The organism is Breoghania sp., assembly GCF_030066895.1.
Taxonomy (GTDB): domain Bacteria; phylum Pseudomonadota; class Alphaproteobacteria; order Rhizobiales; family Stappiaceae; genus Breoghania.
Genome location: NZ_JASJAV010000029.1, coordinates 114,706 through 169,261 on the forward strand (window position 1 = coordinate 114,706; position 54,556 = coordinate 169,261).

Consider the following 54,556-nt stretch of genomic DNA (forward strand, 5'->3'; position numbering starts at 1 on the left):
ACTTTGCTGCTCTCGGTGGGGCTCTATGTGGTCATCCCCCTGGCGGCGGGGGCTGCGACACGGCAATGGCTTGCCGCTCATGCACGGCGCGGGGAAAGTGCGGAAGGGGCCGTCAGCCGGTTCAATGTGGCGATCAAGCCGTTCTCGATCCTGGGGCTACTGGCTGACCGTCGTTCTCCTGTTTGGCTTTCAGGGGCACGTGATCGTCGAGCATCCGATGCTGATCGTCCTGATCGCCGTTTCGTTGCTCATTCAGTCCTACGGTATTTTTGCCATGACCTATGCCGCGGCATGGGACTGGCGCGTGCCGTTCAATGTCGCGGCTCCTTGCGCGATGAATTCGGTACGTCGAACTTTTTCGAGCTGGCCGTGGCAGTTGCTATCGGGCTGTTCGGGCTGGGCTCGGGTGCGGCACTTGCCACCGTGGTGGGCGGTTCTCGTGGAAGTCCCCGTCATGCTGTCGCTCGTTGCTTTCGCCAACGCTACGTGTCAGCGGTTTTCCGAGGCGTGAGCGCAGTCGGCGCGCGCCGATCGTTTCATCCGCTTTGTCGTTGATCCGGATCCACCCGATCATCGGTCTGTGTCAGAGCAAAGCACCGAATGACGGCGGCCTGGCCACTCAACGGCATCGGCTTGATCTCCACCCCTTCCATGCCGGCCTCCAGACAGGCGGTGCGATCCTCATCCGAGACATTGGCGGTCATGGCGATGATAGGGATGCGGGCGGCCTCGGGATCGAGCAACTTGATTGCCGGTGTCGCCGAGATCCCGTCCATCTCCGGCATCTGCACATCCATCAAGACGAGGTCGAAGGCGCCTGAGTACATCGCGTCGAGCGCCTGAAGTCCGCTTAAGGCGATGTGCACCGTCTGGCCGAGTTTAGTCAGGAAGGCTTCGGCAATCTGCTGGTTGACGGGATTGTCCTCCACCAGAAGAACCGAAAGAGAGGGAAGCGGGCTCTGCTCGGTCTCGTCAGAGGAGTTGTCAGGTGCCGGGACCAGTGGCACGGCAGCGACGCGGACAGGGAACGAGAAGCGGAACACGCTCCCCTGTTCCGGAATGCTGTCGACCTCGATCGTTCCATCCAGACTTTCCATGAGCTGCTTGCAGATGGCGAGGCCGAGGCCCGTGCCGCCGGGTGATCGAGGCGTCGAGTTGATTGAAAGGGGTGAAAAGCTGCACACGCGCATCCTCGGGAATGCCGATACCCGTATCGGAGATCGCAACCGTGAGCCAACGGCCTTCCGCGCGCATTTCCTCGTGAACCTCTACGCCGGCCTTGCCGTTCGCAGTGAACTTGATGGTGTTACTCAAAAGGTTCAGCAACACCTGCTCGACCCGTTTCGGATCGCCAAGATAGGTGGTCGAGGCCGTGTTCGACAGATCTACGTTTAGTTGGTTGTCGCGCTCGGCCGCGCGCGCCTGCATCAATGCAACCGCCGCATCGACGACGTCGCGGATACGGAAGGGAACGGCCTCCGGCGTGGCGAGACCCTGTTCTAATTTCGCAAAATCCAGAATTTCGTTGAGCATCTCGAGAAGGATCTGTCCCGAGCGCGCGATGGTGCGTGCATTGTTCTGCTCCTTTTGCGGCAGACGACTTTGCGACAGCAGTTCGGCCATTCAGAGAATGGCGTTGAGCGGTGTGCGGATCTCGTGCCCGATCGTGGCCATGAAAACCGATTTGGCCCGATTGCCGGCTTCCGCCTGCTGATAGGCCTGGGTCATGTCCTGCGCGGCCTGGGAGAGTTTTACCCGACTGTCCCGTATCAGCCGCATCTGACGCATGAGGTTGAGAATGAGAAGCGTCGTGCAGATACCCAGCGCGAGAATGAGACCGAAGGCATCGGCCTGAACGGAGAATATGGCACTGCGGGAATCCGCCTGGTTCGTTGCGACGAGGGCGTTCGTATGCACCAGTAGTCTGTTCGTGAAGCTCTCTAGCCGTTGCAGCTTGTCCTTGGCCCTGGTCAGCGTGGGCATGCCGAAGGTTGCATGCTCGGAGATCTTGCTGAAGGTCGGTTCGATCTCCATGACGATCGTCGCGGCCATGGACATCAATCCACGGATTGACGGCGTCTTCGTGAAGCGTCAGCTGAGATTGGCTTCTTCAAGGTGGGGCAGGCGCGAATAGAGGATGTCATAGCGCAGGGAGGCTTCTTCCGGTGTCGGGGACTTAAGCGTCCGGGGATCGCCCAGCGCCTTGGCGGCGCGTGCAAGCTCCACCACGTGAGCCAGTTCGCGGGTTTCGCGATCGAATTGATGGATCACCCACATCGTGTCGTTGCGAATGCTGTTCTGGAGCTCCCTTTCGCGTGCAACGATGATCAGGAACATGGCAGCCGTTGCCAGTAGCAGGATCACGGAGAGAGCGAGGAGGTAGTCGCCCGCCCCGCCCGCTCGACGGCAATCTGGCTATCCTTGAGCTCGTTCTTCAACGCACGACCTCGATTTCCCGGATCTGCCAGACCGACCGTACGAAGTACTTTTCGTTGTAGAGGGAGGTGGTCTTGTCGAAGGTATAGATGAAGAAAACCGGGCCCTTGTCCCGTACGCCCATGTATTTCCCGTTTTTCTTGAGCGCTAGGACGGTATCGAAATCATATGCGTCGGAGAGCGGAACTTCAGCGCTGTAATCGTTCAAGGCGCTGATCACGAATTTGCTTCCTGAAGCGCCGACACTGTCGAACACGGCGCGCAGGAACGGTCCCTCGAATGTGACGAGACCCTGGGTCCAGGGCGTCTGTATGGTCGAGGTGTGTCCGGGAAGCGCTTTCAGCATGGCCAGATCGAAGCGGGCGGTGTTCTCATGGTTGGTGCGGGTGATGTTGCCGCGCACAACGAGCAGCGTCTTGCCCGTCGGCGTTGCCAGTTCCTCGGCGTGCAGGCGCTCGACGGCAAGCGGTGCGCTTAGTATCAGCGACAGGAGAACTGCGACGAGAGACTTCATTTTCAACTCCATGATTGCTTCACCCCCGATTGCCGGTTCCCGTTGACGATGCGTCTTGAAGATCGGCTTCCGGGCCCTCGCAGAAGAACACCGTGGCCTCGACCGTATTGCCCGAGCCGATGTAAGAGAGCCGGTCGAAGCACATTCCGCAGACCAGTCGGATGCCTCGCTCGTTGGGGCGTTCCGGTTGCAGTTCGCCCTCAAGGAATTTGTGAAAATCGAAGCCGAGTCCGTCGTCGCGGACCTGCAGATGAATGCTGTCGTGACCTGCGGAAATGGTCATGCGTGCGACCCGGTCGCGGTAGCGTTTGAGCTGAAGTCTGCGGGTGACTTCCTGATGGAAACGGCCGGTTTCGAGAAGTCGGTTCTTTTCCTCGAAGATGATGCCCAGGTTGCCGTGTTCGACCGCATTGGACAGCAGTTCCCAGATGCCGATGCGGACCTTCTCCGGTTCGGGCGTGTTTTCGGTCAGGAGGATCGACAGCTTCTCCGCCTCTTCCAGAGTCTGGAACTCGAAGACGCCGGACATAAGCATTCCGAACTCGGATCGTTTCGTGCGCGGAGAGGTGAGAGTGGGAGAGGGGCGGTAGGCATTGGCGCGCAGCACGTCACGGAGAGGGGTTGCATCCTGCAGTGTCTCCTTGATCAGGGTGCCCCCGGCCGCGCGTACCTCCTCGTGCATGGTCGCGTCGGCCTTCTTCAGCAGGACGACCGTATGCCTGAACGGGCAGATTGCTGCGGGAGGGGACTGGCGCAGAAGCTCCTTTATCTGCGCGGCCGACAATGGATCTTCGATCAGCGCGACCTCGATATTGTCGCAACAGGCGCAGGCGATCTGCTGCAGGTCGTAAGGCGCCTTGATGAACCGGAAGCGGGTACCCTGTGTCTGCAGCACCGCGGCTGCTGATAGGATCCGTGTGGGATCATCTGAGAGGATTGCCACGAGGCCGCCCTTGTCGGGAGGGGCGGACGGGCAGGAGCTTGAGCATTGTGCGAGGGTAGCTGTTCGTTTCACCGGACCGCCCTCTCCGATTTCAGGACTACGATTGTCAGATCGTCTTCAGGCTTATCCATGCCCGTTTTGCGCAGATGCTCGAGGACTAGCTTCTGCTGGTTGTCGGGCGTTGCTCCGGGCGGTATGCGTTGGAGGAATTCGCAAAGCGACTGCGCCGTGAAGACCGCATTCGGAGGCTCCGGCGTTTCGATTAGCGCATCGCTGTAGAGAAACAGGGTGCTGCCGGGTGGGAAGGCGCAAGTCGCGTTCTCGTAGGTGGCTCCCTTGAGCAAGTCGATCGGATAGCCGGCGCTGCACAGGGGCTGGAAAATCCCTTCGGTCAGGGGGAGTACAGGATGGGAGCGGGCGCGCTGACGGAAGCGTATTCGATCGTGTCGTGGGCGAAATCGATGAAGGCGCAGAATATGGTCGCGAACTGGCCGACCGGAAGCAGGTCGTGGAAAAAGCTGTTGAGCCGAGTGAGCCATTCGGCCGGGGATGTCGCCTTGACGGCGCCGCCGACGATGAAGGAGTGCAGGCGAAACGTGTTCAGCGCGGCGCCAACGCCGTGGCCGGAGAAATCGGCACTGAACACGAGCAGGCGGTCATCATCGATCGGAGTGAGCCCCCACAGGTTTCTGCCCAGCCCGATGGAGGCTTCGTAGTGGCTGGCGAGCGTCAGGCCGTAGCGTTTGCTGATTTCGGCAAGGGCATTGCTTTCGGGCAGGATGGATTCCTGCATCGTGCGGGCAAGGGCCAGTTCGGCCTCCATGCGGCGCTGAAAATCCGAAAGGCGCGCGATCAGGCGCCGCTTTTCCAGATGCGTACGCACGCGACCCAGCAATTCCTGAGGATCGATCGGCTTGGAGATCAGATCGGCAGCGTCCGTGCTGAAGACGGCGGAGCGCTCCTCAGACTTGTTGAGGGCAGTCTGAACGAGGATCGGTATGCTCGCCGTTTCAGGAGAAGAATGCAGGCGGTAGCATAGTTCAAAGCCGTCCATATTGGGCATCATCAGGTCGGTGATGATGAGATCCGGCTTCTACGTGCGGGCGATGGCAATGCCTTCGCTCCCGTCGCAGGCCTCGCGCAGGTTGGTGTAGCCGTAGTTGTGCAGATAGCCGGCGATCACCGCGCGGACCGTCAGGGGGTCGTCGACGTTCAGGAGCTTGTCGAACTTGCCGAGTTCGATCAGCGCCTTCACGTGGCCCTGGGGGGGGCAGGGTCAGCGACCAGCCGTTCTTTTTTCCCATTTCTAAAGGCGACTATGAACATGCCGAGACCGGAGGAGTCGATCGACTGCAACTTCGACAGGTCAATGATGCAGGAATCCACCTTTGAAGCCGTGATCTGGTTGAGGAGATTGCGAAACTCGGCGTGGTCGGAGAACACCAGGCGTTCATGACATGGGTTCCTTCAGAATAGCTCGATTGTGTCGTCGACTTCGGACGAACCGGCGGAGTTGCCGCCAGTCTCTTGCAAAGTTTCATCTGTGTCGGCGGTGAGCCGGAGGTGTTTCAGGAAGCGGGCCTGCAGATCGTCGAGCGAGAACTCGCTGGCGATGGCGCGAGCCCATTCGCCGTCCACATCCTCGCTCGTGTCGACGCCGGGCGCCTCGCGTTTCGTGGTGCTTTCCAGATCCGCGTTTCCGGCGGCAAGTGCCTGCAACCCGATGCCGATATTGTGCTGGGTCTGCGTGGTGCGGTCCTGGAACTGCATGCTGACGACGGCGGCGGAAATATCGTTGATGATCTCCTGGGAGGCGGATGCGGTTTCCTCCAGGAATTGAGACAGCCGGGTTTTCTGGCCGACGATGCAGTCCATGATTGTGGTGAAGCGGGTGTTGGTCTCGACATTCTGCTCAGACATGTCGAGGCTCGCGATGTCCTGCACGAGGGCATATGTCTTGTGCAGATTTTCCGAGATCGATCCGAGCTGTTCCTTCAACGTGCCCGCCATGCCGCCGACCCGTTTGGCGAGGTCCCGGACCTTATGGGCCACCACCGCGAATCCCTGTCCGGCTTCGCCCGCGCGCGCCGCCTCGATCTTTGCGTTCAGGGCGAGGAGGTTCGTCTGGTAATGATCTTGTCGATCTGCTGGACGCTCTTGTCGACATCTGCCAGTTCGACCATCACGTCGTCGAGCGTCTAGACCATCGACACGCTGCGCGAGGATAGGTGGATGATCCGCTCCATCAGGTCGGAGAGCGTCGTGCCCAGTCCTTCGGCGAAATCCGCCAGCGGAATGACCTTGTTCGACCGTCACGGCGGTCGTCAGTTCGGCAATCTCGCGCACGGAACGCGATTGTGCCTGCATCTTGCCGGCGATGTTCTGGAAGCGGCCGGTCAGATCGGAGACGCTTTCCTCCACATCGGTCGAGGTACGCCCGAGTTCGGCGACGAGCTCCTCCAATGCCTGACGTTGCGTGTGTGAAAGGCTCAGCCATTTATCCAGAAGGTCAACTGCCGGCTCTGTGTCCAGACCTTGCCGCATCGCTCGTAAAATTCACCGAATACTTTAATAATTTGATCTAAATTCTTGAATATATATATATTTTTACAATTTTTTAAATGAATTTAATTGAATGAAATATGATAATTTATACGTGTTTGTGCTTGTGTAATTATTTATATACGTGTCGCTCGTGACGACGTTGCACTGCATGCATCCAGAATATTCTGGGCAATGTGATCCAGAGGAAGTTGTATTTCTACGGCTCCGCATTCCATCGCCGCGCGTGGCATGCCGTAAACGATGCAGCTTGCGGCGTCCTGGCCGAAGGTGGTGACCCGGCCTTGCACATTTCCAGAAGCCCCTGCGCCCCGTCCTTGTCCATTCCCGTGAGGATCACGCCGAGCGCGTTGTCGCCTGCCGCAGTCGCCACGGAAGAAAACAGCACGTCGACCGAGGGGCAATGACCGGATACGCGATTATCGCCTCCCATCTTGCACACGTAGTTGGCGCCGCTCCGGGCCAGGCGCAGGTGGCAGTCTCTGGGGGCGATATAGGCATGTCCGGGCAGGACGCGCGTGCCGTCCCAGGCTTCCTCCACTGCGATGTTGCACAAACCGTCGAGGCGTTTGGCGAAGGTCGAGGTTAAGTGGACCGGCATGTGCTGGGTGATTAAGAATGGCCGGACTATTGGCGGGAAGGGCGGCAAGAACGGTCCTAAGGGCCTCGACACCGCCGGTGGAGGCGCCGATGGCGACGATCTTTTCCTTGGAGGAGTAGCCGCTGGCGCGCGGTTGGACCGAGGCCCGGACCGCTTCGCGCCGCAGGTTGGCCGAGGCCGCCGCCTTGACCTCTGCCCGGATCTCATCCTGCTTTTCGGCAAGCCCCACCTGCAGGTCGACCGTCGGTTTGGCGACGAAGTCGATCGCGCCCATTTCGAGCGCCTGCAAGATCGTATTCGCACCGGCCTGCGTCAGCGACGACACCATGACCACCGGCATCGGACGCAATGTCATGATCTTGTGCAGGAATTCCAACCCGTCCATGCGCGGCATTTCGATGTCGAGTGTGATGATATCGGGCAAGAGGTGTTTGATCTTGTCGCGCGCGACATAGGGATCGGAGGCACTGCCGACGACCTCGATATCCGCATCGCCGGACAGCATCTGGGTCAGCATCTGACGGATCAGTGCGGAATTGTCGACGATCAGTACGTGGATCGGTTTTTGCGGCATCGTTATCCTCAATCGAAAAGATCGACGTCGCCTTCGATCGGCTGCTGTCGCAGGGACTGAATGTAGTCCTGCTCGGAGCGGATCAGGTCGAGATCCGTGGTGGATTTCAACAACAGGCGTTTGACCGCGCCAGTGGTTGGGAAATAGTGGATCCGCCGACCGCGGGGACCGCCGAGATCCTGCATCTTGAGGGGGAGCCCTTCGGTCTTCGGGTAATTCAGGGCGAATTCCAGGTTCTGCATGCCGACCATGCTTGGGCCGTTGTAGAGGTTGGCGCCGCCGAAAAGCTTGATTTCGAGATCGGAGCGCGCACATCCGCTCTTCAGCACGTTGTTGATCAGGGCTTCCATGGCGAAATTGCCGTAGCGCATGGCGGGGTTGACGTCGCTTCAGTTGCCGGTTCCGCCTTTGCGGCAACATGAATTGGTTCATTCCGCCGTAGCCGGTGCGCGGGTTTTGGCCTGCTGGGCGTTGTCCACATTCTGTTTCGTGGTGGCGGCGATCTCCTCCATGGAGGCGGCCGTCTCCTCCAGGTTGGAAGCTTACTGCTCGGTGCGCTGCGAGAGATCGTTGGTGCCGGTGGTGATCTCCTCCGCACCTTCATTGACCGAGCGCGAAGAGGAGATGATGAACCCGACAAGGTTCGACATGGTGTCGAGCAGGCCGTTGATGCCTTCGCACATGTCGGCGACGTCGCCCGTCATGCCTTCCAGCGGAATGCGCTTGCGCAGGTCGTTCGACTTGGCTGCGGTGACGGCCGTTTGGCAATTGGAGACGGCGTTTTCCAGCATCTGCGACAGCCGTACCTCCTCGGTGACGTCGGTCGCGAACTTGACGACCTTGTAGGGGCGTCCGTCGGCGTCGAGGATCGGGTTGTAGCTGGCCTGAATCCAGATTTCCTCGCCGGTCTTGGTGATGCGCTTGTAACGGCCGCTGTCATAGATGTCGTGACCGAGCTTCTCCCAGAACTGACGGTACTTCGACGACTGCCGGTAGGAGGGTTCCACGAACACCGAATGGTGCTTGCCCTTCAGTTCTTCCATGCTGTAGCCGAGGGTGGCGAGGAAGTTCTGGTTGGCGGTGATGATCGTTCCGTCGAGAGAAAACTCGATGACCACCTGGGCCTTGTTGATCGCTTCCAACTGGCCGCGATAGTTGGCGTTCTGGTTGGTCTGTTCGGTGATGTCGGAGGCGTATTTCACCACCTTGAACACCTTGCCGTCACCATCGAGGATCGGGTTGTAGCTGGCTTCCAGCCAGATCTCGTGTCCATCCTTGGCGACGCGCTTGTACTGCCCCCGGTCGAGTTCGCCGCGGCGCAGTTTTTCCCAAAAGAGACGGTATTCGGTCGAGTCTCGCTCGTTCTTGTGCATGAAGATGGAGTGGTGCTTGCCCTTGATCTCATCGAAGCGGTAGGCGATCGTGTTTTCGAAATTCTCTTTTGCCTGCAGGATCGTTCCGTCGGGTGCGGGTTCGATCACCGCCAGAGCCTTGTTGATGGCTTCGATCTGACCGCGGAAATTGGCGTTTAGCTCTTTGAGTTCGGAGATGTCTGCCCATTCCAAGGCGTTGCCGACATAGGTTCCTTCCTTGTCGAAAATGCCCGTGATGTTGAGCTAGGTGATGAGCGGACCAACCTTGATCTCCGCCCTGTGCGGAAGGTTGGCAGGATCGGTGAGCAGGCGGCGCTGATGGCTCGGGTTCTTGTGGAACACGTCAATGTTTATGCCGAGGATCTTGCTGGGATCGAAGTCGCGCACGAGTTCGCGGAAATGCGCCGCGTGCTCGTTCAGCAAGTTCATCGTGCTTTCGTTGATATAGGTGATCGTGAAATCCCGATCGATCATCATGACCGTCGTCGACACGTTGTCGATCGCCTGACGCATGTTGCGATCGATTCCCTGTTCCTGGGGGGCCGCACCGCCGGCGGAGTTGAATCAGGACATCTTGTGTTTCCTTTCGACCTTTCGGATTGGGCTGGCGAGGGACTATCCGTTACGCACCCGGCGAGAGTTCAAGTTGGGGGATGCCTGGGCCGCTCTTCCTCGTTGCGGCGGCGTCCGGTCATTCCTGTCAAGCGGCGATCTCTCCATTCACCGTCGTCTGTTCGCGTCCGAAGAGCTTTTCGAGCGATAGAATGATGACCATCCCGTTCTGGGTGGTGACGATGCCGGACAGATAGGCGGTCGATGCCGCATGCTCTGTTTCGGGAACCGGCCTGATTTCGTCGGAGTCGATGGTCAGGATGTCGGAAACCGCATCGACGAGCAGGCCGATGGTCCGGTCCATCACGCTGGCGATGATGACCACGTGAAAGGCCGAAGCCTCGGTCATGCCCATGCCGAAGCGGCAGCGCAGATCGAAGATCGGCACGATGTGCCGCGCAGGTTCATGACGCCGCGATTGTACTGGGGCTGATTGGGCAGGGTCGCCGTTTCCGTCCAGCCCTTGATCTCGCGCACCGAAATGATGTCGATCGTGAATTCTTCCCTGTCGACGCGGAAACTGATGAACTGACGCGTTTCGCGCACGGACTGGTCCGGCTTGGCGGTCGTTTCCGCCACGGGGGCATGTCTTCGATGTTGCTCATGACAATCCTTCGTCTTGCTCAAGCCAGAGCGGCAAGGGGGCTCCCGTTTCGGGTGACGAAGCCGGTGCGATCTCGGTGTCGGTGGAAATCTGGGACGGACGGGCGACATGTCCTGACGCGTGATCAGGCATGCGGCGCAACTGCTCGACATCCAGGATCAGGGACACGCGGCCGTCACCCAGAATGGTGGCGCCGGATATGCCGGGAATTGGCTCGAAATTGTCGTGCAGGCTCTTGATCACCACCTGCTGTTGGCCGATCAGCTCATCGACCACGATGACGATCTTGCTGTTGTTGGCGCTCTCCACCAGGACCACGAGGCCGTCCCATGCGACGGGAATGGCCTCGCGCACGCCGAAGATGCGGCTGAGGTGAATGAGGCGGATGTATTCGCCGCGGATGAACACAACTTCGCCGCCGCCGGTCAGGGCACGGACATGTGCGCGATCCGGCTTGAAGCTTTCCACGATGCTCGTCAGCGGGAGGATGTATTTCTCACGTCCGACGGCCACCAGCATCCCGTCAAGCACCGCCAGGGTGAGCGGGATGCTCAGGGTGAAACGGGTGCCCTTGCCCGCTTTCGGGCGCATGGTGATGCGGCCGCCGAGATTGACGATGTTCCGGCGCACGACATCCATGCCGACGCCGCGCCCCGACACGTCGGATACGGCGGCTGCGGTTGAGAAGCCTGGTGCGAAGATCAGATCGTCGATCTCGTCGTCGCAAAGCTTGGCATCGGGGGCGATGAGATCTTTCTCCACCGCCTTGGCGACAGCTTTTCGCGACTGATACCGGCGCCGTCATCGGTCAGTTCGATGAGAATGTTACCGCTGGCATGGCTGGCGGTCAGGCGAACAGTGCCCTGTTCCGACTTGCCGTTCGTGGCGCGGACATCGGGAGCCTCGATGCCGTGATCAACGGCGTTGCGGATCATGTGAGTCAGCGGATCCGCGAGTTCCTCGATGACCGTCTTGTCGATTTCGGTCCGTTCTCCGGCAGTCATGAGCCGAACCTTCTTGCCGAGCTTGGCGGAGATGTCGCGCACCATGCGCGGCATGCGCGCGAAGACGGATTTGACCGGCTGCATGCGGATCGCCATCACGCATTCCTGCAATTCACGCGTCAGCGTGGCGATCTCGTCGAACCCTTGCGTGGCGGCGAGCGGCGGTGTCTCCATCTCGTCCGCGTTGGACTGCTGGACGAGCATCTATTGTGCGATGATGAGCTCGCCGACCACGTTGACCAGCCGGTCGACGCGGGCGAGATCGACGCGAATGGAGGTAACACCCGAGCCTTTCTGATTGGCCGCGGCCTAGCCTGCCTCGGACGCCGCTGCGGCGAGCGTCGGGGCCTGTACGGCAGGCGCGGTTCTCGGGCGCAGGCGTCGTTCCCGCATCCTCGGGCGCGGTTTCTGCGGTTTCGTCTTTGCCTGCGTTCGTCGCGACTGTCTCTGCCGGGGATGCCATCCGTGCGATGACCAGGTCGCAATCCTCGTCGACGAATTCGAAGATCTCCTGCAAATCGGCAACCGAGTGCTCGGTTTCGATCTCGATATCCCAGGCGAGATAGGCGTCTTCGGGTTCGATCGCGTTCAGATGCGGCAAGCGGGCTTGTGTCGCAGGACAGCGTGAAGGTGCCGAGCCGCATGAGTTCACGGATGAGCAGAAGCGGCTCATTGGCGTGGCGGAACAGTTCCAGAAAGGGAGCAAAGCGAATTGAATAGCGGGTGGAGGTCGGCGTTTCCGGCGCGGTTGCCGCTGCCGTGGAGGCAGAACTGTCGGAAGGTGTGTCCGACTGCTTTGACAGCCCCGCCTGCTTGAGAAGAGCATTCAGATCCGCCGCTTCCGCTTCGCCGAAATCGGGGGCAAGCTCGCGTCCCTCCTGTGCCGCTTTCACCCGCGTCGCCAGCGCGTCGGTGGCGCGCACGAGAACCGATGTCACGGCCTCGCTCTGTTGGACCTGGCCGTCGCGCAGGGCATCGAGCAGGGCCTCATAGGTATGGGAGAACGTGACGAGTCGGGTGAAGCTGAACGCACCCGCACCCGCCTTGATCGAATGGACGGCGCGGAAGATCGCGTTCAATTGCTCCGTGTCCGCCGCATGCTCCTGCAAGTCGGCTAGGTGTTCGTCGAGCGCGGACAGCAATTCCGCGCATTCCTCGAAGAAGGTCTGGCGGAATTGTGCGAAGTCGTCGGTGTCAGGGCGATCGGAACTCAACGGCTCGGTCCTCCAGTCGTCAGCTCGACGGGCAAACCTTGTTGACGACCTGGAGCAGCTTGTCGGGCGCGAAGGGCTTGACGATCTAGCCGGTAGCTCCCGCCGCGCGTCCTTCCGCCTTCTTCTGGTCTCCACCTTTCGTCGTCAGAATGAGGATGGGAATGGTGCGATGGTGTGTTCCTGCCACCAACGTGACGCCGTCCATGTTGGGCATGTTGATGTCGGTGATGATCAGGTCGACTTGTGTCCCGTCCAGAAGGGTAAGCGCCTTGGCGCCGTCTTAGGCCTCCACCACATCAAAGCTTGCCACGTTGAGCTTGAAGCGGACCATGTCGCGCATTATCTTGGAATCATCGACGGTCAGAACCCACTTGCCCATTTAATCCGTGCTCCGGCATTGCAGTTCTTCGATAAGCCCCAGATCCGTGCACGCGGTCAGAAGCGCCGGTGAGGGGGAGGCGATGGTGAAGGTGCGACCCTCGGCATTCAGGGTGCGGCCGGCGGCCAGAAGAACCTGAAGGCAGGCCGTTCCGACGCGATCGACTTGCCCGGCATTGACGCAAACGTTGCGCTCGGCGCTGTCCTCCACCGTCAACGCGACCTTCAGCGCCGTTGCTGCCTCGATGTCCAGATGTTCGGGTAGATCTATGGTTAGCATCTATTCTTCGTGCAGGGCCGTTGTTGGGATTCCATTCGGATTCAGTACTAGTAGTCACTTGTAGTTATAAGTCGATATTTTCAAGTTATACTTGTACATCAAATCGCTTAAATAATGATTAATGCGAATTATTTAATATTATATTGAATAATATATACGAAAATACGCTAAGTTAGTTTTGCATATGGGCAGGGAACGGTGTCATGCAGACATCATTCTTTGCTAGTCGGCGGCGCGTTGGAGGCTGCCGTCGTCGAGCAACCCGAGGACCTGGCGGAGGGAGGTCAGTAGGAGCATGGCGCGCTCCGGTCTTGTCTCGTCGCCTGCATCTTCAACCGAGCGAGCCAGAACGGTGACGTCGTCGAGACCGAACTGGGCAAACAGGCCCGCGCAACGATGGGCCGCAGTGCCTATGGCCGGGAGATCGTTCTCCTCAAGCGCTGTTTCGAGGGCGTCGATATAGTCGCTCGTATTGCCGTGCAGCTTGTCCAGAAGGTCGTCGAATGTCTCCGTGCCCACGGCGTCCTTGAGTTCGCGCAAGGCGGAGGCGTTGATGTGCGGGACGGCGTCCGGCTTCGGCTCGTCTGTTGCCATGGGATCTGCGTGAGGTGTTGTTTCTTCCGTGCTCGCAAGCGGGAGGTGACCGTCGCTGCGAGGAGAACCGGTCGTGATCGCGTTGATGGCCATCTCCAGATCGTCTTGTCGAAGCGGTTTGACCAGATAGTCATCGAAGCCGGCGCGCGCGGCACGATCGCGGCTATCGGCGTGAACCTGTGTAGAAAGGGCAAATATGGGAACGGCGTTCATCGGCTCGGGCAGGCAACGCACGCTCATGGCGGTTGCGAAGTCGTCGAGGCACGGCATCTGGATATCCAGGATCACCAGGTCGAAAGGTTCGTCCCTGATGGCCTTGAGCGCCTCCTGACCATCGGCGACGGCCTTCACCGTATGGCCGCTGCGCTCAAACATCTTGGTGACGATCGTCCTGCTGGCGGGGGTGTCCTCGGCGACCAGGATACGCAAAGCGGATTGCGAGCTATCGGCAATGTGATCCGGGGGGAGTTCTACAGTCGCAGGTTGCAGCGCGTCCTGCTCGGCCTCGACCATGGAAATGTCGAGACGGAAGGTTGTGGCATAGCCCCGACGCTCGCACAGGTTGATCGTTCCTTCCATGAGATACGCAAGCCGTTTGCAGATCGCTAGTCCCATGCCGGAACCGGCAGCCTCCTTGCCGTTGCGCGTGCTGCCCTGCTCGAACGTATTGAATAGCCGGGGAACGTCGGCAGGCGGTATGCCTATGCCTGTATCGCGGATTTCGAAGAAGATGATGTCGTCCCCATCATTCTTGCCGCGTCCGGCGACAAATTCCACGCATCTGGCTTCGGCGAACAGGTTGAAGACGATCTGGTGCAATCGGTCGCGGTCGACGTGAATGATCAGCGGCAGGTTGCGCGCAAAGTCGTGGCGCAAGTCGATCGGTTTCTCTGCGATCAAAACCCGTGCGACATTCAACAGACGCTCCAACATCGCCTGAAGGTTGAAGTCGCTCGGGCGCAGTTCCATCCGGCCGCTCTCCAGCCGGGAGATGTCCAGAATGTCGTTGACCAGTCCCAGCAGATGCTGGGCGGCCTTATCGATGCCGTTGGAGAAGAGGTGCTGTTCGGCGTCCAGATTCGTATCGCGCAAAAGCTGACAGGACCCCATGACCGCGTTCATCGGAGTGCGGATCTCGTGGCTGATCATGGCCAGAAATTCCGATTTCGCGCGGTTGGCGCTCTGGGCGGCGCTTGCCAGTTCCTCCAGGCGAAGGGCCTGCTCTTCGAGTGCCGCGGCTTGCTGCTCAAGGCGCGCATAGGCATCGGACAGGGCATTCTCGCGGGTCTTGGCGTCTGTGATGTCGGTCAGCACGTTGACGATCCTGCCGTGCGCGTGATCCGATTGGAGATGCGGATCCAGCGTCCGTCGGCAAGGCTCTCTTCGACCGCGGCAAAGGACCAGCTGCGGCGGTGCGTTGCCCGGTGTTCGATGAAGGCCTCCAGGTCATCGATCGGCCCGTAGATTCCGGCCTGTGCTGCGGCGCGGATGAGGTCGCGAAAGGTTGCGCCGGGCCGGATCTGGTCCGCAACTTCGGGATAAAGCGCGCGAAAGGGTGCGTTGCACAGGACGAGGCGGTCCTGATCGTCGAAAATCGAAAAACCCTCTTGCGTGCTTTCGATCGCATCGAGCAGGGTTGTGCGCGCGTCCTGCGCCTCTTCGGCCAGCCGATCGATATCCGATGATTGTTGTTCGAGCCGCTCGCGAATGGTGTGCAGTTCATCCGTGCGGGGCTGGGGGCGGCATCGTCCGAAGATGAAGCCGAAACACAGGCCGCTCAGGCCGATCGCCCCGCCCAGCACGATCACGGTGAAGGCGTCGTCACTGGAGAGGTGGGAAATGGAACGGCCGAGCTCGAACGCCGCCAGCCCGGTTGCGCTTGCGCACGTAATAAGGGTCAGATGTATCATAAGGGTCAGATGTATCGCTCGACCGCCGCGTCGTCGGGAGCGGTCGGTGAACACATTCTTGAAAGGGCGCATGAGCAGGATTTGAAGTTTCTATGTGTATCCCTGCGCTATTATTCTAAATATCAATCGTAAATGTAGAATTATTATATTTATTTATTGTCTTTTTATTTCTAATGGTTCGTATATATATTTACAAAATGGATAGTAATGCGAAATTTAAGCATGAATTTCCGATCGCGCCTGAAATCGTGATGGGGCAGGAGCTTGGTCCGTCCGGGAGGGTCAAGTGCCTTGCATCAGGGCTCGTTCGGCTGGTTTGGCTTCGGTGAAGAGCGTTTGAGCGAGGGAAACCGGGGGAATGAGAGGTCTTTTCGTCCATTTGTGACGAGTTGGTTCGAGTTTTGCGCTTTTCTCGAAATAAGATCAACGAATTCAATGTTTTATATGATCAGTTGAAATCGGGAGCGCTTTATCTACGGAAAAAAGACGTCGCGAAATCAGGAGGTTGTGAAAATTGCTTTGAAATTGATCTGGCAGGATCAAATATTAGGCAAGTGCCCTGCGCATTCATGCGGCTGACCCCATCATCGGACAGTCGGGTCGAAAGGCTCCAGTTTCGTTTGAGTTTCCATTGTGATTTTTGACTAATCTTTGACTCTCCGTATTTTTTCCATTTCCTGGTTGGAGAGTTTCTGTTCGACGGAGGATTGTCCTTGTCCGGCTGTGCTGGCTTTCGCATGGGGAGCGTGGTCGTGTCTGAGAATTGGGCACGCCGGTTTTCTGGGCTTGGAGCCGATTGACAAGTTAACGATCCTTCGTAATGCTTGATCCAACATAGCGGCCCATGGCTCGCCGCACGGCATTTGCGCTCCGGTTTCTCGCTAATCCCGCGTGGATTGCGTTTTCTGGGTTTTTTGTGCTTGGCGCGGGGCAGGGCAGGAGAAAATCAACACGACGGGAACGCGATGATGCGAGGCGCGGAAATACCTCTGGGAGTGCTGTTTTCCGGTATCGGGGCCTATGCGCCGATCGGGCGGGCAGCGGTTGAGGGCGCGCTGATCGCGATCGAGGAGGTCAACGCCAGCGACCTGTTCGATTTCCGCTTTCGGGCCGTCGTGGCGGATCCTGCGGGCAAGGCCGATCAGTATGCGGTTCTTGCCCGGCAGATGATGGCCGAGGGCGGGTGCCGCCACATTATCGGATGTCAGACGCCATCAAGTCGGAAGGAAGTCCTGCCGGTTCTGGAGCGCCATCAGGGCTTGCTCTGGTATGCGACGCCTTATGAGGGCTTCGAAAGCCACGAGCGGGTGATCTACACGGGCGCCTGCCCGAACCAGAACATCGTGCGGCTGTTTGCGGCCATTCTGCCGGGGTTCGGCAAACGCGCGTTTCTCGCCGGATCCAACTACATCTGGGGCTGGGAGATGAACCGCATCGCCCGCGAAATTCTCGTCGCCCGGGAAGGCAGCGTGCTGGGCGAGCGCTACGTTGCGGTCGGCAATGTCGAGATCGAGCATCTGGTTGCCGAGATCGCCCAACTCCGCCCGGATTTTGTTTTCAACAACCTGATCGGCGATTCAAGCTATGCCTTCCTGCGGGCGCTGCATGAGCTTGCGGCGGTTGATCCGACGTTCCGTCCAGAAGTGATGCCCGTTCTGAGCTGCAATCTGACGGAAGCAGAGTTGTCGAGCATCGGCACGGCTGCGGCCGGGGTCATCTCTCCACGACGAGCTATTTCGAGACGGTGGATAGTGCGCAGAACCGCGAGTTCGTTGCGCGGATGCGAGCGCGGCGCGCCGGAATCGGACGGCTTGGCGCTGGCGTTTCGGCCATGTTCGCGGGGCCCTATCAGGCCGTCTGAGCGCTGGCGCAGGCGATCAAGGCGGGCGGATCCGTCGAGGTGGAAGCGGTGCGCGATCTTCTGCCCGATCTGGAACTCTCCACCCCTGTCGCGCCGCCCACCATCGATCGATCGACCCAGCACGCGACGTTGACGCCGTATATCGGCGGCGTCGAGGAGGTGGCCGGAGACGGGCGGGTCGGTGGCGGGTTCCGCATTCTCACGCTCGCCGCGTAGCCCGTCGCGCCCGATCCCTATCTGGTCAATCTGAATGCCAGTCGTGACGATCTGCCGGGGTCGGGTAACGATCGAGAGGCGACTTTTCTGAGGGTTGTCAAATGAGATTGAAAGCCTTCAAGACACCGAATTTTCGTGGCTGGAAGGCGGTTATCCTGCACCGTCCGCACGGCGATGTGGATCACCTGACCTGCCAGTTGGAACGCCTCGGCATGGAGGTCGCCCATGCGTGGCCGAACCTGGCTCCCGAGCACAAGGCGGCCGATCTGATCCTGTTCGATGCAAATATGGGGCATGAGGAACAATTCCCCTGGCCGCAGAGCGATCTGCCCATGCCGATGGTGGCGCTGATCGGGCGCCGAGCCGGGTGGGATGGGCTATCCAGTGCGGGGCTGGGGCCCACATGAGCAAGCCGATCGGTTCCACCGGTATCTACGGTGCGCTCGTGGTCGCCGTCCGTTCCTTCCAGACCCGGCGGGAGGCTTTGGTCCGGATCGCCGATCTGGAAAGCCGCCTGGCACGACGGCCGAACGTGGTCGAGGCCGTTCTGTTTCTCATGGACGTGCACAAGTGCGATGCGTAGACGGCTTACGGCCATCTGAGGTCGTTGGTCATGACGGGGCGGGTGTCGATCGAGGATGCCGTCGACGATCTGGCAAAGCGCAATTCAGGTGACTTTCCTCGATATAAGTTGGCCCGGTACAAGCAGGAAGGGGCGAACTCGTGAGCGAGGTCTCCATTCCTCAGGAAAGCACCGGCGCGCCGGCCAGAGAGCATACGCTCGTGAAGCGTCTGCTCCGGCGCAAGCTGGCGGCGTTTGCGCTTTTCCTCATCTTCGTGATTGTCGGCGCAGTGACCTTCGCGTCCGTCGTCGCCCCCTTCGATCCCGACGAACAGTTCTTTGACGGCCTGACCCTGCAGGGCGCTCCGTTGCCGCCGGGCGAACGGTTCTGGCTCGGCACCGATCTGCTCGGCCGGTATCTGTTGTCCCGCCTGATCTACGGTGCGCGCACCTCGCTCATCATCGGCATCGTTGCCAGCGGGATTGCGGTGGCGGTCGGCGCGCTGGTCGGCATTCTTGCGGACTTTTTCCGGGGTTGGGTCGAAACGGTGCTGATGCGCTTCACCGATCTGATGATGGCTTTCCCTGCGCTGCTGCTCGCCATAACGCTGGCGGCACTGTTCCGTCCCTCGCTGTGGATCGTGGCGATGGTGAACTGGGTGCAGATGGCGCGCGTGGTCTATACGGAAACCCGTTCATTGTCGGAACGCGAATTCATCGTCGCGGAACGGGCCATGGGGGTGGGGATCTTCCAGGTCTTGTTCCGCCACATTCTGCCACACCTGCTCTCTTCCATCGTGGTCTTCGGCACGCTCGGGATTTCCACGACGGTGCTTTTGGAGGCGACGCTCAGCTATCTGGGCGTCGGCGTTCAGCCGCCCACGCCTTCGTGGGGCAATATCATCTACGAGAACCAAACCTACTTCACGTCTGCGCTATGGCTGGTTTTCTTTCCCGGTATCGCGATCATCGCGCTGGCCCTCGGCTTCAACATGCTGGGCTATGCCCTGCGCGAAGTGCTCGATCCCACCCAGAAGGGGAAGCAGTGAGCCATGGGCGCCTATGTCCTTCGCCGCATCCTGCAGTCGCTCCTGATCCTGCTGGGCGTCTCGTTCCTGACCTTCGTGCTGCTCTACCTGATTCCGGTCGATCCGGCCCGCCAGATCGCTGGGCGCAGTGCGAGTACCGAAACGGTCGAAAACATCCGCGAGCAACTGGGGCTGAACCTTCCCTTCTATAAGCAATATTTCCGCTATCTAGTCAGTTTGCTGCACGGGGATTTCGGCCGCTCCTATCTCCAGAAGACGGAAGTCGCGACGCTCATTGCCTCGCGGTTTCCGGTCTCGCTGTTGCTGATGGTCGGCGCGATCTTCTGCGAGCTTCTGATTGGGCTCAGCACCGGGCTGATCGCCGCCTTGCGGCGCAACACGCCGACCGATATCGGCCTGATGGTTCTCTCCTTCGTCGGCGTGTCCTCGCCGCAATTAGTGATCGGCATCCTGCTTCTCTATGTCTTTGCGGTTCAGCTCGGCTGGTTTCCGATCGGCGGGTACGGAACATTCCGGCACATGGTGCTACCCTCGCTGACCCTCGGGTTTCTGCAGGCTGGCTGGTACTCGCGCATGATGCGCTCCTCGATGATCGACGTGTTCAGGCAGGATTTCGTACGTACCGCGCGCGCCAAGGGGCTGACGCGTGCGCAAGTGCTGTTCGGCCACGCCCTTCCCAACGCGATCCTGCCGATCATCGCGATGGTCGGCATCGATATCGGCCTGTTCATGAGCGGCATTGTGGTGGTGGAAAGCGTGTTCGGCTGGCCCGGCATCGGTCAGCTTGCCTGGCAGACCATCCGGCGTGTCGACATCCCCATCATCATAGGCGTGACGCTTGTATCTGCGTTCGCGATCGTGCTCGGCAACTTCCTCGCCGATCTGATCGCGCCACTGATTGATCCTCGGATCAAGCTGCGCTGAGGCGCAAACACCCCTCTCGGCGGGAGTCTTCGCCAGAGCGGTCCGGAACAAAACATCTGCACCGAAGACATATGGAATGAAGAAAAAATCCTGGCAGGAGCCGTTGCTCTTCTTGCCTCAGCCATGGCCCTGCCGGCCACGGCGGACGAGATCAAGCAGGTACGACTGGCAGAACAGGTCCATGATCAAGAGTCTCTTCGACCGGTTGATGGATTACAAGCCGGGCACCACTGATCTGGTCAAGGATCTGGCCGAGGACTATTCGATCTCCGAGGACGGCAAGGTCTTTACCTTCAAGCTGCGCAAGGGCGTCAAGTTCGCCAACGGCCGGGAGATGACCGCGGAGGACGTGAAGTACTCGCTCGATCGCGTCACCGATCCCAAGACGCAGAGCCTCGGCGCCGGTTTCTTCTGTTCCATCAAAGGCTAAGATGCCGTTTCCTCCGGTGAGGCGGACGGTCTGTCGGGTGTCACGGTCGTCGATCCCTACACGGTGCGGATCGAACTTTCGCGCCCCGATGCCACGTTCCTGCATGTCATGGCGCTGAATTTCTCCTCTGTCGTGCCGCATGAGGCAGTCGAGAAGTGGGGTGAGGATTTCGGCAAGCATCCCGTGGGCACGGGCCCCTTTGCACTCGCCGACTGGATGCTCGGTCAGCAACTCGTGTTCGAGCGCAACAAGGACTACTGGAAGACCGGTATCCCGAAGCTCGACAAGATCACCTTCGAGATCGGTCAGGAGCCGATCGTCGCCCTGTTGCGGTTGCAGCGCGGCGAGGTCGATATTCCCGGCGACGGCATTCCGCCCGCCAAGTTTCTCGAGGTCATCAAGGATCCGAAATACAAGGACATGATCATCGAGGGCGGACAGCTCCACACCGGCTACATCACGCTGAATGTCAAGATGAAGTCGTTCGACAAGCTGGAAGTGCGTCAGGCGGTGAACATGGCGATCAACAAGGATCGCATCCTGCGCATCATCGACGGCCGCGCGGTTGCCGCCAATCAGCCGCTGCCGCTCTTCATGCCGGGCTATGACAAGGACTACAAGGGCTATCCCTTCGATCCCGAGGGCGCCAAGGGACTTCTGGCCAAGGCAGGCTATCTGGACGGGTTCTAGATCGAGCTCTACGTCTACAACACCGATCCGAACCCGCGCATCGCACAGGCGATTCAGGCGGATCTCGCGGCCATCGGCATCAAGGTCGACATCAAGGCGCTGGCTCAGGTCAACGTGATCGCGGCCGGCGGCGAGCGCGATCAGGCACCGATGATCTGGTCCGGCGGCATGGCCTGGATCGCCGACTTCCCCGATCCCTCCAACTTCTACGGTCCGATCCTCGGCTGCTCCGGTGCGGTCAAGGGCGGCTGGAACTGGGCCTGGTACTGCAACAAGGACCTCGATGCGATGGCGGAGAAGGCCGACAGCATGACCGACCCGGCCGACAAGGAGAAGCGGGTGGAGCTGTGGCGCGAGATCTTCATCGACGTGATGAAGGACGCTTCGTGGGTTCCGATCTTCAACGAGCAGCGTTTCACCATGCGGTCCGAACGCCTGGGTGGCCCCGATGCCATCTTCGTCGATCCGGTCCACATTCCCGTCAACTACAACTACGTTTGGGCGAAAAATGTGCAGTAAATGCAAGGCGGCGGGATACACGATCCACGCCGCGCATACTCATCTCGGCTGGGACAATTCGCTTGCCCCGGTTGAGACTGTCGCGCCCGGCTCCGTATTGGAGTTCGAGTGCCTCGACAGCTCCTCGGGTCAGTTACCCGGGAGAGCACGGTTGAGGATGTCGCCAAGCTGGATTTCGGCAAGATCAATCCGGTGACCGGTCCCGTCTATATCGACGGGGCCGAGCCCGGCGACACGCTCGTGGTCAGGATCCACGAGTTCAAACCCTGCGGTTTCGGCTGGACGGCTAATATTCCGGGTTTCGGACTGCTGGCCGACCAGTTCAAGGATCCCGCGCTTCATATCTGGACCTACGACAATACCAACCCGGTCGTGTCGGCCTATGCGCCGTTCGGCAAGGTCCCGCTGAAGCCCTTCCCCGGCACCATCGGTGTCGCCCCGGCGGCGCCCGGCTCGCACTCCATCGTGCCGCCGCGTCGGGTCGGCGGTAACCTCGATATCCGCGATCTGAATGCCGGCAGCACGCTCTACCTGCCGGTGGAAGTGGCGGGTGCTCTGTTCTCCATGGGCGATACGCACGCTGCCCAGGTGGATGGCGAGGTCTGCGGCACGGCGATCGAGAGCCAGATGAACGTCGTCGTGGAGTTCGATCTCCTCAAGGGTGACAACCTCCAGATGCCGCGTTTCGAGACGGCCGGTCCGGTGACCCGTCATCTCGATACGATGGGCTATGAGGTGACCACCGGCGTGGGGCCGGGTCTCTTCAAGGGAGCGCAGGATGCGCTGTGCGGCATGATCGATCTCCTGTGCGCGCGTCACAACTACTCGCCGGTGGAGGCCTACATGCTCTGCTCGGCCTGCGGTGACCTGTGCATCTCGGAGATCGTCGATGCGCCCAACTGGGTGGTGTCCTTCTATTTTCCGAAGGTGGTGCTCAGCTGACGTCGCGCGGCCGGACCTCGGCCCGGCCGCCTTTCCCCTTCTCGCATTTCAGATGGCATTTGCGTATGTCCCAGTCTCCCATTCCCGGCCAGCCTTCCCCCAGAACCGTGCTGAACGTCCGCGATCTCAAGACCGCGGTTGCAACGCCGAAGGGCGAGAGGCTCGTCGTCGATGGTCTGAGCTTCGATCTGCACGAAAGCGAGACCATCTGCATTGCCGGAGAATCCGGGTCCGGCAAGTCAATGACGGCCCTGTCGATCATGGGGCTTTTGCCGGAATCGATGGCGCGTGTGGCGGGCGGTTCGGTCCATCTCGGCGAGCGCGATCTGACGCGCGTGAAGGAAAGCGAGATGCGGACCATTCGCGGCGGCGATATCGCGATGATCTTTCAGGAGCCGATGACCTCGCTCAATCCGGTTCTGACCATCGGGCGTCAATTGCGCGAGGCGGTGCTGGCGCATGAAAGAATTTCCCATTCCAAGGCAGAGATCCACGCCCTCGAAGCGCTGAAGGCGGTGCGCATGTCGGAGTCGGAACGGCGGCTCAAGCAGTATCCGCATGAATTGTCCGGAGGCATGCGCCAGCGCGTGATGATCGCGATGGCGTTGGCCTGTCATCCCAAGGTTCTGATCGCCGACGAGCCGACGACCGCGCTCGATGTGACGATCCAGGCGCAGATTCTCCAGCTCATGCGCGATCTGCAGGAGGAGACGGGCACGGCGATCATCCTGATCATGCACGATATGGGTGTGGTGGCTGAGATGGCCGACCGGGTGATCGTGATGCAGCACGGTCAGATCGTCGAGGATAATGCGGTCTGTCCATTGTTTGGGGAACCGAAGGAGCCCTACACGGCCGAACTTCTGGCCGCGGTGCCGAAACTTGGCGCGATGGCGGGGTAGGATCCGGCCAATGTGCATGACGAGCCGGGTATTCCGAAGGTTCTGGAAGTCACCGATCTGACGGTGCGCTTCGACATGAAGGGCGGCGTGTTCAATCGGGTGATCTCAAAGGTGCATGCGGTGGAGGGCGTCAATTTCGACCTGGCGCGCGGCGAGACGCTGGGGCTTGTCGGTGAAAGCGGGTGCGACAAGTCCAGCATCGGCAAGGCCTTGATGAACCTCGTTCCCTGGGACGGGTCCATCCGCGTGGCCGGAACCCATGTGGTGTCGACCAGCACCGGATCCGCCGATCGGGCCTATCGGCGCAATGTTCAGATGGTGTTTCAGGATCCTTATGCCTCGCTCGATCCGCGCATGACGGTGGGCGATCTCGCGGGCGAGCCGCTCGTCATTCACGGGATTTCGCATGGCCAGGAACTGGAGGACCGTGTCGCGCAACTGTTTCGCCGCGTCGGTCTGACGCCGGAGCAGATGCGGCGGCATCCGCACGAGTTTTCCGGTGGTCAGCGCCAGCGCATCTGCATCGCACGGGCGCTGGCCCTGTCGCCGAAGGTGATCATTGCCGATGAAAGCGTTTCCGCGCTTGATGTCTCTGTTCAGGCTCAGGTGCTCGATCTTCTGAAGGAGCTTCAGGACGAAATGGGGCTCGCCTATCTGTTTATTTCGCACGACATGGCCTTGGTGGAGCAGGTGTTTCACCGCGTGGCGGTCATGTATCTCGGACAGATCGTTGAAATGGAGACGCGCCGCCAGATCTTCGAGAACCCGCAGCACGCTTATACCCAGAAGCTCATGCGGGTAGTGCCCATTCCCGATCCGGCGCGACGGCGCGATGTCTTCGAGGTGCCGATCGGCGATATCCCTTCACCGGTGGTTCCAGATCGGCCAGAGCGTCACCCGCGTGCGCTACAGGGATCTGGGCGATCACCATCTGGTGGTGGGGGCTTGAGAAGGGGCAGCTCTTGAGTGTTGTGGGGCGACGCCCGCGGTCGGGACGACCAGATCGCATGCGACATTCCGTTCCGAGCCCTTTTCAGAAAGAGAGAGACCTCTTGCTTCTTCCTTTTCTCGAAAATAGTAGAAGCAAACCGCTTGTTCTTGTTGGTTCCTTCGAGGACAATCTCGATCAACTATCGGTTGAGAAGGTGACCTGCGGAGGATGGGAGACGTCTCTGCCGAGATTGCCTCGATATATCCCGGCGGAGGCCCTCAGTAGTGGTCGCTATCGAAAAGAGCAAATGGAAAAGCCGCGAACAGCGGGTAGATGATCCGGACCTGATCCGCGATATCCTGCGCTCCAGCGTGATGACACCCGGCGATTATACCCCTTAATCTCCATCAACTGGAGGCGTGCGGGATGGTCCTGCCGCACTTCCGGGCGATGGTCGAGCACAGTTTCATCTTTCTGTCGGGCAAGGAACACAGGGTGCTCAGGCGGCGGGTTGCGTCGTTCTTCTCTCATTCGTCTGTCGATTGCTGGCGTCCGCAAATCGCATCTGCTGCGAAACAGGGCTTTGCAGGTTTTGCTGCAGCTGAACAGCCCGATCTCGTGCGTGATTTCATCGAGCCCACATTCGGCGAGGTCATCGCAGCTTTTGTTGGGTTCGACGGGGACGATCACGGGACATTGGTGCGTCTGATCGGGTGTGCGAACAACGCCACCGAACCGCTTCTGCCGCTTTCGGAGTTGAAGCGCATCGATGCGACGATGGGCGAACTTGCCGACCGTCTGGTGCAGTCAAGCCGCCCGTAAGGATCGCTGCTTGCCTTCCTCGCTCCAGGCGACGAACCTCTCGGTCCGCTTGGGGCGGAAGTCAATATTGCGATGTCGGCGGCCATTGCCGCCTACACGATCGTACAGACGATGTCGTTTGCGGTGCATGGACTTTTGATGCGCCCGCGCGAGGTATGGGCAGAGGTCGGCGGTCTGAGCAAGGCGGCCGAGACGACCGAGCGGGTTGTGTCTCTCTATCTGCCGACTCTAACGCTTGGGCGGGTTGCGGAGGAAGATGTGGAGGTGCGCGGCTGTCCCTTCTCTTCCGGGCAGGCGATCATTCTCGATATGGTCGGGGCGAATGCCACCTTGCGCGCCCGCACCGGGGATCAGAGCGCGCACATGTCCTTCGGCGCGGGAGTTCACAAATGTGTCGGCGAACCGCTGGGGCGGGCGTTTCTGGATGAAGTGCTGCCCCGCCTTGCCGATGCCTTCCCCGATCTTGCGTTCCTCAAGGATGGAGTCGAGCCGCATCTCACTTCCATTCTGCAATGTCCGACAACGTTGCCTTGCGTTCTGGATGCGACCAACCGGCGTCTCAATGCGCGCATGGTTGAAATTCGCTCTAAGGCGGATGCACGGGCGATCGTCAATGACGACGAGACCTGGATGCCTCCCACGATGGTGGAACATCTGGAGGCTTTGCAGGAGAAATCGGGACACGATCTTTCCACGGCGATCGCCGTTGCGCGCAACGCGCCGTTTTTTCTGTCGGGTCCGCGTCACGAAACGATACGACCGATGGTGATGGAGCATCTGGGCGGCAACCGTATTTCCGCCTGGCACGCCCATTGGGAGGATGCGGCGTCTGCTGCCAGCCGTCGGTTGGAAGGGCGGGCAAAGTTAGATCTCGTGGCTGATTTCACCGATCCGCTGTTCAAAGCGGCGGTGAAGTCGGTGCTCGGCATTGCTGCTCGGGATCATGAGCGTTTCGATGCTTTGGCCCCGAAAATTCAGGAAGTGTTGCATCCCTGGCTGCCGATGCGCGACTTGTTGCGTATTCAGGATGTCATGGCCGACTTGTTGGGTCTCATGGACTTGCCTGAGCTCGGCGCGGATACGCCGCTCCGGCTGCTTAATGCGATAAGGTCCGAAACCCCGGAAGGCTTTGACGAACGCGCTCTAAAATCGCTTGTCTTGGTTCTCTATGGAGCGAGCTTCAATGTCCGGCATACGCTGGCCAATGTGCTCTATCACATACTGCTGCTGTTGCCGGAAGAGTGGCGGTTCGTTCGTACGCGCGCGGAATTCGAGAAGCGTTTGGACGGTTTGATTGCCCAGTGTGCGGCGACGAAGTACATCTATCACATCGCGCGAACACCTGTTCAGGTGGGTAACGAGACATTGGAAGCAGGAACGACCGCGCGTCTGCAACTGCTCTCGATCAATCGTCACGAACCTGTCGGTCATCTTGCCTTCGGGCATGGGCTGCACCGTTGCCTCGGGGCGGCTATGTCGCGGCAGATTCTGCGTACCGCAATCCCGGCTCTTTTTTCACGACATCCCGATATTGCTCTGGACCCGCACCGCCATCACTACTTAAAGATGTCACAGACGATCGCATTCGACCTCCTCCCGTGTCTCCTTCCCTGAGTTGACCGAGAAAAGACAGATGACAGACAGTCCTGCACGTTCCGAAGTCGCCGCGTTCCTTACCAAGAGACTGACCGAGATCACCAAGCAGGATCCTTCGATGATCACCGGTTCCTCTGTTTTCGTCGAAATGGGCGTGCAGTCGATTGATGCGGTGCTCCTGTGCGGAGAGGTGGAGGACAAGTTCGGCGTTGAATTCGATCCGGCATCGATCTTTGAACACGATACTCTCGACAACTTCATGGGTTTGATAGACGAACGGATCGCCGCACAGTGACGACCTGGTATCTTGGATTGTCTACTTCGGGCCATGACCCGGCATTGGCGATTGCCGATGAAACCGGACAGATCCGATTTGCCGAGGCGACGGAACGCTACGTTCAGGATAAGCGGGCTTGGGGGATCGCGCCCGACCACGCGCCGAATCTGGAGTGAGCGTTCAAGGCGTGCGGTGCAGATCCGGCACGGGACCGGTTCGTGGTCGCGACCTCGTGGAAGACGGTCAAGGCATCGCTCGATCTCTTCGTCCACGATGCCATGTTGCCGACTGCAGATACGCTCTGGATCCGCGAACTTCAGGCCGGGCTGCAGGAAAGTACGGGTGCCTCGCTTCTCAGGCTTGGTGTGGATGAGATCCGCCGAGAAGAGACGCTCCGGTTCGATCACCACCTTTGCCATGCGGTCACAGCGGCTTATTTCGCTCCAGTCGAGAATGCCCCGTGCCTCATTCTCGACGGGGAGGGTGAAGTCGGTGCCGCATCTCTGTTTGATATGTCTGCGCGGCAGATCAAGCGGAAGTGGCGATCCTGGGGTCCCGGCAATCTCGGCACTTTTTATGCTTGGCTGACGTTTCATTGCGGTTTCGACTGGCGGCTTGGTGAGGAATGGAAGGTTATGGGCCTGGCGGCCTATGGCACGGTCTTGCCGGAGTTGCGCGACGCGCTTGTGGGTCTGCTTCAGGTCGACCGCGGGCGGCTGAGGTTCGTCGACGACGGAGAGATCGCAAAGATCGACGCCCTTGCGCGCGCGCATGCCCGCAGGCCGGATGATCCTGTCATGTCGGCGGCGGATCTGGCTGCGATCGGGCAGGCGGCTTATGCTATGCTTGCGGATCGCGTCATCGCGGATGTGTGCGACGTTGGTGCTCTTGATCTCCTTCTGTCGGGCGGGTGCGCTCTGAATTCCTCCTAATAACTGAACGATCGCGGGTTGGTTCGGGGTGGAACGGTTCCATATTGCGCCTTGTCCGGCCGATGACGGCAATGACATCGGCGCGGTATTGCTGGCCTTCATGCAGGATCGCAACGAAGTGTCCGTGCCGCAGAGCCGTGATGCGTCGCCTTTTCTCGGCAGCCAGCCGGACCGCTCGCTTGAAAACCGGACCGCTCGCTTGAAAAGAAGATTGCCTACGCAGCGGAGGGGCTGTCGGTCAGCGAAGTCGCCGGGCATTCGGCAGAAGTGGTGGCGGACTGTCTGGCGCAAGGCAAGGTGATCGGAGTCATGCGCGGGGCCGCTGAATTCGGACCGCGCGCGCTTGGTCATCGCTCCATTCTGGCGGATCCGACGAGAACCGACATCAAGGACCGCATCAATGCCCGGATCAAGGGGCGCGAGCCTTATCGTCCTTTGGCACCTGTCGTGCCGGAGAGCGAGGTCGGTGACTGGTTCGAGCGGCCTCAATCTTCACCCTATATGTCGATCACGCTACCCTGGCGCAGTTCCGCAAGGGAGCGGGCGCCGGCGGTCGTCCATGCCGACGTGACGGGGCGATTACAGACCATTTCGCAAGAGGGCCTGCCTTGGATGAACGCGCTTTTGGAAGGTTTGCGGCAAAGGACCAGCGTGCCCGTTGCGCTCAACACCAGTTTGAACGTCATGGGAAAACCGATTGCGCATTCGGTGGAGAATGCGCTTGCCATCCTGTGTACCACCGGGTTCGACGGTGTCTTGTGCGAAGAATATCTGATCGAGAAACCGTGAGCTACTGAGGCAGGTTAGGCGGCGAAGGCCTCGCGCTTGATGCTTTCCAGTCCATGATCTGTGTAACCTCGCGCAAACGGCGGCACCGACGTTTCTCCCCATTTCATGTCGAACATGCCGGTCTTGGTCAGGTTCAGCACGACGGCGAGGTAGCGGAAAAGGATTTCGCTGATTGCCCAGCCGTTTTCCGGCCGCTTGCGTGCGAGCGCAAGGCTGCGATCGATCACGGAGCGGACGTCCCAGTCCACCGTCATCGCTTCACGCAGGAGCGCGGATGTCATGCGCGCCGTGGCTGAATGGGGGCGGCGTTTCTGTTTCAGGCCGCGTTCGATCCAGGGAGGCGGCGCAAGCATGTCTGTAAGTCGCTCCAGCCGGTAGAGATAGTTCTCCGGGTGGTAGAGCCGACTGATCAGCCAGCGCAGGCCGATATAAAGCTCTGCACGCGACATCTGAGCCGGCTCGAAGTTTGAGGTGAAATGGCAGGGGCCGAAGGAATCGTCGTTGAATCAGGCGTCCGGCAGCACGCATCTCGTCAAAAAGCGGCGTGCTGATTGGGGCAACAAGTGGGCTTATACGGGGTGGGCCGATCGGCAGGGACATAGCGAAATCGAACCGACGCTCGAAGGCGGAAAGGTCGTCGCTGTCGAAACCGACGATGAAGGCCGCTTCTACGCGTACGCCTACTTTGATGGACGTCTCGCACTGGCGGACGAGATCAAACCCCTTGGTTTGGCCGCTTGTCGCATTCGTCCAACGCTGCCGGATCGCTTGACTCAATGCCCATGAATGCCGTCAGAAGCCCCGCACGATAGCAGGCAGACAGCATGCTCTCATGCTTGGTCATGTTGATCGACAGCTGGGTCTGGAAAGTGAGGAAATCTCGTCCCTCCGCGCCGTTCCATTCCTCGATCGCCGACAGGATCTCTGTCGCCTTCTTGCGGTTGGCGGTGAAATTGTCGTCTGTGATCATGATGGATGCGAAACCCAGATCATAGAGCTTCCGGATCTCGTCCATGACCTGACCGACTGACTTGTAACGCTGGCGGTTGCCGAGATACTGGATCACGTCGCAAAAATTGCAGGTGAACGGGCAGCCCCGGCTCGTCTGGACGATGCCCGGCGGCGAGCTTGTTTGTGGGATAGAGATCCCAGCGCGGCACCGGAGAGGCCGACATATCAACGCCGGGCCCGTTGTAATGCGGCTTCAGGCTGTCCGCCCGCATATCCGCGAAGAAGCGCTCTGCGATGCCTTCCATCTCTCCAGTGAACAGGCAGTCGCAGCGGTCTCGGAACAGGTTGGGGGCGAGCGTGACGTGCGGCCCGCCCATGATCACGGTCTTGCCGCGTGCGCGAAATTCGTCCGCAATCCACAACGCATGCTTGGCCTGGCCGACATTCGCGGTGATGCCGATGAAATCGGCATCAGTGTCGAAGTCGAGCAGCTGTGTGACCTCGTTGCAAAGCTCCGTATTGATCCCTTCAGGCGCCATGGCTGCGATGGTCGCGACGGCTTGGAAGGGTTCATCTCATATCCGCCGATCGAAGCATCGAATGCGTTCAGCGGGCTTACTTCTTCGTTGTCGGTCTCATAACGGTGTGAGATCAGCAGGAACTTCACGTGTCGGTTCTCTTGTCGGGTTCACGAACGGGACATAGGCATGCCGGTCATTGGCATGGACGCTGATGCTATTTGCAGTTGAGTGACGAAAAACGGCGCAAGATGCGCGGCGTTTGCGTCAGCCAACGGGTCAGAATCTCGTGACGTTCATTGCGGCGTCTGACTGTTCTTTCCGCGTAGCGGAGAGCGTGGATGATCTCCACTGCTGTATCGTTGTTTTGTCCTTGGTAGCGGATCGAATGCCCCTCGAGAGATCCGATCCATTTCTTTTGAAACGGTTGAACCAAATATCGGACGGTTTCGAACCTCTCCATCAAGAGGGAGAGCATCGGAGGGCCGGAATGGCTTGTCACGATGGGGGTTGGGAGCCTGTCCTGCATCCGCTGCCCGAGGTCTCCGAAGTCCGTGTCCACCAGTATTTTGGGCGGTGCGCTGAAGCGTGGGAAATCCCCGATTATCTTAACTATGCGCCGCGCGATAGGCGGTGTGTCTCCATTTCTCGAAGGTCCCTGCTCTCTTGCGTTGCAGTTTCCACGCCATCTGGAAAGAGGGGAGCAGATTATCGATGTTTCTGTCTCGAAGTCGAACATCCGCTCAAGTTTTTCACGTTTAAGGGGAGGGGGCGTGCTTTCGGGGGGGGGGCAAGTCGAGGCCTGATCCGTCTTTGCTTGCTGCCCCGTCAGAAGTTGCCTCTGGAACGCGATTCTTGAGTTGTTTTTCAAGTGCTTCGGCGGATGTTTGAGGAGGTTTGCTGCCTGTTTGTGTCGACCGGCCCGAGACAGGTTTTTGGTAAGTTCGATGTAGCTGCCCTTAGTCAAGGAGCAAGGATTGGCGGCTCTCCCTATATCTGCTTCGAAATACCGATCGACCTCACCTCGTAACAGAAGGAGGGCGTTTCGCAGTCTTGCGGCTCCGTTGTTTAGGGGATCTTGTACCAGGACCCGGTCGACCGAGGTATATGTTTCCTCGGACCGTGCAAGTTCGAAGGCTGCTCGGGCACGCATGAAGGTGAAGGAAAGATCCCTCGGCTGCGCGTTCTCCAATGTGAGCACCAAGGGGTAGAGATCCTGCCAATTGCCAGTGACGAAGAGGATTTTGGAGCGCAGGATCGAGGTCGTAAGTGGCGGGATTATCGATGTGTTGCGTTTGAGCAGGGCATCCAGTTGCTTCAGAGCAGGGCGAGCGAGATCATCGTCGAAATGCGCTAGGCGGATGACAGAGAGCACCTCGTTTATCTCACGCGCAGGTACACGGAGGTGCTTGGCCGCTGTTAAATGGATATTGATTGCCTTCTCGAAATCTTCGTCTTTCAGCGCCTTCTTGACCAAAGCGCCTTGCAACGCGGGCCTGGCTTGTAAATCTTTCGGCAGGTCTTTCCAGATCTCAACGAAAGCATCGTCATTGTTCATGTCGATGCAAAGGCTTAGCAGTTGAACGATGATCGGGGCCGTGTTCGGCAGAGCCAGCAAAGCCGCCTCGGCGGATGCGCGCGCCTGTCGTAAATCTCTGGCTATTTCGTGTGTTTTGATAAGGTTGAGCGCTATCTTAGGTGTTTGCTCGCCCTGATCCCACTTTGCCTGGAGGGCTGGAAGGGCGGAGTTGATCCGGCCGAGTGCCAAGGCGCTTTGTAACCGGGCCAGTTGCAGTCTCGGCGTATCTGCGTTGATCCCGCTCAGCAAACGATGGCCCTCAAGAGGTCGCCCCGCGTGCCGCAAAAGCGTTGCCTTCTTGATCGATTAAATCTTCGTCATCAGGCAGGACCGTAAGGGGTCATCAGGCAGGGCCGTAAGGGCGGCTTCGGCGGTGGTAAGCGTATCGTCGATGAGTAAGAAGTGCAGGGACGTGTCGATGCGGGCGATCCAAGCCCGCGTATTGAGCGGTTCCCGTTCCAGAATTTCATCGTGGGTCTCCAGAGCCTCTTCGTGGCGTTCACAACCGCGCAATGTGATCGCAAGGTCGAATTCGATATTGGTTCTGCGAGGTGCTGCTGAAGGAATTTCCTCAAGGAGGTCGAAGAAAATCCCCGCGGCTTGCTCTAGATGTCCAAGTTCGCGTAAAAGCCGTCCCTTTTTCGGACGCAAGTCTACATTATTCGGCAGATGTCTTTCTGCATCATTGATCGCGCCAAGGGCCGCGTGCGCGCAGCGAAGGATGGTGTGAAGGGAGAGCCGAAGCGCTTCTTTCGTGGCCTCCAGGCCCTTATCACACTGACCTGCAAGCCGGAAACAGATTGCCAGCTCATACGGGATCGACGGATCTTCCGGGTATTCTTCAGTCACTCCGGATAGAAGCGCGACGCTGTCATGGAAGCATCCGTCCTTACGCCCGTGTGGCAGGGCATGGGTGGCCTGTTGCATGACGCCCTCGTGACCGTGGAGGTGACGGTTGCGGCTCTTGCCTTGAGTTGTTGTGTCGGCCTTCTCGTGGGCATTGCGCGCCTCAATCCGAAGAACCGCATCGTCTATGGCGTGGCCTCGACCTACGTTCTCTTTTTCCGGGGTACACCGCTTCTCGTTCAGCTCTTTTTGCTGTTTTTCGACCTGCCGCAGTTCAACATCATGCTGCCGGCCTTTACCTGCGGCATGATCGAGCTGGGGCTTTATTCCGGCTCCTATGTTTCGGAAATCGTGCGCGGTGCGATCCAGTCGATCGACAACGGGCAGATGGAAGCCGCGCGCTCCATGGGCATGTCCTATGGTCAGGCGATGCGCATCATCATTCTTTCCCAGGCCGTGCTGCGCATGGTTCCGCCGCTCGGCAATGAATTCATCGCCCTGATCAAGAATTCCGCGCTGATCTCTCTGCTCACCATCTCCGACCTGATGCACGAGGGGCAGAAGATCATCGCCATCTCCTACCGGTCGCTCGAAGTCTATCTGGCAATCGCGCTCATCTATCTGGTGCTGACGACAATCGCCAGCCAGGCCCTGAGACAGATCGAAAAACGCCTGTGGGTGGGAGGTATGGTCCAGTGAGTGCATCCGAAAAGACGTCTCAGGAAAAGCCCATGCTGGAAATCCGGGATCTGGGAAAGAGCTTCGGCTCGGTACGCGTGCTGCACGATATTTCTCTGACGGTGATGCCGTCTCAGGTGGTTGTGATCATCGGCCCGTCGGGATCCGGCAAGAGCACGCTTTTGCGGTGCTGCAATTGTCTAGAGATCCCGCAGGAGGGCTCGATCACGATCTGCGACAAGGGCATCGTCACGGACGGCGTTCTGTTGCCGGAAAAGGAATTGAATGCGCTGCGCATGCATGTCGGCATGGTCTTCCAGTCGTTCAATCTGTTCCTCCATCTCTCGGTGCTCGACAATGTTGCGGTCGGCCCGCGCAAGCTGCGCGGCATGAGCCGGGCGAAGGCTGAGGAACTGGCGCGCAGCCATCTTGCCAAGATCGGGTTGGCGGAGCGGGTCGATGCCTATCCGGCGATGTTGTCGGGCGGGCAGAAGCAGCGTGTGGCGATTGCCCGGGCGCTGGCGATGGAGACGCGCGTGATGCTGTTCGACGAGCCGACCTTTGCGCTCGATCCGGAACTTGTCGGCGAGGTTCTGCAGGTAATGAAGGCGCTTGCGGCGGAAGGCATGACGATGATCGTCGTCACGCACGAGATGGGTTTTGCCCGGGATGTCGCCGACGAGGTGCTGGTGATGGACGGCACGATCATCGAGCACGGCACGCCGCAGGAAATCTTCTCCAATCCCCAGCACGCGCGAACGCAGAGCTTTCTGGAGTCGATCCTTTCACCGGGCTGAGCAGGGCACGGCGGGGGATCTGCCCTCGCCTGGTGTCCTTGCCGGCTTTGCCGGTCTCTCCAGTCGTCGTTATCGGGAAACAGGTCATGAGCATTCAGTCGTCCGAGGTTGCGCCCTTCGAGGTGCAGCAGGGATCGTCTCCGGTCATTCTCGGACTTCCCCACACCGGGACATATGTCCCCGATGCCATCAAGCGCGTCTGAACGATCTCGGTCGAACGGTCGAGGATACCGATTGGTACGTCCATCGCCTTTATGACGGTTTGCTGCCCGATGCCACACGGGTGTGCGCCACCTTTTCGCGTTATGTGATCGACGCGAACCGGGATCCGGAAGGAGTGAGCCTTTATCCGGGGTAGAACACCACGACTCTGATCCCACAGACAGATTTCGAAGATCGGTCGATCTGGCTGGAGGACGAAGAGCCGACGGAACGGGACATTGCCGAGCGGCTCGCCGCCTTTCATCGTCCCTATCATCAGGCGCTGGAGGCGGAAATCGCGCGCATCAAGGATCTTCACGGGGTGGCCATCCTGTTCGATTGCCATTCGATCCGTTCGCATTTGCCGTTCCTGTTTGAGGGAAAGCTGCCGGATCTGAATTTCGGCACCAATGACGGCAAAACCTGCGTTCTTGAGATTGAAGAGGTGGCGACGAAAGTCGTTCAGCCGGACGGGTTCAGCATGGTGCTGAACGGTCGTTTTCGTGGCGGCTGGACCACCCGTCACTACGGTCGGCCGGAGGATGGCGTTCACGCCATTCAGCTCGAACTCACGCAGTCGGCTTATCTCGAAGCCGAAGAAGCGCCGTTCGATTATGCGCCGGAGAAGGCGGACAAGCTGTGGGTACGGCTTGGCGCCATCCTGGAGCGCATAGAGGCGGTGGCGCCGAAGCTTGCCCGTTGACGTTACTGCCTTGCAGAGCTGATCAGGCCGGGCAATCCGACAGTTGAAACCATCCAGCGTATTGGGTGCCGCGGCCGGAGCGATGGTGGCGTTCCGCGCATGCCCGCCGGCGGATACAATGACCGGTATCAACACACCGGAGCGGCTGATACTATAATCTGACTTAGCGGTAGCTATCGGGAGGCACCAGCGGAGGGGAACTGAAAACCCGTAAAGGGGAGAGATCGCAGAAAGGGAGGAAAGCGGGATGGCGTGGAGTCCAATCCGAAAGACTTCTGCGGACCGTGAAGCGGTGACCCTGAGTAAGGAGGTAGGTGCGGGGTTCACCTGGGATGATGCCCGGGCGATGCTCAGCGGATTGCCGGACGGCGGGCTCAACATCGCCTATGAAGCGGCGGACTGCCATGTTGCAGACGGCCACGGCGCCGACGAGGCCATTCTGTGGTTCGGCAAGGACGGAAGCACGCGACGCTTCAGTTATTGCGATCTGGCGGCCGAGACATCGCGGTTTGCCAATCTGTTGATGGCGCATGGATTGTCGCCGGGCGACCTTGTCTACGGAATTGCCGAACGGGTGCCGGAGCTCTACGTGGCCGCTCTCGGCGCGCTGAAGGGGGGATGATCTTCTCGCCGCTCTTTTCGGCCTTCGGTCCCGATTCGATCCGCATGCGGATGGAGATCGGAGAGGCCAACGCGGTGGTGACCACCGCTTCCCTCTATCGTCGCAAGATCGCCGCCTGGCGTGACGAAATCTCCTCGCTCAAGCTCGTTCTCATCATCGGAGATGAAGCACCGGAAGGCTGCGTTGCCCTGGGGCCCGCAATGGCCGAAGCCTCCGACCGGTTCGAGGTGGCGCAGACGCGGCCGGAAGGCCCGGCGCTGATCCATTTCACATTGGGTACCACCGGTCGCCCCAAGGGCGCGGTGCACGTGCACGAGGCCGTGGTGATGCACGCGGCTGCCGGGCGCTATGCGCTGGAACTTGTTCCCGGTCGACGCTACTGGTGCACGGCCGATCCGGGGTTGGTGATGGGTACGTCCTTCGGCATCATCTCGCCGCTCGTCAACAGGGTGCGGATGGTCATCGACGAGGCCGATTTCGATCTCGATCTCCGGTATTCGCTGCTTCAAGACGAAAAGATCGAGGTCTGGTACACGACGCCGACCGCGATCCGGATGATGATGCGGGCGGGCAAGGAGGCGGCCGCACCTTACGACTTCTCCGTGCTTGGGTTCATGGCCTCGGTGGGTGAGCCGCTCAATTCGGAAGCGGTCGTGTGGGGCAACGAGGTTTTCGGTCGGCCCTTCCATGACAACTGGTGGCAGACGGAAACCGGCGGCATCATGATCGCCAATACGGCCGCGATGGACGTTCACCCCGGCTCCATGGGCAAGCCTCTGTCTGGCATCGAGGCCGGGATCGTCGAACGTTCGGGCGATGACGTGCGCGAATGCGCGCCCGGTGAGATCGGCGAGCTTGCACTGCGCCCCGGTTGGCCGTCGATGATGCGCGAATATCTCCATGAGGAAGCGCGCTACAGGAAATGCTTCGTCGGCGGCTGGTATCTCTCCGGCGATCTCGCGATGTGCGATGCGGAGGGCCACTTCTAGTTCGTCGGACGCGCCGGCGACCTGATCAAATCCTTCGGGCATCTGATCGGTCCCTTCGAGGTGGAAAGCGCATTGATCGAGCACGAGGCCGTGGCGGCGGCGGCCATCGACCTGCCTGATGAGACGGCGGCCGAGGTGGTCAAGGCCTACGTGGTGCTCAATCCCGGCCATGTGCCTTCCGAAGCACTTGAACGCGACATTCGCGGTCTTGCCCGCAAGAAGCTCGGCCCCTCCGTTGCGCCGCGCGAAGTGGTGTTTCGCAAGACCCTGTCCGAGACGCGGTCCGGCAAGATCATGCGCCGCCTCCTGAAGGCGCGCGAACTCGGTCTGCCCGAGGGCGATATTTCCACGCTGGAGAGCGACGAGACATGAGCGACGTGAAGCCCCGCTTGACCCACGATCATGCCCGCGAGCTTCTCGCCGCCATGATCCGTATTCGCCATTTCGAAGACAAATGCGCCGAGCTCTACACGCAGGAAAAAATCCGCGCCTTCCTGCACCTCTATGACGGTGAGGAGGCGGTGGCGAGTGGCGTGATCTTGACGCTTGCCTCATCCGATCGGATCGTCGCCACCTATCGCGAACACGGTCATGCCCTGGCGGGGTGTGCCGATGGACAAGGTCATGGCGGAGATGTTCGGCAAGGCCACCGGTTCCTCGGGCGGGCGTGGCGGCTCGATGCATATCTTCGATGCTGACCACAATTTCTATGGCGGCAACGCCATTGTTGGCGGAGGGCTTTCACTCGCCGTCGGTCTGGTCCTGCGCGACAAGATGGTGGGAGAGGCCAACGTTACCGCCTGTTTCTTCGGCGAAGGAGCTGTGGCCGAAGGCGAGTTTCATGAATCGATGAATCTTGCCGAACTCTGGGATCTGCCGGTGCTCTTTGTGTGCGAGAACAACGGCTACGCGATGGGATCGGCTCTCTTGCGAACGGAATCGGAGACCGACATCCATGCCAAGGCCGCCGCCTACAAGATGGAGGTCGAACAGGTTGACGGTATGGGCGTGATTGCGGTGGCGGCGATCCGCGAGACGGGGCGGCCGCGCTTCCTCTAATGTCTGACCTACCGCTTCCGGGCGCATTCGATGTTCGATGCCCAGCTCTATCGAGACAAGGAGGAGGTGGCGCGCTGGCGGGAGAAGGGGCCGATCGTTCGGTTCCAGACCTGGCTGGCTCAAAGTAATCTCATCCATCCCGAAGAGGTCGCGAAGATCGAGGTGGACGTGGATGCGGAGGTCGCGGCCGTGGTGGATTTTGCCGAGCGCAGCGACTGGGAACCTGTTGAGACTTTCACGCGGCATGTGGTGGCCGAAGAACGTCCCGCGCCTCCTGCACCTTCCGAGCCCAGTTCCAAGACGGTCGAGATGACTTATCGCGAGGCGGTGAAACAGGCGATCCGCGATGCAATGAAGCGCGATGACCGAGTTTTCCTGATGGGCGAAGATGTCGGGGCCTATGGCAGTTGCTATGCGGTCTCAAAGGGGTTGATGGAGGAATCCGGCGAGGAACGCATTCGGGATACGCCGCTATCGGAATCCGGTTTCACCGGGGCGGGGATCGGGGCCGCTGCAGCCGGGATGCGGCCAATCGTTGAACTGATGACGGTGAACTTCTCACTTTTGGTGCTCGACCAGATCATGAATACGGCCGCAACCATCCGGCACATGTCCGGCGGTCAGTTCGCCGTTCCTCTGGTCATCCGAATGGCGACCGGTGTGGGCAAGCAGCTTGCGGCGCAGCATTCGCATTCGCTGGAAGGTCTGTACGCGCACATTCCCGGAATTAAGGTTCTTGCCCCAGCAACGCTTGAAGATGCGCGCGGGATGCTCTGGAGCGCGTTTCAGGATCCGGATCCAGTGCTGATCTTCGAGAACGTCATGCTCTACAACATGACGGGCAAGCTTGCGGCCAATGCCGGGGCGGTGGAAATCGACACAGCGGCAATCCGGCGGCCGGGCAGGGATATCAGCCTGATCACTTATGGCGGGTCTCTCTTAAAGACGCTGGAGGCTGCCGAGGCTCTGGCGGGCGAGGGGATCGAGGCGGAGGTCATCGATCTGCGCGTGCTGAGGCCACTGGACGGTGCCACGATCATGGGCTCGCCCGCCCGCACCCGTCGCGTGGTGATCGTTGACGAGGATTGGCGCACCGGCTCGCTTTCGGCCGAGATCGCGGCGCGGATCGGCGAGCAGGTCTTCTGGCATTTCGATGCACCGGTCGGGCGGGTGTGCTCTGCCGAAGTGCCGATCCCCTATCCGAAACATCTGGAAGGCGCCTCTCTGCCGCAGGGTTTACCGATACCTGCAGGGCCGGAGGTGCGGCCGACAAAGGTCACCATTACGAAGAGCGCCAGCAGGTAGGGCAGGGCGATGAGCAACTCGTGGGGGATGTCGCGCCAGAGGATCTGCGCGCGTAGCGCGATCGCATCGGCAAAGCCGAAGGCAAGCCGCCGCGCCTGGCCACACCCGCCATTTGCCGAACACCATCGCGGCAAGCGCGAGGAACCCGCGTCCCTGGGTTATGGATGCTTGGAACATGTCGAGCGTGACGATCGACAGGTAGGCGCCGCCCAGCGCACCGAAGACGCCTGACATCATCACGGTGAGAAATCGGGTGCGGATCACGGGAATTCCCGCAGCGTCGGCGGATTTTGCAGACTCTCCGCAGGCGCGAAGGCGCAGGCCCGCATCGGTGCGGAACAGCACCCATCAGACCGCGAAGATCAGCGCGATGCAGACATAATCGATGAGGCTCAGGGAGCGGAAGATCCTCCCGACCGTTGGCAGTTCGGATAGGAACGGCACGATGATCGTGGGGATCTTCGGCACGCTCGGCGTCAGGCCGTCGACGTTCCAGATCACGGTGATGAGGGCGGCCGTCAGACCCGCGCCGATCAGGTTCAGCGGAGCCGACGCGACTACCTGATCGCCGCGCAAGGTGACCGACAGCAAGGCGAGCGTACTGCCCGACAGGACGTCCGAAACGAGCGCTCCGACAAGTCCGAACCAGGGGTTGCCGGTGAAATAGGTGACCAGAACGGCTGCAAAGGCGCCGATCAGCATCATGCCTTCGAGGCCGATGTTCAGCACGCCACTGTGTTCGCTGATCAATCCGCCGAGCATGGGCATCATGATCGACAGGGCCAGGTGCAGGGCACTAATGACCATTGAAATCGTCAGAAGGTGGGCTCATGGGGTCATCTCCCGGCTGGACTCGGCCCGGATTGCGGATTTCGGATCGGATGAGCTGCCTGAAAGGCAGCGTGCCGTACGCACGGACCTGATGTGTGATAGCCCTCTTCCGATGGCCGGTTGGGGCGCGACGAAGGCGACGACCAGCCCGGAAACCACCCCCACCATCTCGCGGCTGATTTCCGCAATCGCCTGCAAGGGAACGGAACCGGCATGGAGAACGGCGAAGAAGAACGCCGATGCAATCATGCCGATGGGCGACAGTGCGCCGAGCAGTGCGATGGCAATCGCGTCGTAGCCGTATCCGGGCGAAAAGCCTACGTAGAAGCGGCCATACGCCCAGAACCTGAACTGCACCGGCAAGCCCTGCGAGGGCGCCTGAGGAGAGGAGAGCGATGATCGTCACTCTCTCCACGTGAATGCCGCTTGCGCGTGGCCCCCTGGTTGGCTCCCATGAGTCGATGGCGGAAACCGGCGGGCGTTCGATAAAGTATCCAGGTAACGATGTCGACTGAGGCAAGCGCGATGAGCAGTCCTGCGTGAAGCCTTGTTCCGTCCCAGATGATCGGTAGCTGGGTTCCTTCCGGCACCTTGTCCTTGGCGGCTGGCTGATCGGCGGCGATGAAGGGGGCGGTGGGCGCGACCGTATATTCGGATACGGCGATTGCGACGAAGTTCATCATGATGGTCGTCACCACCTCGTGCGCCCCGCGATAGGCCTTGAGAAGGGCCAGTATGAGGGCAAAGGCTGCTCCTCCGGTCATGCCCGCCAGCAGGCAGGCCACCATCAGCGCGGTGGGGGGGCAGATCGAGCTTTGCGCCGACGACACCGGCAACGAGTTCGCCGAAGAGAAGTTGCCCCTCAACCCCGATATTGAACAGGCTGGCGTGAAAGGCGACCGCAACCGCAAGACCCGCGATCAGCAGCGGGATCATCTGAACCATCATTTCCGCGATGGCCGGGCCGCTGCCCAGCGCGCCGCCGAACAGGGCGCACGCTGTCAGAGCGAGATCTGATCCCGCCAGCCAGATGAGCGGAACGGAGGCGAGAAGCGCGGTTGCGATTGTCAAGGCGAAGGTCAGAACCTGCCCGCTGACGCTACCGGACATCGCATGGAAATGCGCGATCAGGCGACGCAGGAAATCCCGCCGATCCGTCTCGTCTTCGTATCCGTACAGGGCCTGCGCCATGATCGCCGGATCCATGCGCAACTGGCGGGCATCGGTCGGCACATCGGCCAGGGGGAGGGTGTGTTCATGTTCATGCCAGGGCCTCCTGCTCGACGCCGGACATCCAGCTTCCGATCCTGTCCGCAATGATGAAGACCTCGGTAAGGTCGAGGCTCAGGAGGAGGACTGCTCCTCCATTGTCGCGCAGCCCGATCAGAGCTTCATGGACGGCAGCGGTGGAACCGATATCGAGGCCGCGCGTCGACTGGGCGGGGATCATCAGGCGCGGGGAACGGGCAAGTTCCCTGCCTACGACGAGCTTTTGCTGGTTGTCGCCGGACAGGCTCGTCACGGGAGCTTTCGTCACGGGAGCTTTAACGGAAGAGCCGCACACGTTGTGGCGCTTGACGATGCTGGCTGCGAAGCGCGCCCGCTTGCGGCGCGACAGCCAGAAGGGCGTCGGCGCGAACGGCGCTCCGTCGATTAAGCCGATGGAGGCGTTGTCGATGAGGCTCATTCCGTCCGTGACCGCCAGCCGGTGGCGGTCTTCGGGAATATGCGCGATCCCGCACCGAAAGTGCTCTTTTGTCGTCATGTCGGTTATGTCGTGGCTGTCGAGTGCGACGCCGCCCGCGGTTGCCTTCCTCAGGCCGATCAGCAATTCGGTGAATTCCGATTGGCCGTTGCCTTCCACACCGACGATCGCAACGATCTCGCCGCCGCGAACATCGAGATCGATCGGGCCGAACCTCTCGCCGTTGCTCAGCTTGCGGACGGAGAGGGCCGTGGGATGAACGTGCGTGGAGCGTGTGGGGACTTCCGGCCTGTTGCGGCCGATCATCAGCCTGACGAGCAGCGCTTCCAGGTCGTGTCGCTGTTTCGCCGTCTCGAAAGACTTTGGAACTTCCGTCTCACCGGCGACCGCGCCGTCGCGCAACACGGTCACTCGATCGCACAGGCGCATGATCTTCGGCATCTTGTGGCTGATCAGGACGATTGTCGTGCCTCCGCGGCGAAGATTTTCCAAAAGCGCGTAGAGTTCGTTGGCATCGGGAGGAGACAGGGCGGCAGTGGGTTCGTCCAGAACGAGCGTGGTTGCGCCGCCCCAAAGGGCTTTCAGGATTTCGACTTTCTGCCGTGCGCCGACGGAAAGCGTCTAGCAGCGGGCATGGGGATCGATGCCGAAACCGAGCCTTGCCGAAAGATCCATCGCCTTGCGGCTGGCGGTTTCCAGATCGAGCTTGCGGAGCCAGCGCCCGGCGAAACCTAAGGGGCCCCGGCCGAGGATCAGGTTTTCCGCAACCGTGAGCTTACCGATCAGGCTGAAGTGCTGCTGAACCATGCCGATCCCCGCCTTCAGCGCATCGGCGGAGGATTGAGGGTGAGGGTCTTGCCGCCGATTTCGATCTGTCCGGCGTCGGGATGGATCATCCCGAAAAGGATCTTCATCAAGGTCGACTTGCCGGCGCCGTTCTCACCGAGTAAGCCGTGTGTTGATCCGCTTTGAACGGTGAGGTCGATGGAGCGATTGGCCTTTACCGGGCCGAAGGTCTTGCTCACACCGGACAGCCGGATGGTTGCCGGTGTGAAAGCGGGCCGCAGAGCGTCTGTTGTGGTCATGTTAGCCTCGCAGCCCGGGGCGCTTTACTGAGCTGTCACCTTGAAGGCTTTTGCGTCTTCTTCATTGCTCGGGACGACGATTGATCCGTCCAGAATGGCCGCGGTCGCGGTTTCGACTTTTGCCATGATCTCGGCGGATAGCGTGTCGATGTTGTCGGGGCACAGGCCGACGGCCTTTTCCTTCAGGCCGAGGCTGATCGTGCCACCCTCGAACGTGCCTTCGGCGGCCTTCGTGTTTTCAAGAACGACGGCGCCCGCCACCTCCTTGACTGCGGAGGTGAGGAAATTGTCGGGCGCGAACTGGCCCTTGCAGGTGTCGACACCGATCACCCAGTAATCTTTGCCCATGCTCTTGGCCGCGTCGAAGATGCCGCGCCCACCGCCGCCTGCAACGTCCATGATCAGGTCGGCGTCAAGATCGTAGATGCTGAGCGCGAGTTGCTTGGCCTTGGCCGGCTCGGTGAAGGAGCCGACATAGGCGATAGAAATCTCGATATCCGGATTGACGTAGTGCAGGCTCGCCTCAAAGCCGGACAGGAAGCGGATGACCGGCGGCGTTTCCATCCCGCCGATGAAGTCGACGCGCGTGCCTTCAGTGGTCATGGCAGCCACGATGCCTGTAAGGAATGCCGCTTCATGTTCGCGGAAGGTGACGCTCGCCACGTTGGCGAGCGGCTTCTTGTCCTTGTCGAGGGCAAGGGCGTCGATCAGCGTGAACCGCGCTTGCGGGTTGGAAGTGGCGACCTGGGTCAGCGCATCGCGGATACCGAAGCCGACGCCGGTAGTGACCGTTGAGCCCTGATCGATTGCCTGCTGGAGGCTCGGCACAAACTGGGACTGGTTGGCAGACTGGATGACCAGCGGCTTGCCACCAAGTTCCTTGGCACTCGTCTCCACGCCAAGTTTGGCAAGATCATTAAACCCCTGATCGCCCAGGTCGGCCTGATTGGTCACCATCGACTATACGTATCCCTAGGTGGAGGCCGAAGTGGCGGTGCCGAGTATGAGCATCAATAGGGCGAGCGACCGCGTCACGGTGCTCGAACGGTGAGAGAATACTGGCTTTTCTTTCGTCCTGATTGGCATGGCATCTTGACCCTGGTTCTGGAAGGAAATCGCGTTTTTCAGTCTTTTTGTTCGACGAAACTGCTCATTGACCGGCAGCTCCGGTGAAGGCTTCAAGTCTCGTTCCACGCCGTGGTTCGCTTGCGCGCTTCACGGCGTCCGCCACGACCGCCGCGGGGGTTTGGGCAAAGACAGCGGCACGACCCTGCGCTGGTCCATCCAGCACCCCTCATCCAGAGAAGCGCGCAAGCGATCGACCCAGCCGGTCGTCCCTTCGAGCACGGTCACCAGCACCCCGGAATCGTAGGCGATGGTGACCTCGTTGAGGGTGCCGACACCGCCGCCGATCATGATCACGCTGTCGCAACTGCGCGCCGTCAGGATGTTGCGAATGGTACCCATCCCCGTCGGGAAGGCGAGCGAGACGTAAGGGTTGGCCTTGGCCTTGTCGGCGTAGGGGAGAAAGCCGGCGGTCAGGCCGCCGTTCTCGCAGGCTCCTTTGAATGATGCTTCCATCACGCCGCCGGTGCCGCCTCCCACAAGAACTGCGCCTGCTTCGGCGATGTGTCGGCCGACTTCATAGGCCGCGTCCAGAATGACGGTAGGCAGGCTTTCACCGGGAGGGGAGCTGCGGCCGATCACGCCGATCGTCATTTTCTGCATGAGGCACTCCATCAATTTGCAAAGCCGTTCTTCGGGAAGGACGCCGCCGCATGCGAGCGCGCGAGAGCGGGAGCGAGATCCCCCACCTTGCGCACCCGGGCGTGCAGATCCCGTGCGCGGCTGCGTGTCTGTTCCGGACCCACCCCGGCCAGATGGAGCGGATCTGCGGTGGCGACGGCAAAGGAGGTTGCCGCTGAGCCAAGCGCTGCGGCCTCGATCAGGTCGCCGGTGATAGACCATTCGGCCAGAAAGCCGCCGCAGAATGCGTCACCCGCTCCGGTCGGGTCGATCACGTCGCCCGAATAGGCAGGCACCTGCCAGAGTTCATTGCCGATCTGGACAAGCACGCCATCGGCCCCCGCCTTGAAGACGACCGTTCTGACCCCGGCTGCACACAGATCCCGGAAGATGCTTTCGAGCGGCTCCCCCGGTGTGATGACGTCGAAGTCGGATGTGCTGGGCAGGAAAACGTCGAGTTCCGGCAGGGTCTCTTCCAGCTTGGCGAAGGGCGAGATCAGAAGATCCGATCGGGCCGGGTAATCCGACTGGACAAAGGCGGCCCGCCCGGCGGGACGCCCCACCAGATCGCGATGCTTCGTTAGCGGCAGCAGCGGGAGATGCCAGAAGTCGATTTCGTCGAGCTAGTCGGCAGGGATGTCGTCGGCGGTCGGGGCACCCAGCGGAAGGACGTCCGGCTGGCTGGTCGTGTCCACGAAGGCGGCGCGCACGGCGGCGGGCTGATGCTCGATCATATATGCGGGGACCGGCTGTATGCGCGAACCGTCGGGAATATGCGCGAAGGTCACGCGCACCGGGTGCGAGCGGTCGATCCGCTTCACGGCCGAAACGTCAAGCCCTGCGTCCGTCAGCACGTCGAGCACGGTTTCGGGATAGTCGTTTCCCACCACCGTGAGAACGCGCTGTGTCGAGCCGCAGGTCAGGGCCCCCCAGGGACGACCAAAGGGCGTTCCCGCCCACCTTGTTGATGACGTAACGTTCATCCGGCGCCAGGATGCTGTCGATGCTGAACGACCCCGCGACAGCCAGTTTCGGGGCGGGTGAGTTGGACGGCATCGCTTCCCTTTTCCATTCGTCTGACCGGGGTTGCCGCTACCTCAAAGCGCCCAAAAACTCATACAGAATTTAATCGTACAAAATATTCATTGTCCAACAATAAATTTTGCAATGCTGCAATTTGCAGTTCTGGCGTTGATTTTCCGGGCGGTTCTGGAGGGAGGGGCGCTGGCGGGAGGCGGGCGAGATGTCCGGGAATTTTACGCGGATGTGTGCGGGGTCTGGCGGTGTTCCGGCTGCAGGGCGGGAGAAACCCAACCGGCATTTCGCGGGTCCACATTGTCGCCCGGAGCGACGGCGGTATCGATCGCGTCAAGCAGATCGGTCGGCAGGGTTATGTCGTCGGCGAGGAGGAGCTGGTCAAGCTGTTCCGAGGTTCGCGGCCCCAGCAGGACGGACGTAACGTCCGGATGCTCCAGACATCAGGCCAAGCTCATTTGCGACAGGGTCAATCCCGCTTCGCCGGCAAGGGCGACGAGCTTTTCAACCAGCGCCAGCTTGCGTTCGTCATCCGCTTTGACGAAGGGGTTGCCGCTGGCTGCGCGCGATTCTTACGGCACGGGTTGCCCGACGCGGTATTTCCCGGTCAGCCAGCCACCGTTTAGCGGGCTCCAGACCAGCGTGCCCAAGCCGTATTTGCGGCAGGTCGGCAGGACGGATCGTTCGATGCCGCGCACGAAAATGGAATAGGGCGCTTGCTCGCTGACGAGCCCGCTCTCCGTTGCCTTTTCCGCCGCCCATTGTGCCTCGACAATCAGTTCTGCCGGGAAAACGGAGGATCCGGCGAAGCGGATCTTGCCCGCTTGAACAAGTTCGTCGGAGGCTGCGACCGTTTCCTCGATCGGGGTTTTCGGATCGGGTCTATGGAGCTGGTAGAGATCGATATAGTCGGCCTTCAGCCTGCGGAGGCTGTCTTCGACGGCCTTCACCATCCAGCACCGCGAACCGCCGGACTTCTGGAGCTCGCCGCTCATCGGCAGGCCCAGCTTGGTTGCCAGAACGACGCTGTCGCGGCGTCCCTTCAGGGTCTCTCCGAGCGCCTCTTTCACGGCTCCGTTGTCGTAGACATCGGCCGTGTCGATGAGATTGATGCCAGCTTCGAGTGCCTGGTCGACCAGTCGGGTAGCCGCGCTGCCGTCCTTTGCGGTTAGAAGCGACATGGTCCCGAAACCGAACTGTGACACGTCAGGTCCGCGTTCTCCAAGTGTCGTTCTCTGCATGGTTTGTCTCCGTGTGTCGGTGATGTTGTTTATGGGTCTATTGCAGTGCAGCAATCCGAGACCCGCGTTTCATTCGGCTTCAATCATGTTCACACCATAGATAATAGTGTGGCAGATCGATTTGAGGCGAGCGCGTTCGACTGATCGGGCGGGATGGTGCGGGTTGCACGGCGGTGGATTGTGCCGCATCGTCCTTGCAACCCGCCGCCCCTTGCGAGTCGGGCGTTCCCCGATGGGCTTCGGGGCGTGAGGGTGCTTGCGGGCCGGGGCTTGCAGATTTGAGCTGTGGGCGGATTGGAGCTGTAGGAAGACGGAAATGGCAGAAGAACAACAGCTCCGCGTCCGGCCGCTTCGCGACCGGCGTCCTCTTTAGGTTCAGGTGTACGACCAACTGGTCGATGCGTTGCGCAAACAGGGTAAGCCCGGCGATCTGATTCCCCCGGAACTGGAGCTCTCCGCCGAACTGGGTGTGAGCAGAACGGTTTTGCGCGAGGCGCTTCGTCTTCTGGAAGAGGATGGGATTATCGAGCGCGGCATCGACCCGCGCCGACGCCAGCTTGCCATGCCATCTTCCCGTCCGTCCGCATTCAACGCGCCGCTGGAAGACATGCTGTATGCCGGCGACCGGATCTCCGTCCGCGTCATCCGGACGGAGTTGATCGTGCCGACCGCCTGGAGTTCCGCCTTGCTGGAACTGTCGAGGAACGAGGTTGAGCTAGTGTGTCGGGAAAGCCTGTTTTCTCTCGGAACAGAACCCGTTGCCTCGGCGCTGGAGGTCGTTCCGGTCACCGATGTGGCGTCGGCGTCCTATATCGGGAGTATTGGTCGTGAGGCGACGGCAGGCGGAGAGACGCTTCTGGCGGCGCTCGGGCCCCAGTTTCGATCAAGATGCGCTCCGACGCTCTGGCGGCTTGCCGCGACCTCTTCAGGCGGCGGATCTCGAACGGGATTTTCGCGTTCCCGTCCGGACGATCCGGTAACCAGTCTGACGACCGTACTCAGCCGAAACGGCAAGCCCGTCTATCTGGCCAAGCACTTGCTGAGGCTGAACCTGGTTTTATTCGCAGTCGGCGGAAATGCGACGGAGATAGGTCCGCTTCTCTCGCAGGTTCCCTGAATGCGTTTAGCGTTTGAAGGAAGTGTGGGGTGGGGGCAGCTTCCATATCGCCATAATCAAGTGTCCTTCGGGAGGGGGCTGGAATTCCTTAGGCTCGTCTCGCATGAGGGCATATTGCGCACGGCTTGAATGCGAATGGCGAAGTAAATAAATATTTAAAATATTTAATTATAATATACTGTAGCAGAATATTTTACCTGAAATTCGCGTATATTGGGTTGGGAACGCTACGGAATATTAAGTCGACCTTTCACAAATGATGCGCTATATAGATTGAAAATACACCAATCCAACCACTTTTTTATTTTAGGGACTTTGGCGCGTCATGAGTGCGCAAAACGTCGATTTGAAAACAGGTGAATACTCGGATGAAGCGGCTCGCGAATTTTGCGAGGCTTTCAATTTTGATGTTGCTCCCAAAATAGCGCCGGCTGACGTCACTGCCGTCGTCTTGTGTCATAACGAGGCGCTGCGCCTGCCGGATTTTCTTGCTCATCACAAAGCGGCAGGCGTCGGTCGTTTCATCGTTATCGACAACTCCTTCGATGACGGAAGCGCGGAGATTCTTGATGCGGATCCGAGCGTGGTTCGGTTGCCATCCGCGAAGCCCTATTCGTCCTATAAATCCATCTGGCGACGTCTGGTGGCGGACCGATATCTTGACGGGCGTTGGTGCCTCTTCATTGATGTCGATGAACTCCTCATCTATCCTGGTTGGCCGGAGGTCAGCCTGCCGGAGTACCTTCGTGATGTGGACAAGGCGGGGTTCGAGGGCTTGCTCTCCATCATGGTGGACATGTACCCGGATTGTCCGCTCAGCGAACTCCGCTACGAGGTGGGATCTTCGATGATCGAGGCGGCCCCCTTCTTCGATGTCGGAAATTACCGGATGGAACTCTACACTCCGGCACAACTTCGCGAATTCGCAACTCCTGCGGTGCATGTGCGCGGGGGCGCGCGGGAGCGTGTTTTCCACGATCAGGCGTCGCGCTTTGACAGTCTGATCAATCATTTCCTGATCCGGATATTCTTTTTAATCTTCGGCGTAAGCAAAGCGCTGGCCGGTTCAGAAGAAAGCTCGATAGCATGACGCGTAAGCGGATCAACCGAAACAAGCAGGGACCTGGGCTTCCCAACATGAGCAAGGTCGCGCTCCTGAAGTGGCGCAAGGGATACCAGTTCTCTTCAGGCGTTCACCGTCTCAAGTCTTTTCTTGCGATGGCACCGGATATCGTCACGTTGCTGCACTTCAAGTATCATGACGACTTCCATCATAGGTCTGCCTATTTCGCGGAGCGTGGACAACACGTGCAGGCGGGGGCCCACTACAAGCATTACGCGTCGGAATTTCACAAAGTGATCGACAAGCCACTGACCTGTTCAAGGTCAACGCGTTTCACCGGTTTGCAAAGCCTCAGGAAGGCTGGATTGATCCGAACGATTTTATCCGCGCGATCCTGATTGCATCACGCTGCGGCAGCATTTATGGCTGATGTAATGCCCGAATAAAACTTCCTGACTTGAGCCGAATTGGAATAGCGAAGTGTGCGAAATAATTGGCATTTCGGGTAGAGTCGGCTCTGTTTGCGCAACCGACCCCGATTGCCTGCAGGATTTGCGGCGCGCGCGGGATCTCATGGTGGCACGAGGGCCCGATGTGGCCGGGGATTCTGTGATCCCCATTGAGATGGATGGACTAGAGTGCGCAGTGCCTGGTTGGGATAACGGCGTCTGTCGATCATCGATCTCAGCGATGCCGGGCGCCAGCCGATGTGGTCAGACTGCGGTCGTTATGCGATCACGTACAACGGCGAAATCTACAATTCCGTCGGTTTGCGTGCAGACCGGACGCCGTTTCCGCTCCACTTGTGATACCGAGGTGATCGTCAACGGATTTGCGGAGTGGGGCGAGGCCGTCGTGGACCGGCTGCAAGGCATGTTTGCCTTTGGCATCTGGGATAAGCAAACCGGCTCGCTGTTCCTTGCGCGGGATCGTACCGGCATGAAGCCGCTATTTTATGCGAAAGGTCCGCATGGCATCGCTTTTGCCTCAGGCGCCTGTGTTATCAATGCCTTAGGGCTTGGAAGCGGACTCGATCCTGAAGCCGCTGCACTCTACTTCGTGTTTGGCTATGTTCCCTCGCCTTGATCCATTTGGCAGGGGATCTCAAAACTTCCTGCTGCGCATGTGCTCACGTGGTCGCTCGGCGGCTCGAATGAGCCGCGCGCTCCTATTGGTTTGCACCCGAGGCAACCGGCAATGGCGAGCATTCTCTCGACCGGTTGGAGGAGCTGATCGACACAATTGTCGAAACACATCTGCTGTCTGATGTCCCTGTCGGGATCTTTCTGTCCGCGGGGATCGATTCCAGTCTCATTGCGTCATCCGCCAAGGTGGCTGCGGCGCGAACGTATCTTTCCGCTGTTACAATCGGCTTTCCGGGGTCAGTTGATGATGAAGCCGTCGTTGCCGGTCGAACGGCTGCAGCTCTCAATCTGGAATGGACATCGCTTGCGATGGGAGAAGACAATTCCCGCGCCTATTTCGATCGCGCGCTAGCTGCGCTTGATGGGCCGATCGCCTATTCCGCTGTGATCACACAGGCTGTTGTCTCTGAACTCGCGGCCCAACGCTACAAGGTGATGTTGTCTGGCGACGGTGGAGAGGAAGCCTTCGGCGGCTACAAATGGTACGACAATCTCGATGCACCGCTTGTCGAAACGCGGAAGAAATCCATCCGAGGATGGTTGCGAAAATGATCTGCATTGCAGAGCTTTGCAGCGCGTTCTCCGCTTCACCGCAATTTGCGCCGGATCGCGTCGGCCTTTGCGCCGGAAGAGGCGGCAGATCTTGTCCAAGGGGTTTCGGCAACGCGGGTAAACGAACTCGTCGATTCCATATTGGAGCAACATGACGCTCTCGATTTGCCGTTGAAGCGCCGTTTTCAGCGGATCGATCTCATGACATTCTGCGCGGATGCGATCTGTCCGAAGATCGACCGCACCGGAATGGCTGCAAGTCTTGAGGTTTGCCCGCCGTTGCTCGATCACTGGATCGTGGAATTCGGGATTTCTGCTCCGGTCTGTCCGGAATTCGACCGTGAGCCCAAGGCGGCCTTGCGCGAAATCCTCCGACGCCGGCAACTCTCACACCTGTTGCAGGAGCCCAGGCGTGGCTTCAGCCTGAAGGATGTCAACGAAATGGAACTACTGGGAGTCGGCCGGGAACCTCGGAGCGAGTCGATTCTAGCTGCGGGGTGGCGCAAAAGATTGAAACGGGACAAGCGTCCGTCGCGAGACCGGGTCCGGGCCATTTCCTATCTGGACACGTGGCTGGATCGGGTTGTTTCCGTTGCCGCCGAGTGAAGCGATGACGTTCTGATCAGCCCATGCGGCACTTGAAGAGAGCGACTTTCTTCGTCTCTCCTCCTGCCATCTCGAAGCCGCGCTCCTCAAACGATGTCACGAGCGCATCGTTAGCCTCGTTTCCGACGATCTTCGGGTGAAGTTCGATGATGATCTTGTCTATGCCGGACAAGTCCACATCGGCCAGGACATCGATCTCCGCTCCTTCGATATCGCAGACAAGTGCGGTCGGGCGGATCTCTGCCAGAACATCGGCGATCGCTCTGGCGCTCACAGTGGTTTCCCCGCCGAAACTCCGATCGATCAAGCCGGAGGAAATGATGTTGTCGTCTCGAAAGAAGGTCAGCTCGCTGCCCTCTCTGGAGATCGCATGCATGCAGAGCGTCGGCGAGACGCCGTTGAGTTCGTGCGTCTTGCGGATCACTCGCTCCAGATCCGGGTTCGTCTCATAGGTCGTGACGTTGTCGGAACCGCAGATCTGCGCGCAAAGCATGCCCATGAAGCCGATGCCGCCGCCCAGTTCCAGCACCTGGTCACGATGAGAGAGTTCCGCTTTGCAGATGGCTGCCTCAGACCGTTCGTAGCGCCCTTCATAGACGAGATTACTCACATAGTTGGGCACGTAGGCCGGATCCGTCGGCAGGCATACGCCGTGGACCGTGAATGTCCGTGGCCGCAGACGCCGGATCAGCTTCAGTCGCCATTTTGCGTACTTCTTTTTGATCGGGGCCATCGTGTCCACTTAATGCAATTCAATGGAATGCGCAGGCGGTTCTCATCTGCAGCCACGATGTATCGTCGAAATTCCACTGCAGTATGCACGGCACTTTAGGCGGCCCTGTGTTTCGTTGCGAGCCTGCTTGGCCGTATTGGTCGGCTTGTCCCCGGAAAGTGCCGAATATCAGGAGATGGGCTGCCTGCCGAGCAGTCGGAGCGTCATGTTCCGTCCTAAGCGCAAGGCAGGGTACAGCGTGACGGCAAGCGGGCGATGGGCCATAACCGTGCTCATCAGACGATTGTCAAGACCGCTGCGACTTGAGAGCATCGAGAGTAGGTGCAGGCAGTCAGCCCCGAAATACTCGCGGCCTTTGTAACGCGCCAGCATGCCCTCGTTCAGGTCGTAACCTTGAGCTCGCACCTTGGCGACGAATGGGTGATCCGATCGGGCGTCAATCAGTTCCACCGTTCCGATAGCGTCGCGCAGTTGTGTCATGGTCACATAACGGCTGCAGAACGTGCATCCTCCATCGTAGATGATCTCTATTCCGCTCATTTTGGACTGCTTTCGGTCATTCCTGGTGACGCGCCCAATGCCGTTGGAATCGAGAATTCCGATGACGCGCGCACATCCATCTCCGGTTCTGTTTCTCCCAAGCGTACGCATTCTGAGGTCGTTCGGTAGACATCGTGATCAATCCGGTCGGGGGCGAGGCTTGCAAATTCGGAAAACAGAAACGGATTGGACCAGATGTGGTGCGGATAGAGATCGTAGCGATAGGTGCCGTCGACTTCGAAACGCTCCAGCATGTAGGCATGGAGCAGTTGTATGACGGCACTATCTCGGCTGGTTGGCGCTGGAAATGCTGTTTTGCATCCGCGGGGAAGCGGCAATCGTCCATGGCCTCGTGGAATTCGTCAACGCGTTGGGTCGTACCCCAGGTGACTGTCGGGAACTGGCCGGTTTCGGGCCGTCCCAACCTGCCCTGTGCGGCGGTGACTGAAACCGTACCGAAGAAATTCGAGGGAACGCGGATCTCCTACCCTTCGGAGGTCACCGCGAAGAGTTGCGAGCTGACCAGAGCGGGAGTGTCATACCAGCCGAGCCGGGCGATGGTGAAGACGTGTGGCGCCATGATAGTGACGATGACGGCGAGAATGACGATGGTTCCGTGTTCTACCCGTTTCGGCAATTTCCGCATTGCAGCGACAAGAGCAAGATTGAGAACGATCCACTTCCAGAAAAAGATGCCCGTCAGAAGAAATATGATCAGATGTGTGAGGTTGTAAAACAGGGTCACCGCGATCATGGTGGCGCGGCGCGTGATGAAAACAACCGATGCGAGCTGGCCGATCAGGATCGTCGAGTTGATGATCGGAACGAGGAGACCTGCTGCCGTCACGCTGAACAAGGCAAATTCTGGCCATTGTGCGAACGGGAATGATCCTTCGACCCAAGCGTTGATGCTCAGTAGGTCGGTTGGATTTTCGCGCACCCAGAATAGTGGGCCGCCGTCCAGCATGATCTTTTGCAGGCCGGAGAAGAAGTAGTTCGAAAAGTGAGCTGCTACACCCATCATGAACAGAAGGAGCGTCGCATCTCGGATTTCGATCTGGTACGCCGCAGGAATGCGTGCGCGTAGTTTTGCAATCGTGCCTCCGCCAAGAAGAGAAAGGCCGAGGCCGAGGAAAATGGCCATCTCTACGAGCGGAATATAATCCGTCGGCGAGATCTGAATGCCGAACAGATGTGCGGCTGCCCCCTTCTTCGCCATAACTACCGCTACGGGCACCATGACCAGCGCCGGTCGCCAGAATGAGAGGATTGAGAACAGAAGGGCCAGATAGGATGCGATCCGGAGTGCAATCTCGAGAAAATCGGCCGATCGGGAAATGTCTGAAGGGTAGGTCACGACTGCAAGGACCGCATAGAGTCCGAGCAGCAATCCGATGACCCGGATGACGATGTTCGGTGAAGGAGCGGCTGCGGATGCGATCGGCCCGGGCGTGACCGCGCAAATCGCGAGGGTGATGAGCGGGATAATCAGGCCTTGCCATGAACCTGCGCGTGCAAGGTCGTGTGCCGCTTCCTTGAACAGGGCGAAGATCAGAATGACAAGGAGCGCGAAGATTATTTCGGTTGATATCGTTCGCAGTTTTCCTTGAAAGGCTTCTCCGGTGTTCGTAATCGGCGGCTGAATGAAATTCAGCATTGTCTGATCGAAATTCGCTCTAAAATTGCGTATTCCTCGCCAGAAAATGGATGCGTCGACATGTCTGGGGGGGGGGTCGCGGGATTTGTATACTTTGATATTTTAATCGGGTCGAGAGCGAGATGACGATCTGCGGAATCAACCTTGGGTTATAGAGGGAAGAGAAACAGATTTATATCATCCTAATTATTTGTTTCACGGGATGAATCGA

65 protein-coding genes and 11 pseudogenes (1 of these 76 cut by a window edge) are annotated in these 54,556 nt (G+C 59.7%); 32 read left to right on the forward strand and 44 right to left on the reverse strand.

Annotated elements, in window-relative coordinates; genetic code table 11:
- A pseudogene (gene arsB / locus QNJ43_RS22235) lies at window positions 1-511 on the forward strand (ACR3 family arsenite efflux transporter); it begins 523 nt to the left of the window's first position.
- 25 nt (window positions 512-536) lie between these two features.
- Here the strand turns inward: arsB and QNJ43_RS22240 are convergent.
- The 25 genes and pseudogenes from QNJ43_RS22240 to QNJ43_RS22355 all read right to left on the reverse strand — a co-directional run bounded on the left by QNJ43_RS22240 (window position 537) and on the right by QNJ43_RS22355 (window position 15,599).
- Window positions 537-1,007: a response regulator gene (locus tag QNJ43_RS22240; protein WP_300473182.1), complete on the reverse strand. Its 471-nt coding sequence runs from the start codon at window positions 1,005-1,007 to the stop codon at window positions 537-539.
- Window positions 985-1,623, reverse strand: coding sequence for an ATP-binding protein (locus QNJ43_RS22245; protein ID WP_300473185.1), 639 nt, complete (start codon window positions 1,621-1,623; stop codon window positions 985-987). The genes QNJ43_RS22240 and QNJ43_RS22245 overlap by 23 nt, the downstream gene beginning before the upstream one ends.
- Window positions 1,624-2,052 (reverse strand): hypothetical protein, encoded by a 429-nt coding sequence (locus QNJ43_RS22250; RefSeq protein ID WP_300473189.1) that lies wholly within the window; start codon window positions 2,050-2,052, stop codon window positions 1,624-1,626.
- A 39-nt stretch (window positions 2,053-2,091) separates the two neighbouring features.
- Window positions 2,092-2,337 (reverse strand): hypothetical protein, encoded by a 246-nt coding sequence (locus QNJ43_RS22255; protein ID WP_300473190.1) that lies wholly within the window; start codon window positions 2,335-2,337, stop codon window positions 2,092-2,094.
- Between the two features lie 97 nt (window positions 2,338-2,434).
- Complete coding sequence (locus QNJ43_RS22260) at window positions 2,435-2,950, reverse strand: hypothetical protein (RefSeq protein ID WP_300473192.1); 516 nt, start codon at window positions 2,948-2,950, stop codon at window positions 2,435-2,437.
- A 19-nt stretch (window positions 2,951-2,969) separates the two neighbouring features.
- Window positions 2,970-3,893, reverse strand: a complete 924-nt coding sequence (locus QNJ43_RS22265; protein ID WP_300473194.1) for an ATP-binding protein — start codon at window positions 3,891-3,893, stop codon at window positions 2,970-2,972.
- Window positions 3,894-3,961: 68 nt separating this feature from the next.
- Entirely contained in the window at window positions 3,962-4,237 is a 276-nt protein-coding gene (locus QNJ43_RS22270) for a SpoIIE family protein phosphatase (protein ID WP_346433099.1), read from the reverse strand.
- Between the two features lie 47 nt (window positions 4,238-4,284).
- Window positions 4,285-4,974, reverse strand: coding sequence for a response regulator (locus QNJ43_RS22275; protein WP_300473421.1), 690 nt, complete (start codon window positions 4,972-4,974; stop codon window positions 4,285-4,287).
- Between the two features lie 12 nt (window positions 4,975-4,986).
- On the reverse strand, window positions 4,987-5,148 hold the full coding sequence (locus tag QNJ43_RS22280) for a hypothetical protein (protein WP_300473196.1): 162 nt from the start codon (window positions 5,146-5,148) through the stop codon (window positions 4,987-4,989).
- On the reverse strand, window positions 5,145-5,336 hold the full coding sequence (locus tag QNJ43_RS22285; protein WP_300473197.1) for an STAS domain-containing protein: 192 nt from the start codon (window positions 5,334-5,336) through the stop codon (window positions 5,145-5,147). The genes QNJ43_RS22280 and QNJ43_RS22285 overlap by 4 nt, the downstream gene beginning before the upstream one ends.
- Window positions 5,337-5,360: 24 nt before the next feature.
- Window positions 5,361-6,356 (reverse strand): methyl-accepting chemotaxis protein, encoded by a 996-nt coding sequence (locus QNJ43_RS22290; RefSeq protein ID WP_300473198.1) that lies wholly within the window; start codon window positions 6,354-6,356, stop codon window positions 5,361-5,363.
- A 215-nt stretch (window positions 6,357-6,571) separates the two neighbouring features.
- Window positions 6,572-7,630, reverse strand: a pseudogene (locus QNJ43_RS22295) (chemotaxis response regulator protein-glutamate methylesterase).
- Window positions 7,631-7,638: 8 nt separating this feature from the next.
- The gene (locus tag QNJ43_RS22300) at window positions 7,639-8,001 is read right to left on the reverse strand and encodes a hypothetical protein (protein WP_300473200.1); all 363 of its coding nucleotides are present in this window, start codon (window positions 7,999-8,001) and stop codon (window positions 7,639-7,641) included.
- Window positions 8,002-8,172: 171 nt separating this feature from the next.
- A complete protein-coding gene (locus tag QNJ43_RS22305) occupies window positions 8,173-9,195 on the reverse strand; it encodes a PAS domain S-box protein (protein WP_300473204.1) in 1,023 nt (340 codons plus the stop codon).
- A 51-nt stretch (window positions 9,196-9,246) separates the two neighbouring features.
- Window positions 9,247-9,516, reverse strand: a complete 270-nt coding sequence (locus tag QNJ43_RS22310) for a PAS domain-containing protein (protein WP_300473207.1) — start codon at window positions 9,514-9,516, stop codon at window positions 9,247-9,249.
- 187 nt (window positions 9,517-9,703) lie between these two features.
- The gene (locus tag QNJ43_RS22315; protein ID WP_300473209.1) at window positions 9,704-10,003 is read right to left on the reverse strand and encodes a chemotaxis protein CheW; all 300 of its coding nucleotides are present in this window, start codon (window positions 10,001-10,003) and stop codon (window positions 9,704-9,706) included.
- The gene (locus QNJ43_RS22320; protein WP_300473211.1) at window positions 9,961-10,194 is read right to left on the reverse strand and encodes a chemotaxis protein CheW; all 234 of its coding nucleotides are present in this window, start codon (window positions 10,192-10,194) and stop codon (window positions 9,961-9,963) included. Before QNJ43_RS22320 ends, QNJ43_RS22315 begins: the two co-directional genes overlap by 43 nt.
- 22 nt (window positions 10,195-10,216) lie before the next feature.
- Window positions 10,217-10,981 carry a chemotaxis protein CheW gene (locus tag QNJ43_RS22325; protein ID WP_300473214.1) on the reverse strand — a complete coding sequence of 255 codons (765 nt, stop codon included), beginning with the start codon at window positions 10,979-10,981 and terminating at the stop codon, window positions 10,217-10,219.
- Complete coding sequence (locus QNJ43_RS22330) at window positions 10,921-11,427, reverse strand: ATP-binding protein (protein WP_300473215.1); 507 nt, start codon at window positions 11,425-11,427, stop codon at window positions 10,921-10,923. The genes QNJ43_RS22325 and QNJ43_RS22330 overlap by 61 nt, the downstream gene beginning before the upstream one ends.
- On the reverse strand, window positions 11,428-11,496 hold the full coding sequence (locus QNJ43_RS27645; RefSeq protein WP_346433104.1) for a hypothetical protein: 69 nt from the start codon (window positions 11,494-11,496) through the stop codon (window positions 11,428-11,430).
- A gap of 689 nt (window positions 11,497-12,185) precedes the next feature.
- Window positions 12,186-12,572 (reverse strand): annotated as a pseudogene (locus QNJ43_RS27650) (Hpt domain-containing protein); the annotation flags it as partial.
- Window positions 12,523-12,705: pseudogene (locus tag QNJ43_RS27655) on the reverse strand (response regulator); the annotation flags it as partial. The pseudogenes QNJ43_RS27650 and QNJ43_RS27655, both read right to left, overlap by 50 nt.
- Before the next feature lie 111 nt (window positions 12,706-12,816).
- On the reverse strand, window positions 12,817-13,095 hold the full coding sequence (locus QNJ43_RS22345) for an STAS domain-containing protein (RefSeq protein WP_300473220.1): 279 nt from the start codon (window positions 13,093-13,095) through the stop codon (window positions 12,817-12,819).
- Between the two features lie 222 nt (window positions 13,096-13,317).
- On the reverse strand, window positions 13,318-15,003 hold the full coding sequence (locus QNJ43_RS22350; RefSeq protein WP_300473221.1) for a histidine kinase dimerization/phospho-acceptor domain-containing protein: 1,686 nt from the start codon (window positions 15,001-15,003) through the stop codon (window positions 13,318-13,320).
- Entirely contained in the window at window positions 14,997-15,599 is a 603-nt protein-coding gene (locus tag QNJ43_RS22355) for a PAS-domain containing protein (protein ID WP_300473223.1), read from the reverse strand. The genes QNJ43_RS22350 and QNJ43_RS22355 overlap by 7 nt, the downstream gene beginning before the upstream one ends.
- A 965-nt stretch (window positions 15,600-16,564) precedes the next feature.
- Here QNJ43_RS22355 and QNJ43_RS22360 point away from each other — a divergent pair.
- The 14 genes and pseudogenes from QNJ43_RS22360 to QNJ43_RS22425 all read left to right on the forward strand — a co-directional run bounded on the left by QNJ43_RS22360 (window position 16,565) and on the right by QNJ43_RS22425 (window position 29,041).
- Complete coding sequence (locus tag QNJ43_RS22360; protein WP_300473225.1) at window positions 16,565-17,593, forward strand: transporter substrate-binding protein; 1,029 nt, start codon at window positions 16,565-16,567, stop codon at window positions 17,591-17,593.
- Between the two features lie 184 nt (window positions 17,594-17,777).
- The gene (locus tag QNJ43_RS22365) at window positions 17,778-18,083 is read left to right on the forward strand and encodes a hypothetical protein (protein ID WP_300473228.1); all 306 of its coding nucleotides are present in this window, start codon (window positions 17,778-17,780) and stop codon (window positions 18,081-18,083) included.
- The gene (locus QNJ43_RS22370) at window positions 18,080-18,259 is read left to right on the forward strand and encodes a hypothetical protein (protein ID WP_300473231.1); all 180 of its coding nucleotides are present in this window, start codon (window positions 18,080-18,082) and stop codon (window positions 18,257-18,259) included. The genes QNJ43_RS22365 and QNJ43_RS22370 overlap by 4 nt, the downstream gene beginning before the upstream one ends.
- Window positions 18,260-18,414: 155 nt before the next feature.
- On the forward strand, window positions 18,415-19,287 hold the full coding sequence (locus QNJ43_RS22375; protein WP_300473423.1) for an ABC transporter permease: 873 nt from the start codon (window positions 18,415-18,417) through the stop codon (window positions 19,285-19,287).
- A 3-nt stretch (window positions 19,288-19,290) separates the two neighbouring features.
- Window positions 19,291-20,211, forward strand: a complete 921-nt coding sequence (locus QNJ43_RS22380) for an ABC transporter permease (protein WP_300473234.1) — start codon at window positions 19,291-19,293, stop codon at window positions 20,209-20,211.
- A gap of 123 nt (window positions 20,212-20,334) precedes the next feature.
- Window positions 20,335-21,850: pseudogene (locus QNJ43_RS22385) on the forward strand (ABC transporter substrate-binding protein).
- A pseudogene (locus QNJ43_RS22390) lies at window positions 21,840-22,792 on the forward strand (acetamidase/formamidase family protein). The pseudogenes QNJ43_RS22385 and QNJ43_RS22390 overlap by 11 nt, the downstream one beginning before the upstream one ends.
- Before the next feature lie 65 nt (window positions 22,793-22,857).
- Window positions 22,858-24,643, forward strand: a pseudogene (locus QNJ43_RS22395) (ABC transporter ATP-binding protein).
- A gap of 408 nt (window positions 24,644-25,051) precedes the next feature.
- On the forward strand, window positions 25,052-25,447 hold the full coding sequence (locus QNJ43_RS22400; RefSeq protein WP_300473237.1) for a hypothetical protein: 396 nt from the start codon (window positions 25,052-25,054) through the stop codon (window positions 25,445-25,447).
- Window positions 25,448-25,777: 330 nt separating this feature from the next.
- Window positions 25,778-27,061: a hypothetical protein gene (locus QNJ43_RS22405; protein ID WP_300473239.1), complete on the forward strand. Its 1,284-nt coding sequence runs from the start codon at window positions 25,778-25,780 to the stop codon at window positions 27,059-27,061.
- A 19-nt stretch (window positions 27,062-27,080) separates the two neighbouring features.
- Window positions 27,081-27,338, forward strand: a complete 258-nt coding sequence (locus QNJ43_RS22410) for an acyl carrier protein (protein WP_300473242.1) — start codon at window positions 27,081-27,083, stop codon at window positions 27,336-27,338.
- A gap of 17 nt (window positions 27,339-27,355) precedes the next feature.
- Window positions 27,356-27,496: a hypothetical protein gene (locus tag QNJ43_RS22415; RefSeq protein WP_300473245.1), complete on the forward strand. Its 141-nt coding sequence runs from the start codon at window positions 27,356-27,358 to the stop codon at window positions 27,494-27,496.
- Between the two features lie 42 nt (window positions 27,497-27,538).
- Window positions 27,539-28,252, forward strand: coding sequence for a carbamoyltransferase N-terminal domain-containing protein (locus tag QNJ43_RS22420; protein ID WP_300473247.1), 714 nt, complete (start codon window positions 27,539-27,541; stop codon window positions 28,250-28,252).
- 270 nt (window positions 28,253-28,522) lie between these two features.
- Window positions 28,523-29,041, forward strand: a complete 519-nt coding sequence (locus QNJ43_RS22425; RefSeq protein ID WP_300473250.1) for a carbamoyltransferase C-terminal domain-containing protein — start codon at window positions 28,523-28,525, stop codon at window positions 29,039-29,041.
- A gap of 14 nt (window positions 29,042-29,055) precedes the next feature.
- On the opposite strand, the pseudogene QNJ43_RS22430 reads toward QNJ43_RS22425, so the two are convergent.
- Both QNJ43_RS22430 and QNJ43_RS22435 read right to left on the reverse strand, forming a co-directional pair.
- Window positions 29,056-29,502, reverse strand: a pseudogene (locus tag QNJ43_RS22430) (hypothetical protein); the annotation flags it as partial.
- Between the two features lie 254 nt (window positions 29,503-29,756).
- Window positions 29,757-30,221, reverse strand: coding sequence for a radical SAM protein (locus QNJ43_RS22435; RefSeq protein ID WP_300473252.1), 465 nt, complete (start codon window positions 30,219-30,221; stop codon window positions 29,757-29,759).
- A 16-nt stretch (window positions 30,222-30,237) separates the two neighbouring features.
- Between QNJ43_RS22435 and QNJ43_RS22440 the strand changes: the two genes are divergently transcribed.
- Window positions 30,238-30,633 (forward strand): hypothetical protein, encoded by a 396-nt coding sequence (locus tag QNJ43_RS22440; RefSeq protein ID WP_300473254.1) that lies wholly within the window; start codon window positions 30,238-30,240, stop codon window positions 30,631-30,633.
- Between the two features lie 94 nt (window positions 30,634-30,727).
- Here QNJ43_RS22440 and QNJ43_RS22445 read toward each other — a convergent pair whose 3' ends face one another.
- On the reverse strand, window positions 30,728-32,338 hold the full coding sequence (locus QNJ43_RS22445; protein WP_300473257.1) for a hypothetical protein: 1,611 nt from the start codon (window positions 32,336-32,338) through the stop codon (window positions 30,728-30,730).
- A 57-nt stretch (window positions 32,339-32,395) separates the two neighbouring features.
- Window positions 32,396-33,016 (reverse strand): hypothetical protein, encoded by a 621-nt coding sequence (locus QNJ43_RS22450; protein ID WP_300473260.1) that lies wholly within the window; start codon window positions 33,014-33,016, stop codon window positions 32,396-32,398.
- Between QNJ43_RS22450 and QNJ43_RS22455 the strand changes: the two genes are divergently transcribed.
- The 8 genes and pseudogenes from QNJ43_RS22455 to QNJ43_RS22490 all read left to right on the forward strand — a co-directional run bounded on the left by QNJ43_RS22455 (window position 33,011) and on the right by QNJ43_RS22490 (window position 39,289).
- Window positions 33,011-33,634 carry an amino acid ABC transporter permease gene (locus QNJ43_RS22455; RefSeq protein ID WP_300473263.1) on the forward strand — a complete coding sequence of 208 codons (624 nt, stop codon included), beginning with the start codon at window positions 33,011-33,013 and terminating at the stop codon, window positions 33,632-33,634. The two genes, QNJ43_RS22450 and QNJ43_RS22455, sit on opposite strands and share 6 nt — an antisense overlap.
- Entirely contained in the window at window positions 33,631-34,410 is a 780-nt protein-coding gene (locus QNJ43_RS22460) for an amino acid ABC transporter ATP-binding protein (RefSeq protein WP_346433100.1), read from the forward strand. Before QNJ43_RS22455 ends, QNJ43_RS22460 begins: the two co-directional genes overlap by 4 nt.
- 86 nt (window positions 34,411-34,496) lie before the next feature.
- Window positions 34,497-35,314, forward strand: a pseudogene (gene hutG / locus QNJ43_RS22465) (N-formylglutamate deformylase).
- A 292-nt stretch (window positions 35,315-35,606) separates the two neighbouring features.
- Complete coding sequence (locus QNJ43_RS22470) at window positions 35,607-35,936, forward strand: AMP-binding protein (RefSeq protein ID WP_300473266.1); 330 nt, start codon at window positions 35,607-35,609, stop codon at window positions 35,934-35,936.
- Complete coding sequence (locus QNJ43_RS22475; protein ID WP_300473269.1) at window positions 35,933-36,925, forward strand: AMP-binding protein; 993 nt, start codon at window positions 35,933-35,935, stop codon at window positions 36,923-36,925. The genes QNJ43_RS22470 and QNJ43_RS22475 overlap by 4 nt, the downstream gene beginning before the upstream one ends.
- Before the next feature lie 60 nt (window positions 36,926-36,985).
- Window positions 36,986-37,297 (forward strand): hypothetical protein, encoded by a 312-nt coding sequence (locus tag QNJ43_RS22480; RefSeq protein ID WP_300473272.1) that lies wholly within the window; start codon window positions 36,986-36,988, stop codon window positions 37,295-37,297.
- Window positions 37,298-37,350: 53 nt separating this feature from the next.
- Window positions 37,351-38,140 (forward strand): annotated as a pseudogene (locus QNJ43_RS22485) (thiamine pyrophosphate-dependent enzyme); the annotation flags it as partial.
- 153 nt (window positions 38,141-38,293) lie between these two features.
- Window positions 38,294-39,289 carry a pyruvate dehydrogenase complex E1 component subunit beta gene (locus tag QNJ43_RS22490; RefSeq protein ID WP_300473427.1) on the forward strand — a complete coding sequence of 332 codons (996 nt, stop codon included), beginning with the start codon at window positions 38,294-38,296 and terminating at the stop codon, window positions 39,287-39,289.
- On the opposite strand, the pseudogene QNJ43_RS22495 reads toward QNJ43_RS22490, so the two are convergent.
- From QNJ43_RS22495 to QNJ43_RS22505, 3 genes and pseudogenes are all read right to left on the reverse strand, one after another.
- Window positions 39,221-40,096, reverse strand: a pseudogene (locus tag QNJ43_RS22495) (ABC transporter permease). The gene QNJ43_RS22490 and the pseudogene QNJ43_RS22495 overlap by 69 nt on opposite strands.
- Before the next feature lie 21 nt (window positions 40,097-40,117).
- A complete protein-coding gene (locus tag QNJ43_RS22500; RefSeq protein ID WP_300473273.1) occupies window positions 40,118-40,477 on the reverse strand; it encodes a hypothetical protein in 360 nt (119 codons plus the stop codon).
- Entirely contained in the window at window positions 40,438-40,908 is a 471-nt protein-coding gene (locus tag QNJ43_RS22505; RefSeq protein WP_300473276.1) for a hypothetical protein, read from the reverse strand. Before QNJ43_RS22505 ends, QNJ43_RS22500 begins: the two co-directional genes overlap by 40 nt.
- A gap of 7 nt (window positions 40,909-40,915) precedes the next feature.
- Between QNJ43_RS22505 and QNJ43_RS22510 the strand changes: the two genes are divergently transcribed.
- On the forward strand, window positions 40,916-41,137 hold the full coding sequence (locus tag QNJ43_RS22510; RefSeq protein ID WP_300473279.1) for a hypothetical protein: 222 nt from the start codon (window positions 40,916-40,918) through the stop codon (window positions 41,135-41,137).
- 244 nt (window positions 41,138-41,381) lie between these two features.
- On the opposite strand, the gene QNJ43_RS22515 is transcribed toward QNJ43_RS22510, so the two are convergent.
- The 7 genes from QNJ43_RS22515 to QNJ43_RS22545 all read right to left on the reverse strand — a co-directional run bounded on the left by QNJ43_RS22515 (window position 41,382) and on the right by QNJ43_RS22545 (window position 45,639).
- Window positions 41,382-42,317 (reverse strand): ATP-binding cassette domain-containing protein, encoded by a 936-nt coding sequence (locus QNJ43_RS22515; protein ID WP_300473282.1) that lies wholly within the window; start codon window positions 42,315-42,317, stop codon window positions 41,382-41,384.
- A gap of 129 nt (window positions 42,318-42,446) precedes the next feature.
- Window positions 42,447-42,632, reverse strand: a complete 186-nt coding sequence (locus tag QNJ43_RS22520; protein ID WP_300473285.1) for a hypothetical protein — start codon at window positions 42,630-42,632, stop codon at window positions 42,447-42,449.
- Window positions 42,633-42,646: 14 nt separating this feature from the next.
- Entirely contained in the window at window positions 42,647-42,910 is a 264-nt protein-coding gene (locus QNJ43_RS22525) for an ATP-binding cassette domain-containing protein (RefSeq protein WP_300473287.1), read from the reverse strand.
- Window positions 42,911-42,934: 24 nt separating this feature from the next.
- Window positions 42,935-43,867, reverse strand: a complete 933-nt coding sequence (locus tag QNJ43_RS22530; protein WP_300473290.1) for a BMP family ABC transporter substrate-binding protein — start codon at window positions 43,865-43,867, stop codon at window positions 42,935-42,937.
- Between the two features lie 258 nt (window positions 43,868-44,125).
- Window positions 44,126-44,638: a TIGR00725 family protein gene (locus QNJ43_RS22535; protein WP_300473292.1), complete on the reverse strand. Its 513-nt coding sequence runs from the start codon at window positions 44,636-44,638 to the stop codon at window positions 44,126-44,128.
- A gap of 11 nt (window positions 44,639-44,649) precedes the next feature.
- On the reverse strand, window positions 44,650-45,219 hold the full coding sequence (locus QNJ43_RS22540; protein ID WP_300473295.1) for a PfkB family carbohydrate kinase: 570 nt from the start codon (window positions 45,217-45,219) through the stop codon (window positions 44,650-44,652).
- 60 nt (window positions 45,220-45,279) lie between these two features.
- A complete protein-coding gene (locus tag QNJ43_RS22545; protein WP_300473296.1) occupies window positions 45,280-45,639 on the reverse strand; it encodes a hypothetical protein in 360 nt (119 codons plus the stop codon).
- Between the two features lie 300 nt (window positions 45,640-45,939).
- Between QNJ43_RS22545 and QNJ43_RS22550 the strand changes: the two genes are divergently transcribed.
- Entirely contained in the window at window positions 45,940-46,317 is a 378-nt protein-coding gene (locus tag QNJ43_RS22550; RefSeq protein ID WP_300473298.1) for a hypothetical protein, read from the forward strand.
- Here the strand turns inward: QNJ43_RS22550 and QNJ43_RS22555 are convergent.
- Entirely contained in the window at window positions 46,264-46,872 is a 609-nt protein-coding gene (locus tag QNJ43_RS22555; RefSeq protein ID WP_300473301.1) for an aldo/keto reductase, read from the reverse strand. The genes QNJ43_RS22550 and QNJ43_RS22555 overlap by 54 nt on opposite strands.
- A gap of 439 nt (window positions 46,873-47,311) precedes the next feature.
- Between QNJ43_RS22555 and QNJ43_RS22560 the strand changes: the two genes are divergently transcribed.
- From QNJ43_RS22560 to QNJ43_RS27665, 6 genes are all read left to right on the forward strand, one after another.
- A complete protein-coding gene (locus QNJ43_RS22560) occupies window positions 47,312-48,049 on the forward strand; it encodes a GntR family transcriptional regulator (RefSeq protein ID WP_300473304.1) in 738 nt (245 codons plus the stop codon).
- Window positions 48,050-48,374: 325 nt separating this feature from the next.
- Complete coding sequence (locus tag QNJ43_RS22565) at window positions 48,375-49,139, forward strand: glycosyltransferase family 2 protein (RefSeq protein ID WP_300473307.1); 765 nt, start codon at window positions 48,375-48,377, stop codon at window positions 49,137-49,139.
- A complete protein-coding gene (locus tag QNJ43_RS22570; RefSeq protein ID WP_300473309.1) occupies window positions 49,136-49,510 on the forward strand; it encodes a hypothetical protein in 375 nt (124 codons plus the stop codon). Before QNJ43_RS22565 ends, QNJ43_RS22570 begins: the two co-directional genes overlap by 4 nt.
- Before the next feature lie 292 nt (window positions 49,511-49,802).
- Window positions 49,803-50,198 (forward strand): hypothetical protein, encoded by a 396-nt coding sequence (locus QNJ43_RS22575; RefSeq protein ID WP_300473312.1) that lies wholly within the window; start codon window positions 49,803-49,805, stop codon window positions 50,196-50,198.
- Between the two features lie 134 nt (window positions 50,199-50,332).
- The gene (locus QNJ43_RS27660) at window positions 50,333-50,809 is read left to right on the forward strand and encodes an asparagine synthase C-terminal domain-containing protein (protein ID WP_346433101.1); all 477 of its coding nucleotides are present in this window, start codon (window positions 50,333-50,335) and stop codon (window positions 50,807-50,809) included.
- Window positions 50,810-50,815: 6 nt separating this feature from the next.
- On the forward strand, window positions 50,816-51,415 hold the full coding sequence (locus QNJ43_RS27665; protein ID WP_346433102.1) for an asparagine synthase-related protein: 600 nt from the start codon (window positions 50,816-50,818) through the stop codon (window positions 51,413-51,415).
- Window positions 51,416-51,431: 16 nt separating this feature from the next.
- On the opposite strand, the gene QNJ43_RS22585 is transcribed toward QNJ43_RS27665, so the two are convergent.
- The 4 genes from QNJ43_RS22585 to QNJ43_RS22600 form a co-directional block, all read right to left on the reverse strand.
- Complete coding sequence (locus QNJ43_RS22585) at window positions 51,432-52,148, reverse strand: FkbM family methyltransferase (RefSeq protein WP_300473315.1); 717 nt, start codon at window positions 52,146-52,148, stop codon at window positions 51,432-51,434.
- A gap of 168 nt (window positions 52,149-52,316) precedes the next feature.
- Window positions 52,317-52,688, reverse strand: coding sequence for a DCC1-like thiol-disulfide oxidoreductase family protein (locus QNJ43_RS22590; RefSeq protein ID WP_300473317.1), 372 nt, complete (start codon window positions 52,686-52,688; stop codon window positions 52,317-52,319).
- Window positions 52,685-52,942: a hypothetical protein gene (locus tag QNJ43_RS22595; protein WP_300473319.1), complete on the reverse strand. Its 258-nt coding sequence runs from the start codon at window positions 52,940-52,942 to the stop codon at window positions 52,685-52,687. Before QNJ43_RS22595 ends, QNJ43_RS22590 begins: the two co-directional genes overlap by 4 nt.
- Before the next feature lie 230 nt (window positions 52,943-53,172).
- Window positions 53,173-54,345 (reverse strand): hypothetical protein, encoded by a 1,173-nt coding sequence (locus tag QNJ43_RS22600; RefSeq protein WP_300473322.1) that lies wholly within the window; start codon window positions 54,343-54,345, stop codon window positions 53,173-53,175.
- Between the last annotated feature and the right edge of the window lie 211 nt (window positions 54,346-54,556).

Excerpts from the sequence above, each read along its gene's own strand:
- QNJ43_RS22525 (WP_300473287.1), bottom strand. The coding sequence starts at position 42,910 with ATGACCACAACAGACGCTCTGCGGCCCGCTTTCACACCGGCAACCATC.
- QNJ43_RS22300 (WP_300473200.1), bottom strand. The coding sequence starts at position 8,001 with ATGCGCTACGGCAATTTCGCCATGGAAGCCCTGATCAACAACGTGCTG.
- QNJ43_RS22490 (WP_300473427.1), top strand. The coding sequence starts at position 38,294 with ATGACTTATCGCGAGGCGGTGAAACAGGCGATCCGCGATGCAATGAAG.
- QNJ43_RS22575 (WP_300473312.1), top strand. The coding sequence starts at position 49,803 with ATGCCGGGCGCCAGCCGATGTGGTCAGACTGCGGTCGTTATGCGATCA.
- QNJ43_RS22450 (WP_300473260.1), bottom strand. The coding sequence starts at position 33,016 with ATGCAACAGGCCACCCATGCCCTGCCACACGGGCGTAAGGACGGATGC.
- QNJ43_RS22600 (WP_300473322.1), bottom strand. The coding sequence starts at position 54,345 with ATGCTGAATTTCATTCAGCCGCCGATTACGAACACCGGAGAAGCCTTT.
- QNJ43_RS22590 (WP_300473317.1), bottom strand. The coding sequence starts at position 52,688 with ATGAGCGGAATAGAGATCATCTACGATGGAGGATGCACGTTCTGCAGC.
- QNJ43_RS22440 (WP_300473254.1), top strand. The coding sequence starts at position 30,238 with ATGCGGCTTCAGGCTGTCCGCCCGCATATCCGCGAAGAAGCGCTCTGC.
- QNJ43_RS22250 (WP_300473189.1), bottom strand. The coding sequence starts at position 2,052 with ATGGCCGCGACGATCGTCATGGAGATCGAACCGACCTTCAGCAAGATC.
- QNJ43_RS22380 (WP_300473234.1), top strand. The coding sequence starts at position 19,291 with ATGGGCGCCTATGTCCTTCGCCGCATCCTGCAGTCGCTCCTGATCCTG.
- QNJ43_RS22585 (WP_300473315.1), bottom strand. The coding sequence starts at position 52,148 with ATGGCCCCGATCAAAAAGAAGTACGCAAAATGGCGACTGAAGCTGATC.
- QNJ43_RS22245 (WP_300473185.1), bottom strand. The coding sequence starts at position 1,623 with ATGGCCGAACTGCTGTCGCAAAGTCGTCTGCCGCAAAAGGAGCAGAAC.
- QNJ43_RS22410 (WP_300473242.1), top strand. The coding sequence starts at position 27,081 with ATGACAGACAGTCCTGCACGTTCCGAAGTCGCCGCGTTCCTTACCAAG.
- QNJ43_RS22595 (WP_300473319.1), bottom strand. The coding sequence starts at position 52,942 with ATGCTGGAGCGTTTCGAAGTCGACGGCACCTATCGCTACGATCTCTAT.
- QNJ43_RS22365 (WP_300473228.1), top strand. The coding sequence starts at position 17,778 with ATGAGATTGAAAGCCTTCAAGACACCGAATTTTCGTGGCTGGAAGGCG.
- QNJ43_RS22555 (WP_300473301.1), bottom strand. The coding sequence starts at position 46,872 with ATGTCGCTTCTAACCGCAAAGGACGGCAGCGCGGCTACCCGACTGGTC.
- QNJ43_RS22570 (WP_300473309.1), top strand. The coding sequence starts at position 49,136 with ATGACGCGTAAGCGGATCAACCGAAACAAGCAGGGACCTGGGCTTCCC.
- QNJ43_RS22400 (WP_300473237.1), top strand. The coding sequence starts at position 25,052 with ATGGTCCTGCCGCACTTCCGGGCGATGGTCGAGCACAGTTTCATCTTT.
- QNJ43_RS22260 (WP_300473192.1), bottom strand. The coding sequence starts at position 2,950 with ATGAAGTCTCTCGTCGCAGTTCTCCTGTCGCTGATACTAAGCGCACCG.
- QNJ43_RS22530 (WP_300473290.1), bottom strand. The coding sequence starts at position 43,867 with ATGGTGACCAATCAGGCCGACCTGGGCGATCAGGGGTTTAATGATCTT.
- QNJ43_RS22475 (WP_300473269.1), top strand. The coding sequence starts at position 35,933 with ATGATCTTCTCGCCGCTCTTTTCGGCCTTCGGTCCCGATTCGATCCGC.
- QNJ43_RS22545 (WP_300473296.1), bottom strand. The coding sequence starts at position 45,639 with ATGAACGTTACGTCATCAACAAGGTGGGCGGGAACGCCCTTTGGTCGT.
- QNJ43_RS22255 (WP_300473190.1), bottom strand. The coding sequence starts at position 2,337 with ATGTTCCTGATCATCGTTGCACGCGAAAGGGAGCTCCAGAACAGCATT.
- QNJ43_RS22355 (WP_300473223.1), bottom strand. The coding sequence starts at position 15,599 with ATGATACATCTGACCCTTATTACGTGCGCAAGCGCAACCGGGCTGGCG.
- QNJ43_RS22370 (WP_300473231.1), top strand. The coding sequence starts at position 18,080 with ATGAGCAAGCCGATCGGTTCCACCGGTATCTACGGTGCGCTCGTGGTC.
- QNJ43_RS22310 (WP_300473207.1), bottom strand. The coding sequence starts at position 9,516 with ATGCGTCAGGCGATCGACAACGTGTCGACGACGGTCATGATGATCGAT.
- QNJ43_RS22330 (WP_300473215.1), bottom strand. The coding sequence starts at position 11,427 with ATGCTCGTCCAGCAGTCCAACGCGGACGAGATGGAGACACCGCCGCTC.
- QNJ43_RS22535 (WP_300473292.1), bottom strand. The coding sequence starts at position 44,638 with ATGCAGAAAATGACGATCGGCGTGATCGGCCGCAGCTCCCCTCCCGGT.
- QNJ43_RS22345 (WP_300473220.1), bottom strand. The coding sequence starts at position 13,095 with ATGCTAACCATAGATCTACCCGAACATCTGGACATCGAGGCAGCAACG.
- QNJ43_RS22360 (WP_300473225.1), top strand. The coding sequence starts at position 16,565 with ATGATGCGAGGCGCGGAAATACCTCTGGGAGTGCTGTTTTCCGGTATC.
- QNJ43_RS22565 (WP_300473307.1), top strand. The coding sequence starts at position 48,375 with ATGAGTGCGCAAAACGTCGATTTGAAAACAGGTGAATACTCGGATGAA.
- QNJ43_RS22505 (WP_300473276.1), bottom strand. The coding sequence starts at position 40,908 with ATGGTGGCCTGCCTGCTGGCGGGCATGACCGGAGGAGCAGCCTTTGCC.
- QNJ43_RS22520 (WP_300473285.1), bottom strand. The coding sequence starts at position 42,632 with ATGGTTCAGCAGCACTTCAGCCTGATCGGTAAGCTCACGGTTGCGGAA.